This window comes from Novosphingopyxis sp. YJ-S2-01, from assembly GCF_016093175.1.
Lineage (GTDB): Bacteria > Pseudomonadota > Alphaproteobacteria > Sphingomonadales > Sphingomonadaceae > Novosphingopyxis > Novosphingopyxis iocasae.
Window position 1 is genome coordinate 815,001 of record NZ_JAEDAI010000001.1, and the last position, 56,775, is coordinate 871,775.

General features: G+C 64.8%; 50 protein-coding genes, 3 tRNA genes and 1 pseudogene (2 of these 54 running past the window's edge). 34 read left to right on the forward strand and 20 right to left on the reverse strand.

Annotated features, from left to right (window positions below; translation table 11 throughout):
- Positions 1-23, reverse strand: a tRNA-Arg gene (locus I6A82_RS03910) (it extends 54 nt beyond the left edge of the window).
- Positions 24-260: 237 nt separating this feature from the next.
- On the opposite strand from I6A82_RS03910, the gene I6A82_RS03915 reads away from it, so the two are divergent.
- The 8 genes and pseudogenes from I6A82_RS03915 to ileS all read left to right on the forward strand — a co-directional run bounded on the left by I6A82_RS03915 (position 261) and on the right by ileS (position 10,053).
- Complete coding sequence (locus tag I6A82_RS03915) at positions 261-1,367, forward strand: S-(hydroxymethyl)glutathione dehydrogenase/class III alcohol dehydrogenase (protein ID WP_187335114.1); 1,107 nt, start codon at positions 261-263, stop codon at positions 1,365-1,367.
- A gap of 41 nt (positions 1,368-1,408) precedes the next feature.
- Positions 1,409-2,235: pseudogene (gene purU, locus I6A82_RS03920) on the forward strand (formyltetrahydrofolate deformylase); the annotation flags it as partial.
- A 52-nt stretch (positions 2,236-2,287) separates the two neighbouring features.
- Entirely contained in the window at positions 2,288-2,671 is a 384-nt protein-coding gene (locus I6A82_RS03925) for a VOC family protein (protein WP_187335115.1), read from the forward strand.
- Between the two features lie 3 nt (positions 2,672-2,674).
- Positions 2,675-3,511, forward strand: coding sequence for an S-formylglutathione hydrolase (gene fghA, locus I6A82_RS03930; RefSeq protein WP_198093817.1), 837 nt, complete (start codon positions 2,675-2,677; stop codon positions 3,509-3,511).
- Between the two features lie 144 nt (positions 3,512-3,655).
- Entirely contained in the window at positions 3,656-5,158 is a 1,503-nt protein-coding gene (locus tag I6A82_RS03935) for a CoA-acylating methylmalonate-semialdehyde dehydrogenase (RefSeq protein WP_198093818.1), read from the forward strand.
- Between the two features lie 21 nt (positions 5,159-5,179).
- On the forward strand, positions 5,180-5,425 hold the full coding sequence (locus I6A82_RS03940) for a hypothetical protein (RefSeq protein ID WP_187335118.1): 246 nt from the start codon (positions 5,180-5,182) through the stop codon (positions 5,423-5,425).
- Between the two features lie 20 nt (positions 5,426-5,445).
- Positions 5,446-6,798, forward strand: a complete 1,353-nt coding sequence (locus I6A82_RS03945) for an ABC1 kinase family protein (RefSeq protein ID WP_198093819.1) — start codon at positions 5,446-5,448, stop codon at positions 6,796-6,798.
- Between the two features lie 96 nt (positions 6,799-6,894).
- The gene (gene ileS, locus I6A82_RS03950) at positions 6,895-10,053 is read left to right on the forward strand and encodes an isoleucine--tRNA ligase (protein ID WP_198093820.1); all 3,159 of its coding nucleotides are present in this window, start codon (positions 6,895-6,897) and stop codon (positions 10,051-10,053) included.
- A 186-nt stretch (positions 10,054-10,239) separates the two neighbouring features.
- On the opposite strand, the gene I6A82_RS03955 is transcribed toward ileS, so the two are convergent.
- Entirely contained in the window at positions 10,240-11,247 is a 1,008-nt protein-coding gene (locus I6A82_RS03955) for a zinc-dependent alcohol dehydrogenase family protein (RefSeq protein ID WP_198093821.1), read from the reverse strand.
- Positions 11,248-11,601: 354 nt separating this feature from the next.
- On the opposite strand from I6A82_RS03955, the gene I6A82_RS03960 reads away from it, so the two are divergent.
- The 3 genes from I6A82_RS03960 (at position 11,602) to I6A82_RS03970 (ending at position 18,657) form a co-directional block, all read left to right on the forward strand.
- On the forward strand, positions 11,602-13,869 hold the full coding sequence (locus tag I6A82_RS03960) for a glycosyltransferase family 4 protein (protein ID WP_198093822.1): 2,268 nt from the start codon (positions 11,602-11,604) through the stop codon (positions 13,867-13,869).
- A 40-nt stretch (positions 13,870-13,909) separates the two neighbouring features.
- A complete protein-coding gene (locus I6A82_RS03965) occupies positions 13,910-15,193 on the forward strand; it encodes a glycoside hydrolase family 130 protein (protein ID WP_198093823.1) in 1,284 nt (427 codons plus the stop codon).
- Positions 15,194-15,276: 83 nt separating this feature from the next.
- Positions 15,277-18,657, forward strand: a complete 3,381-nt coding sequence (locus tag I6A82_RS03970) for an amidohydrolase family protein (protein WP_198093824.1) — start codon at positions 15,277-15,279, stop codon at positions 18,655-18,657.
- A 122-nt stretch (positions 18,658-18,779) separates the two neighbouring features.
- Here I6A82_RS03970 and I6A82_RS03975 read toward each other — a convergent pair whose 3' ends face one another.
- Complete coding sequence (locus I6A82_RS03975) at positions 18,780-20,036, reverse strand: glutamate-5-semialdehyde dehydrogenase (RefSeq protein ID WP_198093825.1); 1,257 nt, start codon at positions 20,034-20,036, stop codon at positions 18,780-18,782.
- 150 nt (positions 20,037-20,186) lie between these two features.
- Positions 20,187-21,299: a glutamate 5-kinase gene (proB, locus tag I6A82_RS03980; protein WP_187335124.1), complete on the reverse strand. Its 1,113-nt coding sequence runs from the start codon at positions 21,297-21,299 to the stop codon at positions 20,187-20,189.
- A gap of 306 nt (positions 21,300-21,605) precedes the next feature.
- On the opposite strand from proB, the gene I6A82_RS03985 reads away from it, so the two are divergent.
- The 10 genes from I6A82_RS03985 (at position 21,606) to I6A82_RS04030 (ending at position 30,861) form a co-directional block, all read left to right on the forward strand.
- The gene (locus I6A82_RS03985; RefSeq protein WP_198093826.1) at positions 21,606-23,108 is read left to right on the forward strand and encodes a S10 family peptidase; all 1,503 of its coding nucleotides are present in this window, start codon (positions 21,606-21,608) and stop codon (positions 23,106-23,108) included.
- 46 nt (positions 23,109-23,154) lie between these two features.
- A complete protein-coding gene (locus I6A82_RS03990; RefSeq protein ID WP_198093827.1) occupies positions 23,155-25,311 on the forward strand; it encodes a prolyl oligopeptidase family serine peptidase in 2,157 nt (718 codons plus the stop codon).
- A 121-nt stretch (positions 25,312-25,432) separates the two neighbouring features.
- The gene (locus I6A82_RS03995) at positions 25,433-25,900 is read left to right on the forward strand and encodes a hypothetical protein (RefSeq protein WP_198093828.1); all 468 of its coding nucleotides are present in this window, start codon (positions 25,433-25,435) and stop codon (positions 25,898-25,900) included.
- The gene (locus tag I6A82_RS04000) at positions 25,897-26,151 is read left to right on the forward strand and encodes a monovalent cation/H+ antiporter complex subunit F (protein ID WP_198093829.1); all 255 of its coding nucleotides are present in this window, start codon (positions 25,897-25,899) and stop codon (positions 26,149-26,151) included. Before I6A82_RS03995 ends, I6A82_RS04000 begins: the two co-directional genes overlap by 4 nt.
- Positions 26,148-26,432 carry a monovalent cation/H(+) antiporter subunit G gene (locus tag I6A82_RS04005; RefSeq protein WP_187335129.1) on the forward strand — a complete coding sequence of 95 codons (285 nt, stop codon included), beginning with the start codon at positions 26,148-26,150 and terminating at the stop codon, positions 26,430-26,432. The genes I6A82_RS04000 and I6A82_RS04005 overlap by 4 nt, the downstream gene beginning before the upstream one ends.
- Positions 26,429-26,680, forward strand: coding sequence for a Na(+)/H(+) antiporter subunit B (locus tag I6A82_RS04010; protein WP_187335130.1), 252 nt, complete (start codon positions 26,429-26,431; stop codon positions 26,678-26,680). Before I6A82_RS04005 ends, I6A82_RS04010 begins: the two co-directional genes overlap by 4 nt.
- Positions 26,677-27,471, forward strand: a complete 795-nt coding sequence (locus I6A82_RS04015; protein ID WP_198093830.1) for an MnhB domain-containing protein — start codon at positions 26,677-26,679, stop codon at positions 27,469-27,471. The genes I6A82_RS04010 and I6A82_RS04015 overlap by 4 nt, the downstream gene beginning before the upstream one ends.
- On the forward strand, positions 27,468-27,818 hold the full coding sequence (locus I6A82_RS04020; protein WP_187335132.1) for a sodium:proton antiporter: 351 nt from the start codon (positions 27,468-27,470) through the stop codon (positions 27,816-27,818). Before I6A82_RS04015 ends, I6A82_RS04020 begins: the two co-directional genes overlap by 4 nt.
- A gap of 25 nt (positions 27,819-27,843) precedes the next feature.
- The gene (locus tag I6A82_RS04025) at positions 27,844-29,607 is read left to right on the forward strand and encodes a complex I subunit 5 family protein (protein ID WP_198093831.1); all 1,764 of its coding nucleotides are present in this window, start codon (positions 27,844-27,846) and stop codon (positions 29,605-29,607) included.
- 9 nt (positions 29,608-29,616) lie between these two features.
- Positions 29,617-30,861, forward strand: a complete 1,245-nt coding sequence (locus I6A82_RS04030; RefSeq protein WP_198093832.1) for a cation:proton antiporter domain-containing protein — start codon at positions 29,617-29,619, stop codon at positions 30,859-30,861.
- A 21-nt stretch (positions 30,862-30,882) separates the two neighbouring features.
- Here I6A82_RS04030 and I6A82_RS04035 read toward each other — a convergent pair.
- From I6A82_RS04035 to recJ, 3 genes are all read right to left on the reverse strand, one after another.
- Positions 30,883-30,957: transfer RNA gene (locus I6A82_RS04035), tRNA-Glu, on the reverse strand.
- Positions 30,958-30,989: 32 nt separating this feature from the next.
- Positions 30,990-31,064 (reverse strand) — tRNA-Glu (locus tag I6A82_RS04040).
- Between the two features lie 42 nt (positions 31,065-31,106).
- The gene (recJ, locus tag I6A82_RS04045; RefSeq protein WP_198093833.1) at positions 31,107-32,873 is read right to left on the reverse strand and encodes a single-stranded-DNA-specific exonuclease RecJ; all 1,767 of its coding nucleotides are present in this window, start codon (positions 32,871-32,873) and stop codon (positions 31,107-31,109) included.
- 94 nt (positions 32,874-32,967) lie between these two features.
- On the opposite strand from recJ, the gene I6A82_RS04050 reads away from it, so the two are divergent.
- A complete protein-coding gene (locus I6A82_RS04050) occupies positions 32,968-33,459 on the forward strand; it encodes a flavodoxin family protein (protein WP_198093834.1) in 492 nt (163 codons plus the stop codon).
- A gap of 3 nt (positions 33,460-33,462) precedes the next feature.
- On the opposite strand, the gene I6A82_RS04055 is transcribed toward I6A82_RS04050, so the two are convergent.
- Positions 33,463-33,615: a hypothetical protein gene (locus tag I6A82_RS04055; RefSeq protein WP_198093835.1), complete on the reverse strand. Its 153-nt coding sequence runs from the start codon at positions 33,613-33,615 to the stop codon at positions 33,463-33,465.
- 39 nt (positions 33,616-33,654) lie between these two features.
- Complete coding sequence (gene glpX / locus I6A82_RS04060) at positions 33,655-34,626, reverse strand: class II fructose-bisphosphatase (protein WP_198093836.1); 972 nt, start codon at positions 34,624-34,626, stop codon at positions 33,655-33,657.
- A 134-nt stretch (positions 34,627-34,760) separates the two neighbouring features.
- On the opposite strand from glpX, the gene I6A82_RS04065 reads away from it, so the two are divergent.
- Positions 34,761-35,234, forward strand: a complete 474-nt coding sequence (locus I6A82_RS04065) for a GFA family protein (protein WP_198093837.1) — start codon at positions 34,761-34,763, stop codon at positions 35,232-35,234.
- On the opposite strand, the gene I6A82_RS04070 is transcribed toward I6A82_RS04065, so the two are convergent.
- From I6A82_RS04070 to I6A82_RS04080, 3 genes are all read right to left on the reverse strand, one after another.
- Positions 35,203-35,829: a transferase gene (locus I6A82_RS04070; RefSeq protein WP_198093838.1), complete on the reverse strand. Its 627-nt coding sequence runs from the start codon at positions 35,827-35,829 to the stop codon at positions 35,203-35,205. The genes I6A82_RS04065 and I6A82_RS04070 overlap by 32 nt on opposite strands.
- Positions 35,826-37,148: a homoserine dehydrogenase gene (locus I6A82_RS04075; RefSeq protein ID WP_198093839.1), complete on the reverse strand. Its 1,323-nt coding sequence runs from the start codon at positions 37,146-37,148 to the stop codon at positions 35,826-35,828. The genes I6A82_RS04070 and I6A82_RS04075 overlap by 4 nt, the downstream gene beginning before the upstream one ends.
- A gap of 89 nt (positions 37,149-37,237) precedes the next feature.
- A complete protein-coding gene (locus I6A82_RS04080; RefSeq protein ID WP_198093840.1) occupies positions 37,238-38,113 on the reverse strand; it encodes a hypothetical protein in 876 nt (291 codons plus the stop codon).
- 307 nt (positions 38,114-38,420) lie between these two features.
- On the opposite strand from I6A82_RS04080, the gene I6A82_RS04085 reads away from it, so the two are divergent.
- The 4 genes from I6A82_RS04085 (at position 38,421) to I6A82_RS04100 (ending at position 41,176) form a co-directional block, all read left to right on the forward strand.
- Entirely contained in the window at positions 38,421-39,125 is a 705-nt protein-coding gene (locus tag I6A82_RS04085) for an energy transducer TonB (RefSeq protein ID WP_187335142.1), read from the forward strand.
- A gap of 74 nt (positions 39,126-39,199) precedes the next feature.
- Positions 39,200-40,027 (forward strand): MotA/TolQ/ExbB proton channel family protein, encoded by an 828-nt coding sequence (locus I6A82_RS04090; protein ID WP_187335143.1) that lies wholly within the window; start codon positions 39,200-39,202, stop codon positions 40,025-40,027.
- 96 nt (positions 40,028-40,123) lie between these two features.
- Entirely contained in the window at positions 40,124-40,666 is a 543-nt protein-coding gene (locus I6A82_RS04095; protein WP_198093841.1) for an ExbD/TolR family protein, read from the forward strand.
- 63 nt (positions 40,667-40,729) lie between these two features.
- A complete protein-coding gene (locus tag I6A82_RS04100) occupies positions 40,730-41,176 on the forward strand; it encodes an ExbD/TolR family protein (RefSeq protein WP_187335145.1) in 447 nt (148 codons plus the stop codon).
- A gap of 256 nt (positions 41,177-41,432) precedes the next feature.
- Here the strand turns inward: I6A82_RS04100 and I6A82_RS04105 are convergent, their stop codons facing one another.
- The 4 genes from I6A82_RS04105 to I6A82_RS04120 form a co-directional block, all read right to left on the reverse strand.
- Positions 41,433-42,797 carry a serine hydrolase domain-containing protein gene (locus tag I6A82_RS04105; protein ID WP_198093842.1) on the reverse strand — a complete coding sequence of 455 codons (1,365 nt, stop codon included), beginning with the start codon at positions 42,795-42,797 and terminating at the stop codon, positions 41,433-41,435.
- Positions 42,798-42,913: 116 nt separating this feature from the next.
- On the reverse strand, positions 42,914-43,294 hold the full coding sequence (locus tag I6A82_RS04110; RefSeq protein WP_198093843.1) for a response regulator: 381 nt from the start codon (positions 43,292-43,294) through the stop codon (positions 42,914-42,916).
- Between the two features lie 7 nt (positions 43,295-43,301).
- A complete protein-coding gene (locus I6A82_RS04115) occupies positions 43,302-44,354 on the reverse strand; it encodes a PAS domain-containing protein (RefSeq protein WP_198093844.1) in 1,053 nt (350 codons plus the stop codon).
- Positions 44,355-44,406: 52 nt separating this feature from the next.
- Entirely contained in the window at positions 44,407-46,191 is a 1,785-nt protein-coding gene (locus tag I6A82_RS04120) for an ABC transporter transmembrane domain-containing protein (protein WP_198093845.1), read from the reverse strand.
- Positions 46,192-46,419: 228 nt separating this feature from the next.
- Between I6A82_RS04120 and I6A82_RS04125 the strand changes: the two genes are divergently transcribed.
- The gene (locus I6A82_RS04125) at positions 46,420-47,640 is read left to right on the forward strand and encodes a polyhydroxyalkanoate depolymerase (protein ID WP_198093846.1); all 1,221 of its coding nucleotides are present in this window, start codon (positions 46,420-46,422) and stop codon (positions 47,638-47,640) included.
- Between the two features lie 16 nt (positions 47,641-47,656).
- On the opposite strand, the gene I6A82_RS04130 is transcribed toward I6A82_RS04125, so the two are convergent.
- Positions 47,657-48,049, reverse strand: a complete 393-nt coding sequence (locus I6A82_RS04130; RefSeq protein ID WP_198093847.1) for a YkvA family protein — start codon at positions 48,047-48,049, stop codon at positions 47,657-47,659.
- 93 nt (positions 48,050-48,142) lie between these two features.
- Between I6A82_RS04130 and I6A82_RS04135 the strand changes: the two genes are divergently transcribed.
- Positions 48,143-48,667 carry a GNAT family N-acetyltransferase gene (locus I6A82_RS04135; protein ID WP_198093848.1) on the forward strand — a complete coding sequence of 175 codons (525 nt, stop codon included), beginning with the start codon at positions 48,143-48,145 and terminating at the stop codon, positions 48,665-48,667.
- A gap of 22 nt (positions 48,668-48,689) precedes the next feature.
- Here the strand turns inward: I6A82_RS04135 and I6A82_RS04140 are convergent, their stop codons facing one another.
- Together I6A82_RS04140 and I6A82_RS04145 are read right to left on the reverse strand one after the other, a co-directional pair.
- Positions 48,690-49,460 carry an SDR family NAD(P)-dependent oxidoreductase gene (locus tag I6A82_RS04140; protein WP_198093849.1) on the reverse strand — a complete coding sequence of 257 codons (771 nt, stop codon included), beginning with the start codon at positions 49,458-49,460 and terminating at the stop codon, positions 48,690-48,692.
- 83 nt (positions 49,461-49,543) lie between these two features.
- The gene (locus tag I6A82_RS04145; RefSeq protein ID WP_198093850.1) at positions 49,544-50,026 is read right to left on the reverse strand and encodes a pyridoxamine 5'-phosphate oxidase family protein; all 483 of its coding nucleotides are present in this window, start codon (positions 50,024-50,026) and stop codon (positions 49,544-49,546) included.
- Positions 50,027-50,190: 164 nt separating this feature from the next.
- Here I6A82_RS04145 and I6A82_RS04150 point away from each other — a divergent pair, with 164 nt between their 5' ends.
- From I6A82_RS04150 to argE, 4 genes are all read left to right on the forward strand, one after another.
- Complete coding sequence (locus I6A82_RS04150; protein ID WP_198093851.1) at positions 50,191-50,931, forward strand: prolyl hydroxylase family protein; 741 nt, start codon at positions 50,191-50,193, stop codon at positions 50,929-50,931.
- Between the two features lie 54 nt (positions 50,932-50,985).
- Positions 50,986-51,489, forward strand: a complete 504-nt coding sequence (locus I6A82_RS04155) for a DUF3833 family protein (protein WP_198093852.1) — start codon at positions 50,986-50,988, stop codon at positions 51,487-51,489.
- 264 nt (positions 51,490-51,753) lie between these two features.
- A complete protein-coding gene (locus tag I6A82_RS04160; protein WP_332310928.1) occupies positions 51,754-52,770 on the forward strand; it encodes a fatty acid desaturase family protein in 1,017 nt (338 codons plus the stop codon).
- Positions 52,767-53,927: an acetylornithine deacetylase gene (gene argE / locus I6A82_RS04165; protein WP_198093854.1), complete on the forward strand. Its 1,161-nt coding sequence runs from the start codon at positions 52,767-52,769 to the stop codon at positions 53,925-53,927. Before I6A82_RS04160 ends, argE begins: the two co-directional genes overlap by 4 nt.
- Positions 53,928-53,939: 12 nt before the next feature.
- On the opposite strand, the gene I6A82_RS04170 is transcribed toward argE, so the two are convergent.
- The gene (locus I6A82_RS04170) at positions 53,940-55,550 is read right to left on the reverse strand and encodes a lysine--tRNA ligase (RefSeq protein WP_198093855.1); all 1,611 of its coding nucleotides are present in this window, start codon (positions 55,548-55,550) and stop codon (positions 53,940-53,942) included.
- 11 nt (positions 55,551-55,561) lie between these two features.
- Here I6A82_RS04170 and I6A82_RS04175 point away from each other — a divergent pair, with 11 nt between their 5' ends.
- On the forward strand, positions 55,562-56,775 hold the 5' end (the start) of the coding sequence (locus I6A82_RS04175) for an ATP-dependent DNA helicase (protein WP_198093856.1). The gene runs 1,555 nt beyond the window's last position; the window shows 1,214 of its 2,769 coding nt (coding positions 1-1,214); the start codon lies at positions 55,562-55,564; its stop codon lies off the right edge, out of view.

Below are 56,775 nucleotides of genomic sequence, written 5' to 3' on the forward strand. Positions count from 1 at the left end.
CTATCCAGCTGAGCTACGGGTGCTTGCGGGCGGGGCCTAGCATTCGGTTGGGCGCGGCGCCAGTGCTTTTGGCGTGGGCGGGTCATGCGGGCCAGCACGGGCTTTGTCGGGGCTGGCCGGTGCGTTGATCCCACCGTCCTTAGCGGTTCATCGCAGGAGAGACCCTGCCGGGCGCGCGGCCTTTACATTTTGCGGGCTGACATGCCATCCGGCTGCGTCGCAAAGCCTGGACATTCCTGATCAGCCGGAGACCGAATCCCATGAAGACCCGCGCAGCCGTTGCCTTTGAAGCTCAGAAGCCGCTGGAGATCGTCGAACTGGACCTCGAAGGACCCAAGGAGGGCGAGGTGCTGGTCGAGCTGATGGCGACGGGGCTGTGCCATACGGACGCCTTCACGCTGTCCGGCGACGATCCGGAGGGGCTGTTTCCCTCCGTGCTCGGCCATGAGGGCGCGGGCATCGTGCGCGAAGTGGGTTCAGGCGTCACCAGCGTGAAGCCGGACGATCATGTCATCCCGCTCTACACCGCCGAGTGCCGGGAATGCGAATATTGCCTCAACCCCAAGACGAACCTCTGTCAGGCCGTGCGCGCCACGCAGGGCAAGGGCCTGATGCCGGACGGCACCAGCCGGTTCAGCTACAAGGGGCAGATGATCCATCATTATATGGGCACCTCCACCTTTTCGAACTTCACCGTGCTGCCGGAGATTGCGGTGGCGAAGATCCGCGAGGACGCGCCGTTCGACACGACCTGTTATGTCGGCTGCGGCGTGACGACCGGAGTGGGCGCCGTGGTGCATACGGCCAAAGTGGAGCCGGGCAGCCGCGTCGTGGTCTTCGGTCTGGGTGGCATCGGCCTCAACGTCATTCAGGGCGCCAAGTTGGCGGGCGCGAGCCAGATCGTCGGTATTGATCTCAATCCGGACCGCGAGGAATGGGGGCGCAAGTTCGGCATGACGGACTTCCTTAACCCCAAGGACGGCGGCGATATCGTCGAGCGGATCGTGAATCTGACGGGCGGTGGCGCGGATTATTCGTTCGAGTGCATCGGCAATGTTCAGGTGATGCGCCAGGCGCTGGAATGCTGCCACAAGGGCTGGGGCGAAAGCATCATCATCGGCGTGGCGGGCGCGGGCCAGACGATCGAGACGCGGCCTTTCCAGCTGGTGACCGGCCGCAACTGGCGCGGTAGTGCCTTTGGCGGCGCACGCGGGCGGACCGATGTGCCCAAGATCGTCGACTGGTATATGAACGGCCAGATCGAGATTGACCCGATGATCACGCACCGCTTTTCGCTGGACGAGATCAACAAGGGCTTCGACCTGATGCACAAGGGTGAGAGCATTCGCGGCGTGGTCATTTACTGAGCACGCGCGCCGTGGAGCCGGAACGCTGGATTTTGACGCTGATGTGCCGGGATCGCACCGGTATCGTCGCGGCCGTGTCCGGCGCGCTGACCGAGCAGGGCGGCTTCATTCTGGACAGTCAGCAATATGCCGATCTGGAAAGCGGCCGCTTTTTCATGCGGATATGCTTCCAGTCAGCCGGTGAGGGCGGGCTATCCGATCTCACCGGATGGCGCGCCCATTTCGCGCCGCTGGCGGAGCGGTTCGACATGGCGCTGGAAGTCACGCGGGCGGACGACAAGCCGCGCGTTCTGGTGGCCGTTTCGAAAGGATCGCACTGCCTGAGCGATCTGCTCTACCGACAGCGTAGCCGATCGCTGGCGGTGGAGATCGCCGCGGTGGTTTCCAACCATGACGATTTGCGCGAGATCGCGGACTGGCACGGTGTACCCTTCCACCATCTGCCGGTGAGCGATGCCAGCCGCATCGAACAGGAAGCTGCGATCGAAGCGCTGATGGACGATTATGGCGCCTCACACCTGATCCTGGCGCGCTATATGCAGGTTCTGACGCAAGGCTTTGCCGATCGCATGAAGGGCCGCTGCATCAATATCCACCACAGCTTCCTGCCGGGCTTCAAGGGCGCCAATCCCTATGCCCAGGCCTTCGAACGCGGTGTGAAGCTGATCGGCGCGACCGCCCATTTCGTGACCGGCGATCTGGACGAGGGCCCGATTATCGCCCAGGCTGTCGAGCCGGTCGATCACCGCGATTCCGAACGCAGCATGATCCGCAGCGGCAGGACATCGAGGCGCGCGTGCTGGCGAAGGCCGTGAATGCGGTGGGCGAACGGCGCCTGTTTCTGAACGGCGCGCGCACTGTGGTATTCGAACGATTTGTAGTCGGCCGGTTTGCCGGATTATCCAGGAGAGGAAATTTCCATGTTCAGTCACGTGATGTTGGGCGCAGACGATATCGATACGTCCAAGGCCTTTTACGACGCCGTCATCGGGGCGCTGGGCGGTGAGCCCGGCCGTGTCGATCCCAAGGGGCGGGTGATCTACATGCATAATGGCGGGATATTCCTGCTGACCAAGCCGATTGACGGCAAGCCGGCGAGCTGCGGCAACGGATCGACCATCGGCTTTGCCGCGAGCAGCCCCGAACAGGCCGATGCCTGGCACAAGGCAGGCCTCGATCATGGCGGCACGGCGATCGAAGACCCGCCGGGCATCCGCGAGGGCGCAGGCATGAAGCTGTATCTTGCCTATCTGCGCGATCCCGCGGGCAACAAGATCTGCGCCATGCACAGGCCTGCCGCCTGAACGATGGACACGGTCTCGATCAATAAGAGCCATGGCGGCGAGCAGGGCGTGTACAAACATGCCAGCGAAAGCACGGGCACCGAGATGATCTTCTCGGTGTTCGTGCCGCCGCACGAGAAGGGCGCGAAGCTGCCGGTGCTCTGGTATCTGTCCGGCCTCACCTGCGATCATTCGAACGTCACCGAAAAGGGCGAATATCGCGCGGCCTGCGCCGAAGAAGGCGTGATCTTCATCGCGCCGGATACGTCCCCGCGCGGGGATGATGTGCCGGACGAAGACGGCTATGATTTCGGCAAGGGCGCAGGCTTCTATCTCGATGCCACGCAGGAGCCCTGGGCGCAGCATTACCGGATGCGCAGCTATATCGAGGATGAGCTGCCCGCCCTGATCGCGGCCGAATTTCCGATGGCTGACATGGCCCGCCAGTCAATCACGGGGCACAGCATGGGCGGCCATGGCGCGCTCACCGTCGGTCTGCGCGGCGGCGAGCGTTTCCGCTCGGTCTCCGCTTTCTCGCCGGTGGTTGCGCCGATCGAGGTGCCTTGGGGGCAGAAGGCGCTCGGCAAATATCTGGGCGAGGACCGCGCGGCCTGGCGGCAATATGATGCCTGTGCGTTGATCGCGGACGGCGCGCGCGTGCCGGAATTGCTCGTGGAGCAGGGCACGGGGGATCAGTTCCTGGAAGAACAGCTGCGGCCGGAGCTTCTGCGCGAGGCGTGCGAAAAGGCCGGCATCGACCTGACGCTGAACATGCGCGACGGCTACGACCACAGCTATTATTTCATCTCGACCTTCCTCGGCGATCATATCCGCTGGCATGCCGAGCGGCTGAAGCGCTGATCCAGCCTTCGTAAATTCGTTTCGCTGGGGCGACCGGATTTCAGGCTTCGGACGCTTTGCAGCGCTTGCAATCGAACGCCTTTGGCCGACATGCGTTCACACGATCAAATTCCCAATTTTCAAGCCAAATTTCAGGAGAGCCCCATGCGCACCATCGATCATTTTATTGCCGGTGAGGCCAGCGGCGGGGGATCGCGCACGTCGGATGTGTTCAACCCCAATGACGGCAGCGTGCAGGCCAAGGTTCCGCTCGGCGATGCCGCGCTCTTGGACCGCGCCGTCGATGCTGCGCAGGCGGCGCAGCCCGAATGGGCGGCCACCAATCCGCAGCGCCGCGCGCGCGTCTTCTTCAAGTTCAAGGAACTGGTCGAGGCGGACATGGAAAACCTCGCCCAGATGCTCTCCAGCGAGCATGGCAAGGTGATCGCGGATTCGCGCGGCGATGTGCAGCGCGGCCTCGACGTCATCGAGTTCTGCTGCGGCATTCCGCATGTGTTGAAGGGCGAATACACCCAAGGCGCAGGGCCGGGCATCGACGTCTATTCCATGCGCCAGCCGCTCGGCATCGGTGCGGGTATCACGCCGTTCAACTTCCCCGCCATGATCCCGATGTGGATGTTCGGCCCGGCCATCGCGGCGGGCAACGCGTTCATCCTGAAACCGTCCGAGCGCGATCCCTCCGTGCCGCGCCGCCTCGCCGAATTGTTCGTCGAGGCCGGTGGCCCCGAAGGCATTCTGCAGGTGGTGCAGGGCGACAAGGAGATGGTAGACGCAATCCTGGATCATCCCGCCATCGGCGGCGTCAGCTTCGTCGGCAGTTCCGACATCGCGCATTATGTTTACAAGCGCGGCGTTGCAGCCGGCAAGCGCGTGCAGGCGATGGGCGGCGCGAAGAACCACGGCATCGTGATGCCCGACGCGGACCTCGACCAGGTGGTGAGCGATCTGTCCGGCGCGGCCTATGGTTCGGCCGGCGAGCGCTGCATGGCGCTGCCCGTCGTGGTGCCGGTGGGCGAGGGCACGGCGGAGCGGCTGAAGGAAAAGCTGCTCCCCGCCATCGAGGCGCTGCGCGTCGGCGTGTCGACCGACAAGGACGCCCATTACGGCCCCGTCGTCAACGCCGCGCACAAGAAGCGCGTGGAGGACTGGATCCAGAAGGGCGTGGACGAGGGCGCGGAGCTGGTGGTCGATGGCCGAGGCTTCACGCTGCAAGGGCATGAAGAAGGTTTCTTCATCGGCCCGTCGCTGTTCGATCATGTGCGGCCGGACATGGAAAGCTACAAGGAAGAGATTTTCGGCCCCGTGCTGCAGATCGTGCGCGCCAAGGACTTCGAGGAAGCCCTCACGCTCCCCTCCAAGCACCAATATGGTAATGGCGTGGCCATTTTCACGCGCAATGGCCATGCCGCGCGCGAGTTCGCGCAGCGCGTGAATGTCGGCATGGTCGGCATCAACGTGCCGATACCTGTGCCCGTGGCCTATCACAGCTTCGGCGGCTGGAAACGCTCCGCCTTTGGCGATACCAACCAGCACGGCATGGAGGGCATCAAGTTCTGGACGAAGGTGAAAACCGTGACCCAGCGCTGGCCCGACGGTACTGCCGAAGCCGACAACAAGGACGCCTTCGTCATCCCGACGATGGGCTGAGCAAGAAAAGGAACGTTTTGCATGCGCTACATGCTTCCCATCGTGGCACTGGCCCTCGGCCTTTCCGCCTGTTCGCAGAAGGACGAGAACGCAGCGGCCACCGCCGATGCCGAAGAAGCGGGCATGCAGGAAGGCATGAACTATCCCACCGCGGCCGATGAGAACGCCACGACGGCCGATCAGCCGGTGGAAACGGAAGTTCAGGATAACGTCCTGCCCGGCGCGGACTCCACGTCGGAAGCGACGCCCGCCGCTGAAGCGCAGTAAGCGGACGCTGGGCGCGGGCGATGGAAGAGGATGATGATTTCCTCACCGATCGCTTGCGCCAGCGGGCGGTGCCGAGTGGGCGGTTGTCGCGCCTCGGCACCTTCGGCCGCCTCGCTGGGGGCGTTGCCGGCAATGTGATTGGCGAGGGCGCGCGCCGTTTGGCCGCGGGCGAGCGTCCGCGTGTCAGCGATCTCGTCCTCACCCCCGGCAATGCCAAGCGGCTTGCCGATCGCCTCGCCCATCTACGCGGCGCGGCGATGAAGATGGGGCAGATGATCTCGATGGATGCGGGCGATCTGCTGCCGCCCGAGCTGGCCGAGATCATGGCCCGGCTGCGCGATCAGGCGCAGCATATGCCGCCGGGACAGCTGAAAACGGTGCTCGCCAAGGAATGGGGCAAGGACTGGCGCCGCCGGTTCAAGCGCTTCGGCCCAACGCCCGTGGCCGCCGCCTCGATTGGCCAGGTCCACCGCGCACAGACGCCGGACGGACGCGATCTGGCGATCAAGATCCAGTATCCGGGCGTCGCCAAGAGCATCGACAGCGATGTCGACAATGTGGTGACGCTCCTGCGCATCAGCGGGCTGGTGCCCAAGGAACTGGACCTCGCGCCGCTGCTCGAAGAGGCGAAGAAGCAGCTGCACGAAGAAGCCGATTATGAGCGCGAGGGCGCGGAAATGGAGCGCTTCGCTCAGTTGCTGGAGGGCGATGATCGCTATGTCGTCCCTCGCCGCGATGACGAATTCACCACCCCGAACGTGCTCGCCATGAGCTTCATCGAAGGCTCCCCGATCGAAGGGATCGCGGACGAGCCGCAGAACGTGCGCAACGAGGTGATGACGCGCCTCATCGAACTGGTGCTGCGCGAGCTGTTCGAATTCGGCCATATGCAGACCGATCCGAACTTCGCCAATTATCGCTATCAGGCCGATGGCGGTCGGCTCGTGCTGCTGGATTTCGGCGCCTCGCGCGCGGTCGAGCCGCATGTTTCGGCCAATTACCGCAATCTGCTGCGCGCGCTGTTTGCCGGTGACCGCGACGCCGTGCGGCAAGGCGCAATCAATGCCGGCTTCCTGGGCCCCGCCGCCGCCGAAAAGCACCGCGCCCTTGTCGACCGCATGATCGACATCGTGCTGCGCGAGATCGGTACGCCCGAGCGCTTCGATTTCGGCGACCGCGCTTTCGTCACGACGCTGGCCGAAATGGGCCAGGAAATGGCCGAGGACCGCGAAACCTGGCATGTGCCGCCCGCCGACATGATCTTCGTCCAGCGCAAGATCAGCGGCACCGCATTCCTCGCCGCGCGGCTGAAGGCGGTGGTCGATATCCGCGCGCTGTGTGCACCTTATCTGGAAGACGTTCCGCACGCCTGATCGCGAGGGGGACCTGCGCCTACGCGCTTTGTTGCATTGCATCGCGCCGCCGCTTACCTGCTGAAACTTCCCGAAGCCTTCAGCGAAAGCTCTCCCGTGACCCAGTCCGCATCGACCAAGTCCACGCCCTATCCGGCGATCGATCCCTCGCCCGACGTGCCGCGCATGGAGGCGGACGTTCTGGAATTCTGGAAGCGCGAGGGGATTTTCCAGGCGTCGATCGATCAGCGCCCGGCAGAGGTGGACGGGGAGACCAACCAGTTCGTCTTCTATGACGGCCCGCCTTTCGCCAACGGCCTGCCGCATTACGGGCATATGGCCACAGGCTATGTGAAGGATCTGGTCCCGCGCTTCCGCACCATGCAGGGGCGGCGCGTGGAGCGGCGCTTCGGCTGGGACTGCCACGGCCTGCCTGCCGAAATGGCGGCGGAAAAGGAACTGGGCATTTCCGGGCGCCTCGCCATCCTCGATTACGGGATGGACAAATTCAACGATTATTGCCGGGAAAGCGTGCTGCGCTACACCAATGACTGGCAATATTATGTCGAGCGGATGGGCCGCTGGGTCGATTTCGAAAACGACTACAAGACCATGGATCCGACGTTCATGGAGTCCGTGTTGTGGGCGTTCAAGACGCTGTACGACAAGGGGCTGGTCTATCGTGGCAGCCGCGTCGTTCCCTATAGCTGGGCGATGCAGACGCCGCTTTCGAACTTCGAGACGCGGCTCGACAACTCCTATCGTGAACGTCAGGACCCGGCGCTCACCGTCCTGTTCCGGCTGAAGGAGCCGCTGAAGGACGGCAAGCCCGCCAGTGTTGCCGCCTGGACCACCACGCCCTGGACGCTGCCCAGCAACCTCGCCTGCGCGGTGGGGCCGGAATTCGACTATGCGATCATGGAGAAGGATGGCGAGCATGTCGTCCTCGCCGACGCATTGGTCGAGGCCTATACCAAGGAGCTGGAAGGCTTTGAAAAGGTCGGCTCGTTGAAGGGCAGCGAGCTGGCTGGGCGCGAATACGAGCCGCTTTTCCCCTTCTTCGCGGATACCGAGAACGCGTTCCGTGTGTTGGCCGCCGATTTCGTCACGTTGGAGAGCGGCACCGGCATCGTCCACACCGCGCCCGCTTTCGGTGAGGACGACCTTGCATTCGGCCGCGCCAACGGCATCCCGCTGGTCGCGCCCGTAGACGATCAGGGCAATTTCACCAAGGAAGTGCCGCCTTATGCGGGCCTCAATATCTTCGACGCGAACAAGGAGATCATCAAGGATCTGAAGGAGGCGGGCAAGGTCCTGCGCCACGAGACCTATCTCCACAATTATCCGCATTGCTGGCGCACGGACACGCCGCTGATCTACAAGGCGATCGACGCCTGGTATGTCGAAGTGACGGCGATCAAGGACCGGATGGTCGAGTTGAACCAGACGATCGACTGGATTCCGGGCCATGTGAAGGATGGCCTGTTTGGCAACTGGCTGGAAAATGCGCGCGACTGGAACATCAGCCGCAACCGCTTCTGGGGCTGCCCGATCCCGATCTGGATGAGCGACGATCCGGACTATCCGCGCATCGACGTCTATGGGTCGCTCGACGAGATCGCCGCCGATTTCGGCCGCCGCCCGGACGATCTGCACCGCCCGCATATCGATGAGTTCGTGCGTCCCAATCCGGACGATCCCAGCGGCAAGGCGATGATGCGCCGCGTGCCCGAAGTGCTCGACGTGTGGTTCGACAGCGGCTCGATGCCGTTCGCGCAGCTGCACTATCCGTTCGAGAACAAGGAGAAGTTCGAGAAGAACTTCCCCGCGGACTTCATCGTCGAATATATGGCGCAGACGCGCGGCTGGTTTTACACGCTGATGGTGCTGTCGACCGCTTTGTTCGACAAGGCGCCGTTCCAGAACTGCATCTGCCATGGCGTGGTGCTGGGCGATGACAAGCAGAAGCTGTCCAAGCGGCTGAAGAACTACCCCGATCCTAACAAGGTGCTGGCCGAGCATGGTTCGGACGCGCTGCGCGTTTACATGCTCAGCTCCTCGCTGCTGGCGGGCGGCGATCTCATCATCCATTCGGATGCGCGCGGCATTCAGGAGGCGCTGCGCAAGACCATCCTGCCGCTGTGGAATGCGAGCTATTTCTTCACGCTCTACGCCAATGCGGACGGGTACAAGGCGAAGCTTCGCACCGACAGCCGCAACGAGCATGACCGCTATATCCTGGCGAAGACGCGCGAGTTCGTGGACACGCTGACCGAGCGGCTGGAGGCGAACGACATTCCGGGCGCCTACGGCCTCGTCAGCCCGTTCCTCGACGTTTCCAACAACTGGCATATCCGCCGCAACCGCGCGCGCTTCTGGGGCGCGGAGGTGACCGACGACAAGCGCGATGCGTTCGATACGCTCTACACCGTGCTGGTGACGCTGACGAAGGCGCTGGCCCCGCTGATGCCGTTCGTGACGGAAGCGATCTATCGCAACCTGACCGGCGAGACGTCGGTGCATCTGGCGGACTGGCCGGACGTGTCCGCCTTCCCGCAGGAAGCCGAACTGATCCGCGACATGGATCTGGCCCGCGATATTTGCGGCGCGGGCCTGTCGATCCGCGTGCGTCAGCAGCAGCGCCTGCGCCAGCCGCTGAAAAAGCTTACTATCGCGCACCCTGAGGTGGACCGTCTGCAAGCGTTCGAGGGCACCATTGCGGACGAGCTCAACGTCAAGGCGGTGGGCTTCGATACCGATCCCGCGGCGGTGGGCGAGCTGGTGCTGAAGGTCGATCCGCGCCGCCTCGGCAAACAGCTGGGGCCGAAGATGAAGGATGTGATCGCCGCGTCCAAATCGGGCGATTGGAGCCGCCGCGAAGACGGCACGGTCGAGATCGCGGGCGTGGAGATCGGCGAAGACGACTATGATCTGCTCGTCACCACCGGCGGCAGCGACGAGGACGCGCAGATGTTCGATGCGGGCCGCGGCACCGTGTTGCTCGATCTGGAGCTGACCGATGAACTGCGCTCCGAAGCCAAGGCGCGCGACTTCGTGCGGCTGGTGCAGGATGCGCGCAAGGAAGCGGACTTCGACGTGTCCGATCGCATCACGATCCGCGCGGGCGGCAGCGATGCCGTGCTGGCGGCGCTACGCGAGCATGAGGCTTATATTCGCGGCGAGACGCTGGCGGAAAAGCTTGAGCTGGGCGTCGAAGCCAGCAGCGCGCATCAGATCGATGGCGAGCCAGTGACAGTGGAAGTGGCGCGGGTTTAGAGGACCTCGACCGGTCCAAAAAAAAACACGTCATTGCGAGGCGCCCGAAGGGCAACGAAGCCTGTCCTGTGCGACTGCTGCAAGCAGCCAGTCGAAAGGCAATCCAGGGCGGGTGCAGCGCTGCTGTCGCCCTGGATTGCCGCGTCGCTTCGCTCCTCGCAACGACGTGGTGAGCGATCGCGGCGATCAGTGCTCGATCACGACCTTGCCGACATGGTCCTTCTCGGCGAAGTCCACGAATGCCTGCGCCGCATTGTTGAACGCGTAGCTGCTGTTGATCACCGGCTTCAGCCCGTGCAGATCGATCACGCGCGCCACATCGCGCAGCATGGCAGTGGAGCCGACCAGGATGCCGTGCGCGGTCACCGCTTTCTGGACGAGCAGCCGCGCGTGGCTGTCGCCTTCGGTAAGCACGCCGATCATCGCGAGATGGCCGCCAACGCGCAGCGCTTGCACCGATTTGTCGAACGTGCCCGGCCCCCCGACTTCGATCACCGCGTCCGCGCCCTGGCCGCCGAACGCTTCCCGCACTTTGGCCGGCCAGTCGTCATGCGTCTTGTAGTTCACGCCATGGTCCGCGCTATGATCGCTCTTCGCCATCGCCAGCTTGTCGTCGGATGAGGACGTGATGCACACTTCCGCGCCCATCGCCTTGGCGATCTGCAGCGCGAACATGCTCACCCCGCCGGTGCCGAGGAGCAACACGCGTGATCCCGCGGTGACCTGACAGGCTTGCAGGCCGTGCCAGGCGGTTACCGCGGCGCAGGGCAAGGTGGCGGCCTGCGCGAAGCTGAGCGAGTCCGGGATCGGCGTCAGAGCGCCCGCGGTGACCGCGACATATTCGGCAAGAAGCCCGCTATCGCCGCCCCCGCCATAGGCGCTGCCGAGCGCTTTTGGTGTGGGCGGACCCTCGGCCCAATCGGCGAAGAAGCAGGCCACGACGCGGTCGCCCTCGCCAAATCCGTCTACGCCCTCGCCGACGGCGGCAACCTCTCCTGCGCCATCGGATAGCGGCACTGCGCCTTCGGGATCGTTGCCGCCATATTGGCCGAGACGCACCATATGATCGCGATAGTTCAGCGAGTGCGCGCGCATCTTGACCAGCACTTCGCCATGGCCGGGCTCTGGCCGGTCGGCCTCTTCCGCTTTGGGAATGTAATGGTCTCCATCCTTGCGGTGGCGATAGATTTTCATGGTGAAGGTCCTTTCGGCTCAGTTCGCTATAAGGTGCGCAGGGCCAACGGTCGGCAAGGCAAGCCGTTGCGTTTCCCGAGCGGAACGAATGGCGCTGCGAAAGCCGCTGCGGCGAAGTGCCCGAAAAAGACGCCGAGTGCTGTTCCGGTGTTTTCGTTCAGCGCCTTCACGGAAAACTGGATTACACCAGTAGATCTTTGTTTTCAGGTGAGTATTTCCGGAAACCAGCGGGGAGGCGCCGCCCGAGTTGATCTATGCTGCATCGCAACCAAAGCGCGTTACCGGCATTATCATTCCGTCCGACCCGAGGCGTCTCGTCTCTTGGGCCGGCCCCTTCAGTCTGGATCGGGCCTTATGGAAAAGCCAGTTTTCTCGTCCGCCTCGCCCGCCAAGGTGCGGCACATCGCGCTAATCGGTAACGCGCTGCCGCGCCGCTGTGGCCTCGCCACCTTCACCAGCGATACGGCCAATGCCGTGCGCGCGGCGTTTCCGGAGATCACGCTCGATCATTATGCGATGGATGACGGCACGGGCATCGAATATCCCGCCGAAATCCGCACCATCCCGATGCAAGACCGCTCGGCCTACGCCACCGCAGGGCGTGACATCGCGACATCCGGTGCGGACATGCTGTGGGTGCAGCATGAATATGGCATCTATGGCGGGGCGGCGGGCGGTTATCTGCTCGATCTCATCGATGCGCTGTCGATCCCGCTCGTAACCACGCTGCATACGTTGCTGGAGAAGCCGTCCGCCGATGAGCGGCAGGTGCTGGACCGGCTCATCGCGCGTTCCGCTAAATTGATCGTCATGGCCGACAAGGGCCGCAAGATCCTGATCGAAACCTACGGTGTCGATCCCGCCCAGATCGACGTGATCCCGCACGGCGTGCCGGACCGGCCCTATGTGAATCCCGACAATGCCAAGCCGCGTTTCGATCTGGACGGACGCAAGCTGATTTTCACCTTCGGCCTGCTCGCTCCGGATAAAGGCATCGAGACGATGATTGCGGCGATGCCCGCCATCGTGTCCGCCGACCGCCAAGCGCTCTACATCGTGCTGGGTGCCACCCATCCCAACCTGAAACGCCACGAAGGCGAGGCTTATCGCGAGCGGTTGATGGCGCAGGCCGAAGGGCTGGGCGTGGCCGATCATGTCCGCTTCATCGACGCCTTCGTCGACACGCCCGATCTGCTCGACTGGCTGGAGGCGGCGGATGTGTATGTGACGCCCTATCTGAAGGAAGGACAGATCACGTCGGGCACGCTCAGCTACGCCGTGGCGCTCGGCAAACCGGTGGTGTCCACGCCCTATATCCATGCGCGCGAGATCCTGCGCGGCGACCATGGCGTGCTGGTCGATTTCGCCGATAGCGAAGCACTCGCACGCGAAATCTCGAAGCTGCTGGCCGATGACGATGCGCGCACGGCGCTCGCCCGCCGCGCTTATGCGCTCGGCCGCACGATGGTGTGGCAGCGGTTTGCCCACCGCGTCATTGGGCTGTTCGAGGAGGTGCTGCGGGCCAAGCGTATCCGTTTGGTTCAAAGCCAGGGCGTGCGCTATCTCGCGCCCGATGCGGAAGCGGTGATCCGTATGAGCGATGCCACCGGCATGCTGCAGCACGGGCTTTATTCCATCCCCGATCGCGATCATGGTTATTGCCTGGACGATAATGCCCGCGCGCTCATCCTGATGTGCCGCATGCCGGAAATGGCCGCGGACATGCGTGCCCGCTGGACCAATGTCTACGCCGCCTTCGTGCAGCACGCTTGGGACGGTAAGACGCGCCGTTTCCGCAACTTCATGGGCTTCGACCGGCGCTGGCTGGAGGATGAGGGGAGCGAGGACAGCGCGGGCCGCGCGGTCTGGGCGCTGGGCGTTGCGGGCCACGAAGCGCCCGAACCGCGGCATCGCGATTGGGCTTGCTGGCTCTACGATCAGGCAGCGCCGGAGATGGAGAAGGCCGGCTCCCCGCGCGCGATGGCCTTCACCATGCTTGGCGCGGCGGCGATGATGGAGGCAAAGCCCGGTCATGATATCTCGACGCGGCTGCTCACGCATTTCGGCGACGAGCTGCTGCGCCTGCTGGAGGCCGCCCGGCGGCCGGACTGGCCCTGGTTCGAGGCAATGCTGGCCTATGACAATGCGCGCCTTCCAGAGGCGCTGATCCGTGCGGGCCAGGTTCTGGGTCGGCAGGATTATCGCGATTGCGGGCTGGAGACGCTGGACTGGATTCTGGAACAGCAGCACGCACCCGAGGGGCATTTCCGCGCCGTAGGATCGGACAGCTTCGGCCGTGTCTATCAGGCGCCGCAACGGTTCGATCAGCAGCCGCTGGAGGCGCAGGCGGTGATCGACGCCTGCTCCGCCGCCTTTGCCGCCACCGGAGAGGAACGCTGGGCCGCTGCGGCCCACCGTGCCTATCGCTGGTTCCTGGGCGAAAATGATCTCGGCCTGATGGTCGCCAGTCCGCAGGAAAGCAGTTGCCATGACGGGCTGATGCCCACCGGGGTGAACCGCAATCAGGGCGCGGAATCGATCCTTGCATTGCAGCTTTCGATCTGCGCGATTGCAGTGCTGCCCTCGCTCGGCACCGTACCGATAGAGGCGAACGTCGCATAAAGCGGTTGAGATTGCGCGGCCCAACCGGCAATCGAGCCATATGCTGAAGCGCTTCGATCACGATCTCCGCCTCCACGCCGATCCTTCGCGCGTGGTCGTGCGGCCCTTTCACCTTGCCTGGCAGGCCAGCGGCATCAACAAGAGCCGGTCCGAGCGGCTGGTGGCCGAAGTGCTGGAGATGGAGGACCGCGAGGCCGCCAAGCAGCTGGAAGCCGTGCTGCGCGATTTCGAGCCGCGTCACTGGCAGACCCGCCGCGTGTTCATGACCCGTTTCGAGGAGATCGACGCGCAGATGGAAGAGCCGATGGGTGACATCGGCGATACCAAGCGCCAACTGATCGGCGCCTATTTCTGCCATGAATATAGCTATGCCGCCGCGGCGATCATGAACCCCAGCGTGGTGCCGCATTGGGACCAGTCCGGTATGCCCGAAGGCAGCTGCCGCTTCATCATGTCGCTGCGCACGGTGGGCGAGGGGCATATCAGCTCGGTCGCCTTTCGGGAGGGGATCGCGACCGAGGACGGCGAGCTGCGGCTGGCGCCCGAGCCGCCCTTCGCCACCGCCACCGACACCGCGCAGGGCGAGGAAGAGGTGCCCGAGGGGCCCGTCACCGTGATCCGCCATCGGGACAGCACCTTGTCCGGCACCGTAATCTTCCCGATCACCGATGCGCAGCGCAACGGCTTGGAGGATCTGCGCCTCGTCCAGTTCACGCATGAGGACGGCAGCACCGAATGGCTGGGCACCTACACGGCCTATTCGGGACGCGAGATCCAGTCCGAGCTTCTGCGCACGCGCGACTGGCGCCATTTCGACCTGAAACCGATTGCCGGTGCCGCCTCGCGCAACAAGGGCATTGCCCTGTTCCCGCGCAAGATCGGCGATCATTATATGGCGATCGGTCGGCAGGACGGTGAGAATCTGTTCCTGCTGAAATCGGATTCGCTGGAACGCTGGGATGGCGGCGACAAGCTGCTGGAGCCCAAATATCCCTGGGAATTCGTCCAGATCGGCAATTGTGGTTCGCCGATCGAGCTGGACGAGGGCTGGCTGCTCCTGACCCACGGTGTCGGCGCGATGCGCAAATATGCCATCGGCGCGGTGCTTCTGGACAAAGACGATCCGTCCAAGGTCATCGCCCGCGCTGACGAACCGATCCTGACCGCCGCCAATGCGGACCGCGAAGGCTATGTGCCCAATGTGGTCTACACCTGCGGCGCCATGCGCCTCGGCGACACGCTGTTCCTGCCCTACGGCATTGCCGACAGCTCGGTCGCCTTCGCGTTCGTGCCGATCAAGCAGTTGTTGGCGCGGCTGAAATAGCTTTCGGGGGCCGGCGTCGATCCCGCTTGTCCCCGGGCACTCCCTCGCTACGGTGGCGCAAAGTCCGAGAGGGAGAGACAATCATGAACTATGCGCTGCACGGCGTCATCGCCGCGCTCCTCGCCATGCCTGCCGCCGCCGCCCCGTCCGCGGCCTGGGCACAGGAATATGGCGATCCGCCGCCGCTCGAACAGACCGAGGGGCCGGAGGATGAGGTCATCTCCAGCACGGCGAAAGACGAGGATCCCTCGCAGCTCCCGCAGTCGGACGAAGCACCTGCGCCCGCCGCTACACCGGCTGCGAACGCGGTCGATCCGGCCAGCGTGGACATATGGGACGTGAACAATCCGCCCGGTTTCCAGATCACTCAGGTGCCGATCAATGTGGATGAAGGCAGCTGGATCGATCTCGACGTCAGCCCGGACGGCCGCACCATCGCCTTTGCGCTGCTGGGCGATATCTACACCATGCCGATTGCGGGCGGCACGCCGGTGCGCATCGCCGAAGGGCTGGCCTGGGAAGTGCAGCCGCGCTTCTCGCCGGACGGCAGCCGCATCGCCTTCACCTCGGACCGGGGCGGCGGCGACAATATCTGGATCATGAACGCCGACGGTTCGGACAAGCGCGAAGTGACGAAGGAGGAGTTCCGCCTACTGAACCAGCCGAGCTGGTCCCCGGATGGACGCTATATCGCCGCGAAGAAGCATTTCACCACCGGCCGTTCGCTCGGCACCGGGGAGATCTGGCTCTACCATGTCTCGGGCGGATCGGGCGTGCAGTTGGTCGAACGGCCCAGCGAGCAGTGGCAGAAGGAACTGGGCGAGCCCGTCTTCGCGGCGAACGGCAACGCGGTCTACTACACCAAGAACGTCACGCCCGGCCCGATCTTCGAATATGCGCAGGATTCGAACCAGGATCTGTTCGATATCTTGCGCTACGATCTGGAAACCGGCGAGACGACCACCGCGATCAGCGGCCTTGGCGGCGCGGTGCGTCCACAGCCTTCGCCCGACGGCAAGCGAATTGCCTTCGTGCGGCGCGAGGACGGCAAGTCCAAGCTGTGGGTGAAGGACATGACGTCGGGCGCGGTGAAGGAGATCTATGGCGATCTCGACCGCGACGTACAGGAAACCTGGGCGGTCACCGGCGTCTATCCGAACATGGCCTGGACGCCGGACGGCAACTCAATCGTCTTCTGGGCGGGCGGAAAGATCCGCCGCATCGATGCGGACGGCGGCAACGCCAGCGTCATTCCGTTCCGCGTGAACGACACGCGCGGTGTCTCCAAGGCACCGCATCCGGTGATCCCCGTCGGACCGGACAGTTTTACGGCAAAGATGCCGCGCTTTGCTGAAGTCTCGCCCGACGGGCGCCGCGTGGTCTTCGAGAGCCTGGGTAAGCTCTACCTGAAGGACATGGGGTCAGGCGCGCCCCGCCGCCTCACCAGCGGCGAGGGTGTTAGCCGCGAACTCTTCCCGAGCTGGTCGCGCGACGGCGGCAGCATCGTCTATGTCGACTGGACGGACGAGGGGCTGGGCACGATCCGCACCATCTCCGCCAATGGTGGAAGCGGCCGCGCGGTGACGCGCCAGCCGGGCCATTATGCGCGCCCGCATTTTTCGCCCGACGGCAAGCTGATCGTGTTCGAAAAACATGAAGGCGGATATCTCACCGCGCCCGAATGGTCCGAAAATCCGGGCGTCTATACCGTTCCCACATCGGGCGGCACGCCGAAGCTGATCAACCGCGATGCCGCGCGCGGGCAATTCGCCGCCGACGGCGCGCGCATCTTCATGATCGACCGCTCCGCCGACAAGACCGAGCTGTTCAGCACCGATCTGGGTGGCCAGGACAAGCGCGTCCATGCCAATGGTGATCTGATCAACGACTTCGCGGTGGGGCCGAACGGTGATTATCTCGCCTTCCGGCAGAATTACGAAGCGTTCGTGGCGCCGCTGCTGCCGGGCGGGCAGAATGTCTCGCTCTCACCCGATGCCAAGGCGCTGCCGGTGATCCGCGTGAGCGAGGGCGGGGCGGATTATATCCATTTCCAGGGGGACGGATCGCGCCTCCATTGGTCGATGGGGCCGACGCTTTACACCGCCGAAATCGCCAATTTGTTTCCCAGCTGGCCGCCGGCCGAGGGGCAGAATCCTGTGGCCTTCACGCCGCCGCGAACCGGCGTGTCGCTGGCGCGGACGGTGCGGGCGGACAAGCATCAGGGCCGCATCGCGCTCACCGGCGCGCGCATCGTCACCATGGCGGGCGCGGACGGCGGCGTGATCGAGAACGGCACGGTGCTGATTGACGGAGACCGGATCGCCGCCATCGGCCCCGCTGCCTCCGTGCAGGTGCCATCCGGAACCAAAACGGTGGATGTGACGGGCAAGACGATCATCCCCGGGCTGGTCGATGCGCATGCGCACGGGCCGCAGGGCACGGATGAACTTGTGCCGCAGCAGAACTGGTCCGCGGTGCAGAACCTGGCCCTCGGCACCACCACCATCCACGATCCCTCCAGCACGGCGAGCGAAATCTTTGTCGCCAGCGAAATGCAGCAGGCGGGCGATCTGCTTGCCCCCCGCATCTTTTCGACCGGGGAGGTTATTTACGGTGCGAAGGCTTATGGCGTTTACGCGGAGATCGACAAATATCAGGACGCGCTCGATCATGTCCGGCGGCTGAAGGCGCAAGGCGCTTATTCGGTGAAGAACTACAACCAACCCCGGCGCGAACAGCGCCAGATGGTTGTCGCCGCCTCGCGCGCCGAAAACATGCTGGTGGTGGCCGAGGGCGGCTCGCTTTACGGCATGGACATGAACCTGGTCGCGGACGGCAATTCGACGCTGGAGCACAACGTCCCGCTCGAAACCTTCTACGAGGACGTGCTGCAGTTCATGGGCCAGTCTGACACCAACAACACACCTACCTTGGTGGTCACCTATGGGGGGCTGGCGGGCGATCCCTATTGGCGCCAGGCGATGAACATCTACGAACATCCGCTCCTGAAGGCGCACACTCCGCCTGCCGCCCTGGCCGCCGCGGGCAAGCGCGTGACCAAGGCACCCGAAGAGGCGTTTGCGGACGACGACAACGCCCGCGAAGCACAGAAGCTGGCCGAGCGCGGCGTGAAGATCGCCATCGGCGCGCATGGCCAGCAGGCGGGTATCGGTTCGCATTGGGAGCTGTGGAGCTTCGTGCGCGGCGGCATGAGCCCGTTGGAGGCGCTGGGTGCGGGCACCATCGTCGCCGCGCAGTCGCTCGGCATGGACCGCGATATCGGCTCGCTCGAACAGGGCAAGCTCGCCGATCTGGTGGTGCTCGATGCCGATCCGACGGTCGACATCCGCAATTCGGACGACATCGCCTATGTCATGCTCGGTGGGCGAATGTACGATCCGGTGACGATGAACGAGGTCGAGACCGGCGATACGAAGCGCATGCCCTATTTCTGGGAGGATTGAATAACAGGCCTCGATCCCCACGAAAAAAGCCGTCCCGCGAGCGATTGCGGGGCGGCTTTTTTGTTTGGCTAGAACGGCAAACGGTTAGGCCGCCGTCAGTATCTCGAATTCGCCAAGACGTCTCAGGAAGGCCGGGTCTGACCTTCACCGTGCACCACCGTCTTGTAGGTGGTGAGGCCTTCCAGCGCCACGGGGCCGCGGGCGTGGAGGCGGCCGGTGGCGATGCCGATTTCCGCGCCGAAGCCGAATTCGCCGCCATCGGCGAACTGGGTCGAGGCGTTGTGCATCACGATCGCGCTGTCGACTTCGTTGAGGAAGCGGGCGGCGATGGTCTTGTCTTCCGTGACGATCGAATCGGTGTGGTGGCTGCCATGTGCGGCGATGTGGCGGGCCGCGCCGTCGACGCCGTCAACCAGCCGGGCCGAGACGATGGGCTCCAGATATTCGGTGTCCCAATCTTCGTCGCTCGCGGCTTTGACGCGCTCGTCCATCTGCTCGACCTTCGCGTCTCCGCGCACCTCGCAACCTGCATCGAGCAGGCCCTTGATCACATCGGGCGCGAAGCTATGCGCGGCTTCGTCGATCAGCAGCGTTTCCATCGCGCCGCAGATGCCAGTACGGCGCATCTTGGCGTTGACCGCGATCTCGCGCGCCTTTTCGGGGTCCGCCGCGCCGTCGACATAGACATGGCAGATGCCGTCGAGATGGGCGAGCACCGGAACGCGCGCTTCTTCTTGCACGCGCGCGACCAGACCCTTGCCACCGCGCGGAATGATGATGTCGATGAGGCCTGCAGCCTTCAGCATGGAGCCGACGGCACCGCGATCTTGCGTCGGCATCAGCTGAACCGCATCGCCGGGCAGGCCCGCCTTTTCGACCCCCTTGACGATGGCGGCGTGGATTGCGCGGTTGGAATGCACCGCTTCCGATCCGCCCCGCAGAATGGCGGCATTGCCGGCCATCAGGCATAGAAGGCCCGCATCGGCGGTGACGTTGGGGCGGCTTTCGTAAATGATGCCGACCACGCCCAGCGGCACCCGGCGGCGTTCGAACTTCAGGCCGTTGGGCTGTTCCCATTCCTTGATGATCTCACCGACCGGATCGGGCAGGCTGGCCACCTGATCGGCGGCATCGGCAATACCGTTCAGCCGATCCTGATCCAGCTTCAGGCGGTCCTGCATCGCGGCGGGAAGGTCGCTCGCATTTTCCATGTCCTTGGCGTTCGCTTCCAGGATGGCGGCGCTGTCGTCGCGCATCGCCTGTGCGGCGGCCTTCACCGCAGCGGCTTTCCCTTCCGTGGTGGCGAGGGCAAGGCGCATCGCGGCGGCGCGGGCCTTTTCGCCCATGTCCTGGATCAGCTGGTCATGATTGTCGGCCATGAAAAATGGGTCTCCTTCGATAGATGGTGCCGGAGGGCCATCGCAGCGCCAAGGCGCGCGAACGCAGTCCGCCGGGCGGGAACGTTTCCTTTCGTCAATGATCGGGCGGGCAGATGGTTGCCCGTCCGCGTCGACGCCGCGGAGGCGTGCTCAGACGAGCAGGACGAGGTTGTTCTTGTCGATCAGCGATCCGCGGGGGGCATAGCCCAGGATCGCTTCCTGCTCGTCCGCATCCTTGCCGCACAGCGACTTGGCGTCGTTATCGTCATAGCTGATGAGGCCGCGGGCGATAAGCTGGCCCGTCTCGTCATGGATATCGACCGAATCGCCGCGCGAAAATTCGCCTTCCACCTTGGTGACGCCTTCGGTGAGCAGGCTGTCGCCGTTCATCAGATGCTTTCTGGCGTTTTCGTTGACGTGCAGCGTGCCGCGCACGTCGATCTTGCCCGCGATCCATGCCTTGCGCTTGTCCACGCCGCCTTCGGCCGTGAACACCGTGCCGTCGCCGGTATCGCGGAAGCGGATGATCGGGTTGGGCTTCTGCCCGTCCGCGATGGCAAGCTGGATGCCGCTGGCAACCGCGATACGCGCGGCCTCCACCTTCGAACCCATGCCGCCGGTGCCGGGCCCGGTGGGCGGGCCGAGATCGACGTCGAGATCGGCCACGCTGTCCACCGTCTTCAGGAAGATCGCGTCCGGGTCCTTGCCCGGATCGGCCGAGAACAAGCCGGTGACGTTCGACAGCAGCAGCACCATGTCCGCATGCGCGGCCTGCGCAACGCGCGCGGCCAGACGATCATTATCGCCGAAGCGGATCTCGCGCGTGGTGACGCTGTCATTTTCGTTGATGATTGGGGTGACGCCGAGCGAGAGCAGCCGCTCGATCGTGTCCGAGGCGTTCAGATAGCGGCGGCGGTCCTGCAGGTCTTCCAGCGTCACCAGAATCTGCGCGGCGCGGCGGCGATGCGCGCGCAGCAGTTCGGAGAACAGGCCGGAAAGGGCGATCTGGCCGGTCGCGGCGGAGGCCTGGCCATCGTCGAGGCTGCTCTTGCCGCCCGCGGGCAGATCGAGAATGCGCGCGCCGAGCGCAACCGCGCCGGAGGCGACGAGGATCACCTCGATATCGTTTTCACGCCGCAGGGTCTCCAGATCGTCGATCAGGCTGGCAAGCCAGTAACGCTCGACCTCGCCTTCGGGGGAGACGAGGAGGGCGGAGCCGATCTTCACGACCAGGCGCTTCACGCCATCGAAAGGGGAGGCCATGGGATATCCTTCTTGGACAGTTCAGGTCACGGGCGGCGCACCGCGATACCCAAAGGGCAGCGCGCCAGGCGGGGCACACATAGGGAGCGAATCCGCGAAGGTCGAGGCCGGGAGCCGAATTTTGCGCGGTGCAGCACATGCGGCCCGCCGTCAGCCAAGCTTTCGGAAGCCGGAAAAGAGCGGCGAGGGCGCTTGCCAGCGGGGCTTTCCCCTTTCTACTATCGCCCGTAATCCACGCTGCGGATGCCGCGCCTCTGCAGGCATGTCGCAGTCGCCATCACCAACGCTTCCTCCGAAGGACACTGCATGACCAAGCTCCGCTGGATCGCCGCTGCCGCGCTCGCCTTATCGATCGCTGCGCCCGGTGCCGCGCAGGAGAAGCAGGTGACACAGACCACCGAAAAGGTGGATGAGGGGATGGATCTGCCGCCGCTGCCAGCAGACAAGACGGTAAAGCAGTCCGCCGTCATCGGTGGGCGCACCATCTCCTACAATGCGACGGTCGGCACAATTCCGGTGCGCGACGGGAAGGGCAAGACGATCGGGCAGGTGGTCTACACCGCCTATACGGTGCCGGGCGCGGACGTGAACCGCCCGGTGACGTTTGCTTTCAACGGTGGGCCGGGCGCGTCCTCGGTGTATCTCAATCTGGGCGCGGTGGGGCCGAAGCGCCTGCAATTCGGCGCGCAGGGCGATGCCCCGTCCGATGCACCGATCACGACCGACAATCCCAATAGCTGGCTGGATTTCACGGATCTTGTCTTCATCGATCCCATCGGCACCGGCTTCAGCCGCAGCCTGGTGGACGAGGAGGAGACGAACAAAGCGTTCTACGCCAACGATCCGGACATCGAATATCTTTCCAAGGTAATCTACGACTGGCTGGTGAAAGAGGGCCGCCTGCGCTCGCCCAAATATGTGATGGGCGAAAGCTATGGCGGATATCGCACGCCGCGGATCGCCTATGAACTGCAATCGCAGATCGGTGTGGGGCTGAACGGGATCGTGATGGTTTCGCCCTATCTCGATCCGGCATCCGGAGACGGGGCCACCGCGCTCTCGCCGCTGCCCTGGATCATCGATCTGCCGTCCATGGCCGCCGCGAATCTGGAGCGGCAGGGGCGGCTGACCCCGGCTGCGATGGCCGATGTGGTGGCCTATGCCCGCGGTCCTTTCGCGACCGATTTGCTCCAGGGCCGCTCCGATCCGGCGGCGGTCGCGCGGATCGTGGATAATGTGACGGAGCTGACCGGGCTGGACCGCGATCTGGTGGCCGAGCGGGGCGGGCGCATCGATTCGGGCACGTATCTGCGCGCCGTCCACCGGGATGATCGCACGATCGGCAGCGTCTATGACAGCAACGTCACCGCCTTCGATCCCTTCCCCTGGTCCGCGCAGCGCCGGTCCAACGATCCGATCCTCGACGCGCTGATCGCGCCGACCACCAGCGCGATGGTGGACTTCATCACCCGCGTGGTGGGGTGGAAGACGGACGCGCGCTATCATGCGCTCAGCTATGAAGTGAACGAGGCGTGGGACCGGGGCGAGCCGGACGACAAGCCGGTGCAGGACCTGCGCAAGGCGATCGCCAATGATCCCAATATGGCGGTGATGATCGTGCATGGCTGGGATGATCTCAGCTGCCCGTTCATGGCGAGCGTGCTGATCGTGGATCAGATGCCCGATTTCGGCATGGCGGAGCGCGTCAAGCTGGATGTCTATCCCGGCGGGCACATGTTCTACAGCCGCGACGACAGCGGTGCCGCGTTCAAGCGCGATGCACGCGCCATCTACAATATGCGCGGCTGAACGCCGCCGCACCCCTTATCCTTCCTGTCAGAAAGCGATGTGTTCCATGCGTTATCCCCTCCTTCTTGCTGCCGCCGCGATCCTGCCTGCCGCCTGCACCGCGCCGATGACCGGCATGGCGGACGGCGCCGCGCCCGCAGCAGGCCCCGCCGCTGCCGATAGCACTGCCGAGGCAGCCGACCCGAACCTTTATCTGGAGGACATTCATGGCGAGCGCGCGCTCGCCAAGGTGAACCAGTGGAATGCCCGCTCGCTCGCCGCGCTGGAGGCGATGCCGGGTTTCAAGCAATATGAGGCCCGCGCGCTCGATCTGCTGCAGGACGATCGTCAGATCGCGAATCCCGATCAGATCATCGGCAACCGCGTGCTCAATTTGTGGCAGGACAAGGCCAATCCGCGCGGCCTCTGGCGCGTCGCCTCGCTGGAAAGCTTCACCGCGGGCAAGCCGCAATGGCGCACGCTGATCGATGTCGATGCGCTGGGCAAGCAGGAGGGCAAGAGCTGGGTGTGGAAGGGCGCGGACTGCCTGGCCCCGGACTACACCCGCTGCATGGTCGCGCTGTCCAATGGCGGCGGCGACGCCGTGCTGGAGCGCGAGTTCGATCTGACCACGGGCCGGTTCGTGGACGGCGGCTTCACCGTCCCCACCGCCAAGACGCGGCTGAGCTGGGCCGGGCCGGACGCGCTGTACGTCGCCAGCGATTTCGGCCCGGATAGCCTGACCGATTCGGGCTATCCGCGCACCGTGAAGCTCTGGAAACGCGGCGCGCCGCTGTCCGCCGCCACCGAAATCGCCACCGTCCCCAAGGATTATGTGAGTGCCGGCGTGGGCGTGTTCGAAGATGGCGGCGCGCGCTATCCGATCCTGAACAAGGCGGTGGATTTCTATCATAGCGATGTCAGCCATATCGCGCCGGACGGCCGCCTGATCCCCTCGCCGCTGCCGCAGGACGCGGAAATCAATGCGATGCTGGACGGCCGCCTGTTCGCCACGCTGCAGAGCGACTGGAACGGCATCCCGGCGGGAGCGATCGTCGCCTATTCGGTGCCGGAGGTTCTCGCGGGCCGCGATCCGCAGGTGGAGCGCGTGTTCATGCCCAGCCGCAGCCAGGCGGTGGAGCAGGTCGCGTCCGGCCAATCGGTGCTATGGGTGAAGCTGCTGGACGATGTGTCGGGCAAGCTGATCGCGCTGACCCGCGGCGCGGACGGCGCCTGGTCGCAGCAGGCGATGGCGCTGCCCGCCAACAGCACCGTGACGCTGGATGCTACCGCCAGCGACAGCAATCTCGCCTTCGTCACCGTCGAAGGCTTCCTGTCGCCGCCCACGCTCGATGCCGTCCGCCCCGGTACGCAGCCCGTGAAAGTGGACGCGCTGCCCGCACGCTTCGATGCCGCGACCATGGACGTGGTGCAGCGCTTTGCCACCTCCAAGGACGGCACCAAGATCCCCTATTTCCTCGTGCGCAAAAAGGGTGCGAGTGGCCCGGTACCGGCGCTGATCCACGCTTATGGCGGGTTCAACCTGGCCCAGACGCCGACCTATCTGACCGGCCAGCCCTATCGTTCCGGTCCCGCAGGGCTGTTCTGGGTGGAGGAGGGCAATGCCTTCGTCCTCGCCAATATCCGGGGCGGCGGCGAATATGGGCCGCGCTGGCACAAGGCGACGATGCGCGAAAAGCACCAGAACGCGTTCGACGATCTGGCTGCGGTGGCCGAAGATCTGATCCGCACGGGAGTTTCTACAAAGGGCGACATCGCCGTTTCTGGCCGTTCCAATGGCGGCTTGCTCACCTCCACCGCGATCGTGCAGCGCCCGGACCTTTATGGCGGCGCGGTCATCGGATCGCCGCTGATCGACATGAAGCGCTATTCGCACCTATTGGCCGGGGCGAGCTGGATCGGCGAATATGGCGATCCGGACAAGCCGGAGGACTGGGCCTTCATCGGGCAATATTCGCCCTATCAGAACATGAAGGCGGGCGTCGATTACCCGGTGCCGTTCCTTTACACCTCGACCGAGGATGACCGCGTCCACCCCGCTCATGCGCGCAAATTCGCCGCCCGCCTCGAAAATTTCGGGGACGACTTCTATTATTACGAAGATCCCGAAGGCGGCCATGCCGCGGGCGCGGACCGCATCGCCGATGCACAGCGCGCGGCGCTGGTTACAGTGTATCTGAACAGCGTGCTGAAGGGCAAATAATCGGGGCGGGGCCGCGCGCCCCGCATCCGGATGGCGCTTTGCGCGTTTTCCAAGCTGTTCGCCTGAGTTTCCATGCGTTACACAGGCGAAACGGATCGGGGACTTGCGAGGCGACATCCGGATGATGCGATTGCTGACCGCCGCGATATTGTTCGCATTCTACCTGCTGCTGGCGGGCGCGCTGGGCACCGTGCAGTTCGTTTCCGCCGCCATTCTCACCGTTCTGATCCTCGGCTGGTCGATGCTCATCCGGCGGTTCGGCAGCGAAAGAAGTCTCAGCTTTTCGAAAGCGCATTGGGGCCCTTGGGTCCGTGCCGCCCTCCGCCTGCCGGGCGATACGCTGCGCATCGGCGGCGTCCTTCTGAAAACCTGCTTGGTCGGCGGTTCGCCGGGCCGCGCAGTAGAGCCGGATTTCCGGTTCGGCACCGTCGATGATCCGTCCGAGGCCGCGCGGCGCGCCACTGCCGTGATCGCTGGATCGCTGACACCGGACTTCTATGTGGTCGACATCACGTCCGATCGCGCCTGTGCCTATGGGCACAAGCTGCTGAAGGGCGACGGGCCGAACCGTCCGGACTGGCTGGCATGACGGATCTCTGGCTTGCCGCCTCGATCGCGTTGATCCTGCCTTTCGCGCTGGCGGCCTTCGCAATCTGGCGCGGGCCGATTGCCGGACGCCTCGCCGCCGTCCAGCTTGCCAGCGTGATTGCGGTGCTGCTGCTCGTCGCCATGGATTTCGCCTTCGATCAGCCCGCCGCGATCGACATCGCCCTGTCGCTCGCGCTTCTCTCGCTTCCGGGCACGCTGCTCTATGCGCTGTTCGAGGAGCGCTGGCTGTGACGATCGCGCTCGCGCTGCTGCTGGCCCTCGGCGTGCTGGCAACCCTCATCGGCGCGATCGCCTTTCTTCGTCTCGCAACACCGTTCGAGCGGCTGCACGCGGCCAGCTTCGTCGCCGTCGCTGCCACCGCCTGCTTCGTTGCGGCGGCTTTCATCACCGATGGCGTGACGGGCCGATCGCTGAAAATGGTACTCATCCTCGCCGTGCTCATCGTCACCGGGGCGCTCGCCAACCATGCCGTGGCCCGCGCGCTGCAGATCCGCGGCGGCGAACGGCGGTGAGCTGGCTGATCGGCCTCGTGCTGCTGTTGGTGGCGGTCGGCGGGCTGATGGTCGTCATCACCCGCGATCCGCGCAAGCAGGTCTACGCCCTTGGCATCAACGGCCTGATCCTTACCCTGTTCTTCTTCGTGCTTCAGGCGCCCGATGTGGCGATCAGCGAAGTCGGCGTGGGCGCGGCGATCGTGCCACTGCTGTTCCTGGTTGCGCTCACCGCGATCAACAATGATCGGGAGCGGCGCGGCAAATGAACGCCAAGGCGCGCCTCTCGCTGCTGTTCATCGCCTTTGCGCTGTTGCTGCCGAGCATATGGAGCTTGGCGCACGCGCTGCCGCCCTTCGGCTTTCCCACCGAGCTTTACGGGCAGGCGGTGAACGACATCGTTCCGGGCCTGCGCCATGTCGCCAATATGATCACCGCCGTGAACTTCGATGTGCGCGGCATCGATACGGTGGGCGAGGAGATGATGCTGGTGGGCGCGGTGACCGGCACCGTCATGCTGCTGCGCGGAAGCCGGGGCGAGGATGCGAGCGACAGCGCCGATCAGAAGCGCGGACGGCCCGTCATAGCGCGATCGGACGCGGTGGTGCTGATGTCGCGCCTGTCGGCCAGCATCGTTATGATGTTCGGTATCTATATCGTGGCGCAAGGCACGGAGACGCCGGGCGGCGGTTTCCAGGCCGGGGTACTGTGCGCCACCAGTTTTGTGCTGATCTATCTGGGGGACGGCTATGCCGGATGGCGCCGCCTGATCCCCAGCCCCGTCATGGCCTTTCTGGAAGGGACGGGCGGTTTCGTGTTCGTTGCCGCAGCGGCGTTCCCGCTGTTTCTGGGCAAGGCGGCGCTGGAGAACATCATTCCGACCAGCGACTTCCGCTCGATGATCTCGGGCGGGATGATGATCCTCGGCAATTTCGCGGTGGCGGTGGCGGTGGCCGGCAGCTTCGGCGCGCTGATGGTGGAATTCATGGAAGAAACCCGAGAGCCGTCGGAAGACGATCCGGCCGAGGGCGACGGTGACGAAGTGGATGAGACGCAATGAGCATATTGCCGTGGATCGTGGCCGCCTGGCTGTTCGGCATCGGCCTTTACGGCATCGCGACGTCGCGCCATTTCGTGCACCTCGTTGGCTGCCTTACCGTCTGCCAAAGCTCCACCTACGTCCTTCTGCTGAGCCTCGGCTACAAATGGGGTGCGGGTCCGCCGGTGTTTTTCGATCATCCGCCCGGCACCCCTGCGGTGGATCCGGTGATCCAGGCGCTGATTCTGACTGACATTGTCATCGGTGCCGCGATGTCCGCGCTGCTCCTCGTCCTCGCCATCCAGGTGCAGAAGCGCACCGGTTGCTGCGATCCGCAGAGCGTGCGCGCGCTGCGCAAGCCGAAATGAGGCTTGTTCGGCCACGGGCGCTGCCATGACGCTGCCCGAACTGCTCTTGCCGGCCACGGTTCTGCTGCCGCTAGGCATGGCGGCGCTGATCCTGGCCGTCTCGCACATATTGCCGCCGCGTATTGCGGATATCGCCGCGCTCGCCGTGTCGCTGGCCGTCATGCTGCTGTCGGGCTGGCTGGCGAGCGTTGCCATGAGCCAAGGCGCGCCGGTCATGCACTGGTTCGGCGGATGGAGCCCCGGCGCGCATGGCAGCGGCGACCTGATTTTAGGGATTGCCTTTCGCGCCGATCCGGTGAGTGCGGGCGTCGCCGCCTTTGTCGGCCTGCTCTTTTCCGCCGCCTTCGTGTTCGCCTGGAGCTATTTCGACCACATCCATTCGCACTTTCAGGTCCTGATGCTGTTGTTTCTGGCTGGTATGCAGGGTTTCTGCCTGACGGGAGACCTGTTCAACCTGTTCGTCTGGTTCGAGCTGATGAGCATCTCCGCCTTTGCGCTCACCGCCTATCCGCTGGGGCAGAGCGCGTTGGACGGCGCGTTCAATTTCGTCGTCACCAACGCCATTGCGGGCTTCATGATGCTGGGCGCGGTGGGCCTCGTTTACGCGCGGCTCGGCACGCTCGACATGGTCTATATGGGGCAGCTGGCGGCGGAGCGCGGAGCCGATCCGGTGCTGATCGCGGCGCTGGTCCTGCTGGCCGCCGCCTTGCTGACCAAGGCAGCGATCGTGCCCTTCCACCTCTGGCTCGCCGACGCGCATGCAGTGGCGCCTAGCCCGGTTTCGGTGGTGTTCTCCGGCGCGATGGTCTCGGTCGGCCTGTTCGGCTTCATGAAATTGCTGCTGATGGTATTTTCCAAAGACGCCGCGATCATCACCCTTGCCAAGCCCGCCTTGATGGCGATGGGCGGCGTCACGGCGATCGTCGGTGCGCTGATGGCGTGGGGGCAGCGCCATCTGAAGCGCTTGCTCGCGTTTTCCACCATTTCGCATCTCGGCATCATGCTGACCGGTGTTGCCAGCCTGTCGTCCGAGGGATTGACCGGCTTTGCGCTCTATTTGCTCGGTCACGGTCTGGTGAAGGGCGCGCTGTTCATGGTTGCGGGCATCATGCTGGCGCTCGGCGCCTCGGGTGACGAGATCATGCTGTATCGGCAGGGGCGGCGCTGGTGGCCCGCCGGTGTCGTTATGGGCCTTGGCGGGCTGATGCTTGCCGGCCTGCCTTTCGGCCCGCTGCACGGTGGCGAGGAGATGATCCATCACGCCATCGGCCATGGCCCGCTGTTCTGGGCGGTCAGCTTCGCCACCGTCCTTACCGGCGCGGCGGTGTTGCGCGCCACCTTGCGCATTTTCGCAGGGCTCAGCGGCGCTCCAGGCGTGGAAGCGAGCGCGCCGACCGAGCTGGAGCGTGAGCGGGCGGACCGTCCCTTCGCGCTGATGCTGGCGCCTGCGGCCCTGTTGATAGCTCTGGCGATCATCTTGCCCGCCAGCTTGGCCGAAGCGTCGGGGCAGGGCTTTGCCGTCATGAGCGGCCTCGGTTCGCTCGCCGAACTGGCGCCGCCCGCCACCTTCCCCTGGACCGCGCTGTCGACCGTGGGGCTGGCCATCCTGATCGCGGGCCTGTCGCTGCTGCGCCGCCGCCCGACGGCACGTATTGCCCGCACGGTGGCCCGCGCCGAACGCGCGCCCTTCACGGCGCTGGAATATGTGCATTCCGGTCTGGTCGGCGATTATGTGGTCTGGACCGCGGTGGGCCTAACCGGTCTGTCGATGTGGATCGGCTGGCAGTAAAGGCGGGCAATGGCGCTGGAACTCCTCCTATTCGCGATCGGCGGCGTCGTGTTGACGATGAGCCTGCTGGCCGGCCTCATCAGCAACCGCTTGTGGATTTCGGAGGTGACGCTGTGCCTGCTGTTCGGCGCGGCGCTGGGGCCGCTTCTGGGTTACGTCGCGGAAACGCAGCTTTTCGGCGACAACCGCATGAACACGCTGGAAGAGGTGGCGCGCATCACGCTCGGCATCGCGGTGATGGGCACTGCGCTGCGCCTGCCGATGTCCTATGTGCGCAGCTGGTGGCGGGACATGGGCGTCGTGCTGCTTCTGGGTTTGCCGTTGATGTGGTTGACCGGCGCGGGAATGGCGGCGGCGCTGCTGGGTGTGGGCCTGCTGCCGGCGCTGCTGATCGGCGCGATTACAGCGCCGACCGATCCGGTGGTGGCCGCCTCGATCGTCACCGGGCGCATCGCCAATGCGAAGGTGCCGGCCCGTGTGCGCCATCTGATTCAGGCGGAAAGCGCCGCGAATGACGGGCTGGGCTTTCTCTTCGTCATGCTGCCGATTTTGCTCCTCACCAAGCCGGCAGCCGAAGCCTGGGGCGAATGGGCCAGCCGCATCGTTCTTTGGGAAGTGGGCGGTGCAATCCTGATCGGCGGCATCATCGGCTGGCTGGCGGGCAAGCTGTTCGTCTGGGCCAAGAAAAAACCCTATTCCGAAGACGAATCACTGCTCACCATCGGTCTGGCTCTGTCGCTCACCGTGCTGGCCGGGTTGGAACTGATCGGCACGGACGGCATCCTGGCGGTGTTTGTGGCGGGGATCATGTTCAACCGCGGCATTTCGGACATCGAAACGCACCAGCACAATCTGCACGGCGCGATCACGCGCTTTTTCGATCTGCCGGTTTTCGTTTTGATCGGTGTGCTGCTGCCATGGAAAGAATGGCTGGCGATGGGCTGGAACGCCCTGTTTCTGGCGCTGGCCCTCGTGCTGCTCCGGCGGCTGCCCTGGTGGCTGGTGCTATCGCCGATTATTCCTTCGCTGAAGAAGCGCGATGAAACATTGTTCGCGGGCTTCTTCGGTCCGATTGGCGTTGCGGCGGCCTATTATGCCATGTTGGCGCACGACAAGACGGGCATTGAATGGCTGTGGCCGGTCGCCAGCCTCGTGATTTTCCTGTCCGTTATCATCCACGGCATCAGCGCCACCCCGCTCGCGAATCTGCTCGGCAGGCGGCTGGAGCGTTATGAGGATAAGGCGAAGGGCTGAGCTACAGGCGCAAGAAGTGGCTGGTGACCCCTACGGGAATCGAACCCGTGTTTCAGCCGTGAGAGGGCCGCGTCCTGACCGCTAGACGAAGGGGCCATGCGCGGTGGCCTGAAGCGCTAAAGTCCCGGTGGTGACCCCTACGGGAATCGAACCCGTGTTTCAGCCGTGAAAGGGCCGCGTCCTAACCGCTAGACGAAGGGGCCTCCGCCGGGAAGCTGCGCACTTAGGGAACGCGCACCGATCGGTCAAGCCGCGATCGCAGCATCTTCCAGATGAAGTTCGGCTGCAGGGCGCGCACCCCAGTCGTCGATCTTCGCCCGGCCAGCCAGCCAGTATTTGGTGCCGGGGCCCCCGTGCAGCAGGGTTTGGCCCAGAACGCTGTCGGCGGCGCGGAAGGCCATGGCCTTGAACCGCCCGCCATCGTCGCCCGAAACGATCGCGCGAACATGGCCGTTGCCCACGACATCGCATTTTACGATTCGCACCGGCCCCGCCACCACGCGCGGCGCGGGCCAGCCCATGCCATAAGGCCCGCCGCGCTCCACCGCGCCCACGAACTCGGGGTTGAGCCCGCGCGGGGAAAGCAGCGCATCGATCAACATCGCGCGCTCGTCCCCCGCCCGCGCCACCGCGGCAGCCAGGCGATCGTCGAGAAATTCCGCGAGCGCCTCCACCTTGTCCGCGTCCACGGTGAGGCCCGCCGCCATGGCGTGCCCGCCGCCCGCGACAAGCAGGCCATGCTCGCGCGCGGCGATGATCGCGGCGCCCAGATCCACTCCACTGACCGACCGGCCCGATCCCTTGCCCACGCCCTTATCGTCGATGGCGATGACGATGGCGGGCTTGCCGGTCTTTTCCTTGATACGCCCTGCGACGATGCCGATGACGCCCGGATGCCAGCCTTCGCCCGATAGCAGCGCAACCGAACGGTTGTGCTGGCCGTGCAACTGCGCCTCCGCGCCCTCCTGAACCGCCGATTCGATAGCGCGCCGTTCCTCGTTCAGAAGGTCCAACGTGTGGGCGATCTCGCGCGCTTCATCCGGGTCTTCGGTGGTGAGCAGCCGCACGCCGAGATCGGATTTGCCCACGCGCCCGCCGGCATTGATTCGCGGCCCCAGCGCGAAGCCCAGATCGCTGCAGATCGGCGCGCGGTTGAGGCGGCTGGCGTCGATCAGCGCATTGAGCCCCGTGTTGCGCCGCGCGGCCATCACCTTCAGCCCCTGTGCTACGAACGCGCGGTTGAGCCCCTTGAGCTGCGCCACATCGGCTACGGTGCCGAGCGCCACCAGATCGAGCAGGTCCAGCAGCGGCGGCTTGGCGCGATTCGCGAAAAAGCCGCGCTGGGAGAGGATGCGGCGGATTTCCACGGCCAGCAGGAAGGCAACGCCCACCGCCGCGAGATGGCCATGGCTTGCCGCCTCATCGCATTCATCGAGCCGGTTCGGATTTACGAGCGCCAACGCGGCGGGAAGCTCGGCGGCGCATTTGTGGTGATCGACCACGATCACCTCGACCCCCGCCGCCTTGGCTTCAGCCAGAGCGTCGTAGGCCATCGCGCCGCAATCGACGGTGACCACCAGGTCCGCGCCCTCCGCGCCGAGCCGCACCAGCGCTTCTCCGGATGGGCCATAGCCTTCCATCAGCCGGTCCGGAATATAGGCGGAGGCGGAGAGGCCGAGCTGGCCGAGAAAGCGAATCAGAAGCGCCGCGCTGGTGGCGCCGTCGACGTCGTAATCGCCGAAGACGACCAGCTTTTCCTGCCGCTCCACCGCATCGGCGATTCGCTCCGCCGCGCGGGTCATGTCCTTGAAAATCGCGGGATCGGGCAGGAAGCCGGTGATCGAGGGACTGAGATGCGCGTCCAGCGCCTCACGCGGACAGCCGCGCGCCAGCATCAGCTGGGTGAGCAAATCGTCCGGCCGGAAGTCTCCGGCCCGCGCATCGGCGCCGCGACCGCGCCAGCGCCATGGCTGGCCGGAAAGCGACCGCTCGATATCACAGACGAATTGCATGCTTTCAGGATTAGCCGAATCCGCATGCAGAGTGAATCGCTAATCTCACGGCCCCCGTTCGACCATGAGCGCAGAATCGGATAGGAGAGCTGTCATGAAACGCCTGCTCATCGTCCACTTCAGCCGCACCGGCGGCAGCCGACAGCTTGCCGAAGCCGCCCGCGACGGCGCGCGGGATGCTGGCGAGGTCGAACTGGAATTTCTGACGGCGGGGGCGGCGGGCCCGGACGATCTGCTGGCCGCGGACGGCTATCTTTTTGCCTGCCCGGAAAATCTCGCGGCGATCGCGGGCGGCATGAAAGAATTTTTCGACCGGAGTTATTATTCGGTGCTCGGGAAGATCGAGGGCCGTCCCTATGCCGCGATCATCTGCGCAGGATCGGACGGCGAAAATGCGAAAAAGCAGCTCGAGCGCATCTGCACCGGCTGGCGCCTCAAACGCATCGCCGACACGCCGATCGTCAACGTAAAGACGCAGACGCCGGAGGAAATCCTGGCGGACAAAACCATCCCCGAAGACAGGCTGGCCGAAGCCCGCAATCTCGGCGCAACGCTGGCCGCAGGCCTGGAAATGGGCGTGTTCTGAAGGCTAGCGCGTATAGCCCCAGATCGCGACGATGCCGAGCAGGATCAGCGCGCCGAAAAACAGGATGCGCGCGGCTTTGCTCTTCAGAATGATCTGTCCGCCCCGCGCGTCGCGGGCATCGATATTGGGGCCGGTAGGCCGGTTCTGTTTGTCCATGTCCGTTGGAATGGACGCAGGCACCGGCCCGTTCCGCAATTACTGCGTCTTGTGTTCGCTCTTTACCCAGCGGACGGTGCCGCTGGAGGCGCGCATGACGACGCTTTCGGTCGTGGTGACGCCGCGGCGCAGCTTCTTCACGCCTTCCAGCAGCGATCCGTCGGTGACGCCGGTGGCGGCAAAGATGCAATCGCCCTTGGCCAGTTCCTTGAGATCGTACTGCTTGTTCAGGTCCGTGATGCCCCATTTGGCGGCGCGGGCGCGTTCGTCGTCGTTGCGGAACAGGAGGCGGCCCTTGAACTGGCCGCCCACGCAGCGCAGCGCCGCGGCGGCGAGCACGCCTTCGGGTGCGCCGCCCGAACCCATATAGAGATCGATCGTGGTGTCTTCGTCGGTGGTCGCAATCACCCCGGCCACGTCGCCATCGGGGATCAGCTGAATGCCGCAACCGATTTCGCGCAGTTCGGAAATCAGCTGCTCGTGACGCGGCCGATCGAGCACGCAGACGATGATCTCGTTCGGCTCCACGCCCTTCGCCTTGGCGACGGACTCCACATTCTCGCGCACCGACTTGTCGAGATCGATGATCCCGTCGGGATAGCCCGGCCCGCAGGCCAGCTTGTCCATATAGACGTCCGGCGCGTTCAGGAGGCAGCCCTCTTCGGCGGCGGCGAGCACGGCGAGCGCATTGGGGCCGGCCTTGGCCGTGATGGTGGTGCCTTCCAGCGGATCGAGCGCGATGTCGATCTTCGGGCCCTTACCCGGCGCGCCGCCCACCTTTTCGCCGATGAACAGCATCGGCGCTTCGTCGCGCTCGCCTTCGCCGATCACCACGGTGCCGTCCATTTCCAGATTGTCGAACGCGCGGCGCATGGCTTCCACGGCGGCGGCATCGGCGGCCTTTTCGTCGCCGCGCCCGATCATTTTGGAGGCCGCCATCGCCGCGGCTTCGGTGACACGCACCATTTCGAGCACGAGGACACGGTCGAGAATATCGCTGGGCTTGGGCATCACGGTCTCCTGATTTTTCGCCTTGTTCCGGCTTCGGCCCGGCCGGGCCCGCGCGCGAGCGATAGGCGAGGGTTGTTGCAATGTCGAGAATGGCACGCGACCATGGCGGGCGGGCCCGACGAAAGGATGATGCGATGGCGGACGAAGAAACGCGGGCAGGGCGCTGCCATTGCGGCGCGGTGCGGTTCGATGTGCGGCTGGCCGACGGGCTGGCGAGTGCGCGCCGGTGCGACTGTTCCTATTGCGCGGCCCGCGGCGCGGTGGCGGTGACCGCGATGCTTGGCGATCTGACGGTGACGGACGGCGCGGACCGGCTGACGCTCTACCAGTTCGGTACAAAGACGGCGGAGCATTATTTCTGCTCGGTCTGCGGCATTTACACCCATCACCGTCGCCGATCGAACCCCGACGAACTCGGCGTCAACGTCGCGTGCCTGGAGGGTCTGAGCCCGTTCGACTTCGACCGCGTGGTGGTGAATGACGGCCAGAGCCATCCGAACGACCGCCCGCCGGGCGCCGGCACCCGGCAAGCGGGCGTGCTGATTTACCAGCGCAGCGAGCGCTGGGGCGCCGGGGTCAGTCCGTTTCCTGCGGCCATTGGTCGATAAGCGTCATGCGCGGAACGATCGCGCCGGGAGCGATCAGCGCACCGGGCGCGATCACCGCATTGGCGCCGACACGGGCTCCGTCGCCTAGGAGAGCGCCGAACTTCGTCGCGCCCGTCTCGATAACGCCATCATCCGTCGCGATCCTGATTGCCGCGCCGCCGCGCTCGTTCCGGTAATTGGCGATGATCGCCCCGGCCTCGACATTGCTGCCGCTTCCCAGGATCGAATCGCCCACGAAGCTTAAGTGGGCGATCTTGGCACCGCCGAACAGGAAGCTTGTCTTCACCTCGCACTGCGGGCCAACGATGCAGCCCGCGCCGAGGTAAACGCCGCCGCGGATATAAGCGCCGGATGCGATGAAGGCGTTCGCCTCCAGCAACACCGGCCCTTTCAGGATGGCGCCGGGTTCGATTACGGCACTGCGATGGCGCGCGACCGTGCCTTCGCGGATATAGTCGTCGCCCAGATCGGCTACCGCCTGCTCGATCAGCTCTTCCGCCGTCGCGGTGGCTTCCCAGGGCACCGAAACCTCGGCACCCCAAGCGGAATCCCGCCACGCGGTAACATAATCCGCAATGGCCGGGGCCGCGCTCATGCGTTCATGATGTGCATGACCATCGGTTCGGCCTTCAGGCTGTCCGATCCGGAAAGTTTGGCGAGCGCCTGATCGATGCAGCGCTCCTCCACCTCATGCGTGACGATGGCGATCAGCGCGGTATCGCCGCCGGCAAGGGCGGGCTGGATCAAGCTTTCCACGGAAACGCCCGCATCGCGCATGGCGGCGGCGATCTCCGCGAGCACGCCGACTTTGTCGGCCACTTCGAAGCGCAGATAGGCCTTACCCGAGCGGTGGCCCGTTTCCGCCGTCTCCGCAGGCTCCAGCGCGCTGGCGGGCATGGCGAAGCTGTGCCCCGTCTGGCCGCGCGCGAGGTCGACCAGATCGGCGACCACCGCGCTGGCGGTGGGGCCGTCGCCCGCACCCGCGCCCTGAAACAGCAGGCGGCCCGAATAATTGCCTTCGGCCACCACCGCATTGGTCGCCCCGTCGATCCGCGCGAGCGGGTGGGCGAGGGGCAGGAGGCAGGGGTGCACCCGCTGGAACAGCTTGCCGCCATCCGCTTCGGCAAAGCCGATCAGGCGGATGACATAGCCGAGCGCGCGGGCCTGGGCGATGTCCTCGGCGCGCACCTGCGTGATGCCGCGCGTTTCCACGCTCGCGAAATCGAGCTTCGTGCCGAAACAGAGCGAGGCGAGGATAGACAGCTTGTGCGCCGCGTCCGTGCCTTCGATATCGAAGGCGGGATCGGCCTCAGCATAGCCGATGGCCTGCGCATCGGCGAGGACCTTGCCGAAATCCTCGCCCTTCGCCTCCATCGCGGAGAGCACATAATTGCAGGTGCCGTTGAGGATGCCGTAAACCCGCTCGATCCGGTTCGCCGCGGCGCCTTCGCGCAGGCCCTTGATCACCGGAATGGCACCCGCCACAGCCGCCTCGAACAGCATCGGCGCATCTGATTTCTCGGCGATCTCCGCCAGTTCCAGCCCGTGATGGGCGATCAGCGCCTTGTTCGCGGTGACGAGCGCCTTGCCGTTGCCGAGCGCCGCGCGTGCCAGCGCCAGCGCCGGGCCGTCCGATCCGCCGACCAGCTCGCACACCACTTCGACGTCCTCATCCTGCGCGAAGGCAGCCATATCGTCGCACCAGCGATAGGCACTGAGGTCGATCCCGCGATCGCGATTGCGCTCCCGCGCGCTTACCGCGACGATCTCCACCGGCCGCCCCGCGCGCCGCGCAATCAGATCGCGGTTTTCCTCGATCAGGCGGACCACGCCGGTGCCGACCGTGCCGAGACCGGCAAGAGCCACGCGCAGCGGCTGCGCTTCGGAAGGGCGGTTCGAGGAGGGCTGAGTCATGGGAGAGCTGCCTTTTCGCCTGATTTTTGTGAGGCGGCGGTTACCCTCTGGGACGCTTCATGGCCAGCCCCAGCTCTTTCTCCTATATTCTATCTGATGTCGCGCGGCCGATCCATGATCAGCGGCGCATCCGATAGCGGTGCCTTGGCGCTGCATGACCCCACCGAGCGGCGCACGAACTGGTAATCCTCGCGTGCACGCGCATCGTTCACCGGATCGCCGCTCGACAAAGCGGAGGCGGGCAGCTGGTTTGGAAGGCCGTTGCAGGCAAGGCGATACCATAACAGCGTGTCGCGCCGCGGTGCCTCTGCGGCCTCGTCCACAATTTCGGTCAGCGATACGGACCAGCGTTTCTCTTGGCCCGGACGGCTGAGCACGCTGATCGCGATCGGGCGCTTTTCTGCGGTCGAGAGGAATATCTGCGTCTCGCCCTCGCCCGGAATATTGCCCGGCACGTGAAACGCGCTGGTCACGCCGGTGATCGGCGCGGGCGCATCGATCGCCACCGCCTCGCGCGCCACCTGCCGCACCAGCGAATCGGTCTGCGGACCATAAGCCAGCAGCGATGCCGGGCCGGAAAGCTGCAGCTCTCCATTTCCGGTGATGCGGCCAAAGGCGAAGTAGCGGCCGCCTTTCAGCTTCTGCGCACGCCCCCGGGCATCGCGCGGAACATCGGCAAGGAAGCGAATCTGCGGCGGCAAGGCGCTCGACCCGCGGATCAGGCTGTTGACATCCGCCTCCACATAAACGCGCGCGATCCCCGGTGGCAGTGGCCCGGCCCGGTCTGCGCCCAGTTCGGTGGCGCGGGTGACGCTGAGATCGACGATCGCGGGGGCCTGCGTCACCTGATCGGCGACGGCGACATAGCTGGGCGGATTTTCTTCGGCCGCGCGGTCATAAGCGGCGCTCGGCACACTGGCGCAGCCGCCCAGGAACATCGCCGTAGACGCGATGAGTTGATACATTCTTACATTCCGCATGGACTACTGCCCCTGATCTGTCATACGCTTGTGGTTAAAGGCCCATGTCCGATGTGCCCTGTCAATCGTATGAACCGTGCACCGCATCCATTTTGCGGGCCGGACGTACAATACAGGTCAGTCTGCGCTTGGGAGACTGGGCATACCCTATGCATTAAGCGCATTGCCCCGGCCGGGGAGCGCGGTTAAGGCGAGGATGCCTGAGGAGAGAAAGCCGTTGCGCGCGGGCCGATTGCTGCTTTAGCAGTGTTGGTTCGTGTCCTGCGGGGAAGTGAAGGAGCAACGCAGCCGAATGGCCTATGCAGACCAGGAAATGAGCAATACTAAGCTCGTTTCGATCGTAATCGTTGTCATCATCCATGTGCTGATCGGGTATGCTGTTATCACCGGTCTGGCATATCAGGCGGTGAAGAAGGTGGCACAAGACCTGAACGTCGTGGAGGTTCAGGAAGAGGAGCCGCCGCCACCGCCGCCGGAAGAGCCGCCGCCACCGGAACCCGATCCGCAGCCGCAAGTCGATCCGCCGATCGTCTCGCCGCCGCCGATCGTGAAGACACCGTCGCCGCCGCCGCCGGTTGCTACCGTTCGGGATATCCCGCCGGCAGCGCCTGTCACGCCGACGTTTAACAAGATCGGTCCGGTTCCGAAGCTGGCTCCGCCGCCGCCACCTCCGCCGCCTCCGCCCCCGCCGCCGCCTCCGCAGCGCGCGAACCCGGAGCCGTCGAACAATCCTGGCGGCTGGGTTACGCAGAACGACTATCCGTCGCGTGCGCTACGTGAAGGGGCGACCGGAACCACCGGTTTCCGTCTGACCGTGGGCTCTAACGGCCGTGTGAGCGGGTGCTCCATCACCAGCTCGAGCGGAAGTAGTGAGCTCGACGACGCGGCGTGCCGTAACGCAACCCGGCGTGCCCGCTTCAAGCCGGCGCTGGATTCGCAGGGCAATCCCACAACGGGCAGCTATACCACGCGCGTTCGCTGGGAAATTCCGGATTAAGATCAGTGCGCGGGGCCTGCCGGGGCCGGCTCCGCGACGCAGCTTGAATATATTTCGAAGAGGAAAGTCACACCATGTCCATTGAACTCTTGAGCGCTGCAGCCGGTGGCTCGCAGAACAAGTTCGGCCTCTTGGAGGCTCTTAACGAAGGCGGTTTCATCAGCTGGGCGATCTTTGTCGTCCTGGTGATTATGTCGGTCGGTTCCTTCTACATCCTGTTCACCAAGCTGTTCGAACAGCAGAAGGTGATCAATCAGGGCAAGAAGGCCCGCGCCGGTTTCTGGCGTGCGTCCAGCCTGAAGGAAGGCTCGACCAAGCTGGAAAAGAACAGCGCCTACAAGCAGCTCGTCGATGACGGCCTGCATGCACAAGAGCGTCACGGCCAGATGACCGACCAACAGGAAGCGCATGATTACCTGCACGGTTCGCTCGCTCGTTCGGAGGCGTCGATCAACACCAAGCTCAACAGCGGTCTGGCGTTCCTCGCTACCGTGGGTGCAACGGCACCGTTCGTCGGCCTGCTCGGCACCGTGATCGGCATCTACTCGGCGCTCATCAAGATCGGTATTGCCGGTCAGGCATCGATCGACGCCGTTGCCGGCCCGGTCGGTGAGGCGCTTATCATGACGGCGCTCGGCCTGTTCGTGGCCGTTCCCGCGGTGCTTGCCTACAATTGGCTCCAGAGCCGTAACAAGTACATCCTGCGTGATCTCAACAGCTTCTCGAACGACCTCCTCGCCTATATGGGTTCGGATGGCCGCGTGAAGCCGCAGATCGCTACCAACACGTCGACTGCCACCAAGCCGGTGACCAAGTCGTCCGGTCAGGCCGGCGGCGTGCAGTCCCCGGCGGTGAAGCCCGGCACGACCGAGCGTCCCGGCACGACCACGACGAAGCGTTAATTCAAGGCAGGCGGGCGGGGGCCTTACCCCGCCCGCAAGCTTCAGACGCAAGACGTAATGGCCGGACACGGCCGAGAAGATCAGAGGATTTAATCAATGGCCATCAGTTCGGGAGGCGGAGGCGCAGAGACGCCGATGTCCGACATCAACACGACGCCGCTCGTGGACGTCATGCTGGTGCTTCTCATCATCTTCCTCATCGCTATTCCGGTCGTGATCCAGACGGTTGATCTCGAATTGCCGGTTGTGAAGTTCGAGCCGACCATCACGAAGCCGGAGAACGTTCTGCTCGCGGTCAGCGCGACGGACGTGAACGGTGTCGATCCTGGTGAGCCGGGTTTCGAAGGCGCATCGCCGAACGGCCAGTGCCGGGTCTATTGGAACGTGACGCCGATCGATTCGACGGAGCTGGTCGACCGGGCCGTCAAGAAGCTTGAGGCCGAGATCGATGCACTAGGCGGGCCGGCTGCGATTGAATCGGGTCAGGTCGCTCCGGAAGATCTGCCGGAGGTGCACATCCGCGGTGACATCAACACCCCGTATCGCTGCATCGGCGGTGCGATCTACCAGATGCAATCTGCCGGTTTCTCGAAGGTCGGGTTCATTTCCACGCCGATCGAGATTCAGACCGCCCTGTAATCGCGACCTGTTAGCTCGGGGCGCCAGCGGCGTCCCGCAGAGACCAATTTAGGAGAAAATGTCATGGCAATGAGCGGTGGTCGCGACGACGGCGCCCCCATGATGGAGATGAACACGACGCCGCTGATCGACGTCATGCTCGTGCTTCTCATCATGTTCATCATCACCATCCCGGTTCAGACACACGCGGTGAAGATCGATCTGCCGGTCGATAGCAGCAACCCGCCGCCGCTAGTCGATCCCGTGGTGAACAAAGTGATCATCACGCCGGACGACGTCATCCAGTGGAACGGCCAGCCGATTACCTTGCAGCAGTTCGACCAGCTGCTTCAGGAATCGCGGCAGATGACACCGGAGCCTGAATTGCAGTTTCAGCCCTCCGCGACCACACGCTATGTGATCGTCGACGAAGCGCTGGCGTCGATCAAGCGCTCGGGCATCACCAAATTCGGGTTTGTCGGGAACGAGCAGTTCCGCCAATTCGGCAAAGCTGCGGTCATGCCCAAATAAGCTGACTTTTTTCGGAACAGAGAAAGGCGGTACCGCAAGGTGCCGCCTTTTTTCGTTGGAAAAAGGCCGTTCCGGCTTCCGCATAGCGTCTTTGTGAAGGAAGGCGAAGTGTAGCTGATCAGCGTGCGGCGGCTGACGCGAGAGCGTATCTAGCGCCGCTAAGCGCTCCACTAATGGCGCAAGTCCCCGAACTGCGCCACTGCGCCCCCACGCGCCCAGCGACCGGTTGGTCTCAAATCGATAAACCAACTTACCCTTATTCGATCAGGCCGAAGGTGCGGTCGAACCAGGCGTAGATCAGACGGTCGCAGGCCATGTCGCGCGTGGCTATACAGATGAAGGTGCGCCCGTCCTTTGGAAAGCGCTGGGCGGCCACGCTCATGCCGTAGGAAAAGCCGCCATGGCCCCAGAGCGGATGCTTGCCCTCCTGCACCACGAAGCCCAGGCCGTACCAGGGTGTGTCGCCTGGCACCGTGGCCATCGCGAGCGTTTCCGCGGAGACCAGCTTGCCTGCCTGTAGCGCGGCGAAGAAGCGCACCAGATCCTCGGCACTCGCCACCCCGCCGCCCGCCGCCGATCCGCTCCAGGGCAGCGCATCGGTGCTGGGAATGGCTTCGGGCTCGCTTTCGAAGAAAGTGGAATAGCCCACGGGGACGTCCGCGATGTGATCGCGGTCGGGATAACCCGCTTCGGTCATTCCCGCGGGCTCGAAGACATGGGCCTGGATGAAGTCCGGATAGCGTTCGCCGGACACGCGCTCGATCACCGCACCGAGCAGGATAAAGCCGTAGTTCGAATAATCGCTCTGACTGCCTGGTGTGAAAGCAGGAGCCCGGTTGCCGTTAAGTTTGATCAGATCGTCGATCGTGCGAACCCAGGCGCGGTTGGCCGCATCCTCGCGCTGCAATATCCCCGCATCACCGGTACCGCCGCGATGGTTGAGCAACTGCCGGATGGTCACCTTCGCCATCTCCCGGTTCGGATAGTCCGGCAGATAGCGCGACAGCGGCGCGTCCAGCGCCACCTTGCCCTGTTCGAGAAGCTGGAGGATCGCGACCGCGGTGAACATTTTCCCCGCCGAGGCCAGAAACCTGGGCGTATCAGCTGTGATCGGCCGCGGATCGTCATGTGAAAAGCTGCCACGGGACAGCATCCACGGCGCCTCGCGATCCCGCACCACGATGATTGATCCGGCGAATTCGTCCCGCTCGGCAAGCCTGTTCGCGATGTCCGTCGTTGCCGCCCAGGCTCGCTCCGGTGCCATCGCGAACGGCTGCAGATTGAAATCGCGCAGCGTCTCGCCGTCCTCATCCACCCTGAAGGAGAGCCGGGACAGCGCCGGAAAGCAGCGCTCGGCCAGCAGCGCGCTGAAGGCGGTGCCTTCGTCCTTCTCCACGCGCACCAGATCGAAGCCACAGGTTTCGGTGCGCTGATTTCGCGGGGTCACCGCCAGCGGATCGTTCAGATGTGTGCGTGCGAATGCCGTGATCGCCGAACTATCACCCGAATTGAACGTGCCGAGCCATTCATCGAAGAGCTGGCGGGCCGGTTCGGCCTGCGCCGCGCTTCCCAAAGGCGTGACTGCCAGAGCCAAGCCCAACGTCACTGCTTTTCGCACCATGATCTCGCTCCTGCGCTGACCGGCGTAGTCTGACAGACGCAGGGCCGCTGCGCGAGCGGCTCATCGGCGAGGGTTCACGAACTGGAGCCTCAGCCGAGGCGCTCAAGCCTGAAAGTTCAGGCGAGCAGCTCGCTCAGTCGTTCGATCAATTCGCGGTTCGCGGCAGGCTTGGCGATAACAGGCGCGCCAAGCCGGTGGATCAGCTCGCCCTGCCGGTCCAGATCGCCCGAATGCAGCAGGAAGGGGACGCGAAGCTTTTGCAACGCGCGCGCCACCGGCTCGCAGGTCTTTTCCTGACCCAGCGTCACATCGAGGATCGCCGCATCCGGTGCCTGAGCTTCCACGCGTTCCAGCGCACGCGCCAATGTCCGCGCGGTGCGGACCGAAGCGCCATGGTCCTCCAGCGCGATCTGCAGATCGAGCGCAATTGTCGGCTCGTCCTCGACCACGAGGATATCGCGCCCCTTCAGGGCGTCTCCACGCATTGTGTTGGCCATGTCGCTCTCAGTCATCCAACGGAACGCGCACGCACACATGCAGGCCCTGCGGCCGCCAGTCGTAACGGATGGTGCCTTCGGCGGCGGCGAGCAGGCGGCGCACGATGTTCGATCCGCTGCCCTTGCCTTCGGGTGGTTCGGTAACCGCGGGGCCGCCGTCTTCGCGCCAGTCGATCGCGAGCTCGCCGTCTTCGGCTTCCCATTCGATCGTCACCTTGCCGTGGTCGGTGCTGAGCGCGCCATATTTGATGGCGTTCGTCGCCAGCTCGTGCAGCGTCAGGCCGAGCATCGATACGATGTTGGTGTCCAGCTTTACCGGCTCACCCCGATAGCTGATATTTTCGCCGCCGCCGTCATAGGGGCCGAGCACCGCGCGCATCATCTGGCCGACGCCGATGCTGCCCGAGCTCGCCTCGTCGAGCGTGGTTTCGTACGCGCGGCCCAGCGCCTGGATCCGCGATGTGATCCAGTCGGCCATCTCCTCCTGCCCCCGGTCGCGCCCGGCCATGTTCACGATGGCCGAAATGACCGAGAACATGTTCTTCACGCGGTGGCTGAGCTCGCGCGCCATCATCTTGGCATGGCGTTCGTCGGCGCGCGCGGCGTGCACATCGGTGACGTCCCACTGGCTGCCGAAAAGATATTTCAGATTGTCGTCGTCGTCATAGATCGGGCCGACATGCAGCGCGTTCCAGAAGGCCGTGCCGTCCTTGCGGTAATTCAGCAGCTCCACCACGGTAACTTCGCGGTTTTCCACCGCCTTGCGGAGGCGAGCCACGGTTTCGGGGTCGCTGTCCGGGCCCTGCAGGAAACGGCAATTATGGCCGACGATCTCATCCTCGTCATAGCCCGTCAGCTCGCGGAACGCGCGGTTGCAGAAAACGATCGGATCGTCTTCCTGATTCGGATCGGTCAGGCAGATCGCCATGCGCGTCTGCGCCATGGCCTGTTCGAACAACAAACCGGAAGCGCCGGAAAAACGCTCCGTATTCTGGACGCTGCGAAATCGGCCGGGCGAATCGTCGAACGCTTCCATGGACTGGTCGTATTTCTCTGCCATTCGCGACAGTTAACACAATGGAGCGCGAACGCCAGCGAACAAAAAGTGGCCCTCAGGCGGAACCATGTTCGAACTGAAGACGGGCCAGCCGTTCGTACAATCCGCCCGCGCCTTCCAGCTCCAGATGGCTGCCCTGTTCGACGATGCGGCCTTCGTCCATCACCACGATCCGGTCGGCAGAGCGCACCGTGGCCAGGCGGTGCGCGATCACGACAGTGGTGCGGTCCGCCATCAGCCGGTCGAGCGCGTCTTGCACCAGCCGCTCGCTCTCCGCGTCCAGCGCGCTGGTGGCTTCGTCCAGCAGCAGGATCGGCGCCTTGCGCAGCATGGCGCGGGCGATCGCGATGCGCTGGCGCTGCCCGCCGGACAGGCGCGCCCCGCCTTCGCCCAGATAGGTGTCGAGGCCCTGCGGCAAGCCGCGCAGGAAGCTTTCGGCGTTGGCGAGGCGTGCGGCCTCCCACAATTCCTCATCCTCCGCGTCCCAGCGCCCATAGCGCAGATTGTCGCGCGCGCTGGCGGCGAACAGCACGGTTTCCTGCGGCACATAGGCGATGCGGCGGCGCAGTTCCGCGGGATCGGCATTGGCGAGCGGCACGCCATCGATGCGGATGCTGCCGCGCTGCGGATCGTAGAAGCGCAAGGCCAGCTGGAACAGCGTGGACTTGCCCGCGCCCGAGGGGCCGACCACGGCCACGGTCTCGCCCGGCTCCACGGTCAGCGTGAAATCGTCGAGCGCGCGGTCGTCCGGACGCGTGGGATAGCGGAAGGTGACGTGATCGAAGGCCAGGCTGCCGCGCGGGGCGGGCATATCCACCGCCTTGGCGGGCCGCGCGATGTCCGGTTCGGCCTGCAGCAGTTCGCCCAGACGGCTCGCCGCGCCCGCACCGCGCAGGATATCGCCCCACACTTCGGTCAGCGCGCCGAAGCTGGAGGCGGTGAGCACGCCGGCAAAGATGAAGGCGGTGATGGTGCCGCCGGTCAGCTGCCCGGAGACAACGTCCGTTGCGCCTTCCCACATGATGCCGGTGATCGCGCCGAAAATCATGCTGATGACGACAAGCGTCAGCCCCGCACGCCATTTGATCCGCCGCCGCGCGGTATCGAAGCTGTCTTCCACCGCGACGGCAAAGCGGCTGCGCTCGCGCGGTTCCTGCCCGAAGGCCTGCACGATCTTCATCGCGCCCAGCGTTTCGGACACCATCGCGCCGACATCGGCGATCCGGTCCTGGCTGTGGCGGGAGATCTGGCGCACCTTCCGGCCGATCAGCACGATCGGCACGATGATCAATGGAATGCCGATCAGCAGCATGGCGGCCAGGCCCGGCGCCAGCACGAACAGATAGATGATACCGCCGATGCCCAGCACGATATTGCGCAGGGCGATGGAAACGGTGGTGCCAACGGTCTGTTCGATCACCGAGGTGTCCGCGGTGAGGCGCGATGCGATCTCGCTCGGCCGGTTTTCCTCGAAGAAGCGCGGGGCCTGGCGCAGCAGATTGTCCTGCACCGCGCGGCGGATATCGGCCACCACCCGCTCGCCCAGCCAGCTGACGAAATAGAAGCGCGCGGCGGTGGCGATGGCCAGCACGCCCACGATCATGAACATGTAATGGAAATAGGGCGCGATATTGCCGGTGGAGGAGCCGAAGCCCTTGTCCACCATCTGCTGCAACTGGCGCGGGATGGCGAGCGTCGCCAGCGCCGCCAGCAGAAGCGAGGCGGCGGCAAAGGCCAGCTGCTTCGGGTAATTCAACAGATAACGGAAAACGATCTTGAGGCTGCCGAGCTTGCGGGCGGACCCCGGTTCGATCGCAGCTTTCGTGGGACGCCGTGCCATGGGCGGATCGGTTAGCAGGGGGAGGGGGGTTAGCCTAGTGGCAAAGGCGCGCTGAGAGTTTCCCCAGCATATCCCTGCCAGTCCACCCTCCCGCATACCCGTTCGCTGGTTCGGCTCCGGTCGTTGCGAAAACAGCACGCGGGCCAGCAAACCGCGCACTGCATTGCAACATTAACCTTTCGCGCTTACGTTGCGTCGTCCGACATACCGAATATTCGAAGGCCTCTCATGCTTTACGCCAGCTACGAATTTCAGCGCTCACTTCTGGCCGGTGCCAGCGTGTTTGCGAACATGGGCGCAAATTTGCTCACCAACCCGCTGAATCCGCTCAGCTATGTGGGGGCGGGGCCGGTCGTGGCCTCGGCGCTGGACGTGTTCGCGCACGCCGCAAGCCCGCGCGGCAAGCCTGCTTTCGGCATCGAATCTGTCGAAGTCGACGGCAAGACCGTGGTCGTGAAGGAAGAGATCGCGGCGCGCAAAGCCTTCGGTCAGCTCAAGCACTTCGTTAAGGAAGGCGTTGAGGGCCAGCCGCGCCTCTTGATCGTTGCGCCGATGTCCGGCCATTTCGCGACGCTTTTGCGCGGCACGGTGGAGCGCATGCTGCCTGGCCATGATGTCTACATCACCGACTGGCGCGATGCGAAGAATGTGCCCGTGGAAGCGGGCAGCTTCGATCTGGATGATTATATCGACTATATCGTCGAATTTCTGGAGGAAATCGGCCCGGGCGCGCACATGCTGGCGGTCTGCCAGCCCTCGGTGCCCTGCTACGCCGCCACCGCCTTCATGACGCAGGACGAGAACCCCTGCGTGCCCAAGACGCTCACCCTGATGGGCGGGCCGATCGACACGCGCGAGGCGCCGACCGCGGTCAACACGCTTGCCACCGAACGGCCGCACGCCTGGTTCGCGCAGAATGTGATCGCCACCGTGCCCGGCCTGTATCCCGGCGCGGGGCGCAAGGTCTATCCCGGCTTCCTGCAGCTGGCGGGCTTCATGTCGATGAACCTCGGCAGCCACCTCAACAGCCATTATGAGATGTTCAAGCATCTGGTGAAGGGCGATGAGGAAAGCGCCAGCGCCAGCAAGGATTTCTACGAGGAATATCGCTCGGTCTGCGACATGACCGCTGAATTCTACCTCCAGACCATCGAGATCGTGTTTCAGCGCCATGCCCTGCCCAAGGGGGAATGGCTGCACCGCGGCCGCCTGGTCGATCCCGGTGCGATCACCAAGACCGCGCTGCTCGCCATCGAGGGCGAGAATGACGATATCAGCGGCCTCGGCCAGACCAAGGCCTCGCTGACGCTGGCCAAAAAGCTGCCCGAGGCCGAGAAGAAATATTATATGGCCGAGGGCGCGGGCCATTACGGCATCTTCAACGGCAGCAAATGGCGCACCAAGATTGCGCCCGTGGTCGAGGAATGGATCGCCAAGCACAACGATTGAGGCGGCAAGGGGCGCTTTAGTTTTCGGCGGCGACGTGCCAGCCGTAAAGCGCCGCCAGCAGCAGCGCGGCCCATAGTCCAAGGACGATCAGCGCGCCCCAGCGCATCGCGGGATGTTCGCCGCCCTTGCGAGCCGCCGCCCGGAATTCCGCCATCAGCGCCGCGCCTGTCAATCGTTCGACCAGCCACAGACCCGCCGGTACGATCAGCGCGTCGTCAAGCAGGCCGATCACCGGAATGAAATCCGGGATCAGATCGATCGGCGATACCGCATAAGCGACGACCAGCCAGCCGGCGATCTTTGCGAGCATGGGCGTGCGTGGATCGCGCACCGCCAGCCAAATCGCGACCAGCTCGATCGCCAAGCGCTCCGCAAGACTGGGTTTGTCGGTTTTGTCCGGCTGCGGCATCGGTGGTCCTTTTCCGCGAGCAACCTAAACAGACCGCCGCTCCCGGCAAGCGCCAAGCTAGGCAAGCGCGGACGGCGCGCTAGGATGGCAGGCATGGACGCCCCGCTCATCACCACCGATCGGCTGATTCTGCGCGCGCAGACGCTCGCCGATTTCGACGCGGCCTATGCCGCCGGGCAGGAAGAACGCGTGCACCGTTATATCGGCGGGCCGCTGACGCGCGCGCAGGCTTGGGAGAAGTTTCTTCGCGGCCCCGGCTTCTGGGCTCTCCTGGACTACGGCCTCTGGACGATCGAAGAGCGCACGAGCGGTGCTTATGTCGGCCAGATCGGTTTTGGCCGGTTCGAGCGGGAAATCGACCCGCCGCTGCCCGCCATCCCGGAAGGCGCCTGGGTGTTCGGCCCAGACTTCCACGGCAAAGGTTATGGCGGCGAAGCTTTGGCGGCAGCGCTTCGCTGGGCCGATGCGCAGCTGAATAGCAAGCTGTGCTGCATCATCGCGCCGGAAAACGAACCCTCGCTCCGCCTCGCTGCGCGCCACGGTTTCGCCGAAACGCGGCGCGCCGACTATCACGGCAGCGAAACGGTGGTGCTGGAGCGGCTTGCGCCGGGCGGCTGAGCCCGGCGCACGAACGCGGCGTTCAGGTCGAAACGTGCAGCGCGCCGTCGATCGAATGGAACGCGCCGTTGATATATTCCGCATCGTCCGAAGCGAGGAAGGCCACCAGCCGCGCCACCTCTTCGGGGCGGCCATAGCGGCCCTCGGGCACGCCTTTTTCGCGCGCTTCCTGTGTCGTATCCCGGCCCTTGTCGAGCGAATCCATCATGCGGCTGTCGATCGGCCCGGGATTGATGCAGTTGCAGCGCACCCCCTTGCCCGCAACTTCCAGCGCCACCACGCGGGTAAGGCCGAGCACGGCGTGCTTCGAGGCGTTGTAGCCGCTCATGCCCGGCGCTCCGCTGAGCCCGGCCACGCTGGAGCTGTTCACGATCGCGCCCGATCCCTGTTCCAGCATCACGGGGACGACATGCTTCAAGCCCAGGAACACGCCGTTCACATTGACGTCGAATACTTTCTTGAATTCGTCGAGCGGATAATCGCCGATGGGTTTCACCGGCCCCTCGATCCCGGCATTGTTGTGGAAGATGTCGATCCGCCCGCCAAAGGCTTCGCGCGCCGCCTTCACATAATCGCGCACCGATGCTTCATCGGTGACATCCGCGGTTACGATCTTGAGCTGTTCGCCCGGCACGGCCTTTTCCAGCGCCGCGGTGTCCGCGCCTTCGATATCGACCGCGACGATCTTTGCGCCGCGCGCGGCCATCAGAGCCGCGGTGGCGGTGCCGATCGCGCCCGCCGCGCCGGTGATGAGTGCGACCTTGCCGCTAAGGGTCTGGGGCTGCTGGTCCATAAATGTCTCCGATGTTTGCCTGCCCCCTTGATACAAGAAACCCCGCCGGAGCGGGGTTCCATCGTTCTAAATATCGAAGACGATCACATCGTCGTTTCGACGTGCTTTTCCTTGGGATCGCCATAATTGATGTCGCCGCCGAACAGCATCTTCAGCTTGTTCGCTGCCGAAAGATCGGCTTCCCACATTTCGGCATTTTTCATGTCGAAGCGCAGCAGGGTAAGGTTCGGATCGTCCTTGCCGCCATCGAACCAGGCTTCGATCGCGTTGGACCAGAACTTGTCGATCAGGTCTCGATCGTCGCTGACGGACAGCGTGCCGCTGACCGAGGCGAAGAAATCATGGCCCTTCCCGGAAAACTCCACCATCGCTTCGGGGTGGGAGACGAGGCCGGTTGCCAGGCGATTGTCCTTGCCGGCGAAGAAGAACAGCGAATTCGGGATATCGTCGTCGAACTGTGCGGTCATCGGCTCCGAATGCGCGTTCTGCGCGGGAATGCCGATCATGACGAACGGGCTCTTGTCGAGCGCTTTCCAGAATTTTTCGACGATTTCCTTGCTGTTCATGATAAATCTCCTTTGCGTTTGCCCCTTCGAACGTGCGGCCCGCCGGGATCGTTCCCCCTGGCGAACGATCCGCGTGATTGGCGCCTCCAACGCCCTCTTGAAAAAGCGCGTCCCAGCGGCAAGACTCCGGCGCCACGGAATCGACGGCCAGTCCGGGGAGCGAGATGAACGTACAAAGTACCGCGGGGGCCGCGCAGGCACGCCGCAAGAAGAAGCTCGATCCGGCGGCGAACCCCGCCAAGCTGAAGAAGATCGGCCAGGTGGCCACGCGCAAGCTGAACGCCAACCCCTATGTCCAGCATGTCGATGTGGAGGGTGCGCAGGTCTATGTTTATCAGAATTTCTTGCCCGATGCGGACTGCGATCTGCTGATCGCGCGGATCGATGCCGAGGCGGTGCCGAGCACGCTGTACGAAGGCACCAAGCAGGAGAATTTCCGCACCAGCTATAGCTGTCACCTCAATGGCCGCGACGCGGACGTTTCGCGGATCGAGAACCGAATCGCCGAAGTGCTGGGCCTGTCCAATGATTTTTCGGAGACGATGCAGGGCCAGCGTTATCATATCGGCCAGGAGTTCAAGCCGCATCATGATTTCTTCCATGTGGGCGAAGGCTATTGGCAGCAGGAGCGCCATCAGGGCGGGCAGCGCAGCTGGACCGCGATGATCTTCCTGAATGATGTACCCGACGGCGGAGAGACCGAATTTCCGCAGCTCGGCATCGGCGTGACGCCGCGCAAAGGCATGATGCTGATGTGGAACAATATGCGGCCCGACGGCACGCCCAACATGAAGACCCTGCACGCCGGTACGCCGCCGCGGCTCGGCACGAAATATATCATCACCAAATGGTTTCGGCAGAACAACTGGCTGAAACTCGCCTACGCCAATGCGGAGGGGCAGTAAGCCCGGCAGCTTTTTACAGGCCCAGTGCGTTTGCCCTGCAACGAAAGGGTGACGATGAAAAGGCTCTTCCTTGCCGCGCTGATGCCGTTGGCGCTCACCGCCTGCCTGGGGCAGGTCCGCGAACCAAGTCTCGCCGCACCCGCGCCACCCTTCGATGCGCTGGCCTTTTTCGAAGGACATAGCGAAGGCGTCGGCACGCTCGACAAGATCGTCGGCAAGACCGAACAGACTCGCGTGTCGAGCGACGGCACGCGCCTGGACGACGGCAGCCTGCGCCTCGTCCAGCATATCGAGGAAGGCGACAAGCCGGAGCGCAAACGCACCTGGGTGGTCCGCGAGACCGCACCGGGCCGCTATGCCGGCACGCTGACCGATGCCGAAGGCCCCGTCACCGGTTCCAGCGAAGGCAACCGCCTGCACCTCGCCTACAGCATGAAAGGCGGCTTCTGCGTCGATCAGTGGCTCTATTTGCAGCCCGGCGGCAAGGTGGCGCTCAACCGCATGAAAGTGAGCAAGCTCGGCATCACCGTCGCCAAGCTGGACGAGACGATCCGCTAGGAGTGAGGGCCGGGGGAGCGGCGCGACAAGGCCCTGTCCTACAGCGGGGTCTATGGGGTATGCTGCGCAAATGTTCTGCCATTCGCGCCCCTCGATTGACTTGGTTGGCTTACCGCTTCCGGCGGTGAAAAATAGGCGCTCTGGACAGTGTGAAGTGTGTGAAGCTGGCGTCCTGCGGGCGCGGGGAGGGTCTTCATGGCGCAGGTGAAGGCGGCGCGGCCGCTCGAGCTGTTCAGCCGTGCCGAGTGGAGTGCGCTCACACGGGTGTCGCGCTGGCGGGGCACGTGGCTGGTGGTGCATTGCTGGGCGGTGATCGCGCTCGTCATCGGCGGGGCGCTATGGACCTGGGATGCGCTGGGGCCGCTCGCCGGGGTGCCGGCGGTGCTGCTCGCCATCGTCATCGTCGGCGGGCGGCAGCTGGGGCTGGCCATCCTGATGCACGACGCCGCGCATGGTCTGCTGAGCCCCAACCGCCGCTGGAACAACCGGCTGGGCGAATGGCTGACCGGCGCGCCCGTCGGCAGCGATCTCAAGGCCTACCGCACCTATCACCTCACCCATCACCGCTACACGCAGCAGGAGGAGGACCCTGACCTCATCCTCTCCAAGCCCTTCCCGACCAGCGGCGCGAGTCTGCGGCGCAAGGTGTGGCGCGATCTGACCGGCCGCACCTTCCTGCGCACGCGTGGCGCGCAGCTCGCGGCGGCATGGGCGGCGCTGAAGCAGCAACGACCGAAGACCGTAAGCCCTGAGCCTGTCGAAGGGCGGTTCTCAGACGCGGGTGAGGCACTCGGACGAGAGGCGTCCTTCGACAGGCTCAGGACTACGGATGTGGAGAGGGGTGAGGCGAAGGGGCCGGGCGAGGTGAAGTCCTTCGCCGGTGTCGCCATGCTGCGCTTCCTCGCCGTCAACGCGCTGCTGCTGATCGTGCCCTGGGCGATCGGCGCGGGGCCGTGGCCGTTCCTGATCTGGCTGGCCGCGCTCGCCACCACGTTCCAGCTGTTCCTGCGCGTGCGCAACATCGCCGAACATGCCTGCACCGCCACGGGATCGGACGATCCCTTCACCCATGCGCGCACCACCCATGCCAATTGGGCGGAGCGGGCCACCGTCGCGCCCTATTGGGTCAACTACCATTCGGAGCACCATTTGTTTATGGCCGTCCCCTGTTACCGCCTGCCCGCCGCGCACCGCCTGCTCGCCAAAAAGGGCCTCACGAGCCGCATGACCATCGCGCCGGGTTACGTCGCGGTGCTGCGCATGGCGGGGAGCGCGGCATGAGCGCCGATCTGGCGGCCAAGGGCCGGGCGATCCTGGAGACGCTGGTGGGCTTCGACACCACCTCGCGGCTCAGCAATCTGGCGCTGATCGAGTGGGTGGAGGAGTACCTCTCCGGCTTCGGCATCACCGGCCGCCGCGTGCCCAATGCGGACGGCACCAAGGCGAACTTCTACGCCACCGTGGGCCCGGATGTGGAAGGTGGGGTGATCCTGTCCGGCCATAGCGACGTCGTGCCGATCGACGGGCAGGACTGGTCGAGCGACCCGTGGACGGTGACCGAGCGGGACGGCAGGCTGCACGGTCGCGGGACGAGCGACATGAAAGCTTTCATTGCGCTGGCGCTGGCCGCCGTGCCGCGCTTCCAGGAAGGCAAGCGGCCGGTGCACATCGCGCTCAGCTATGACGAGGAGGTGGGCTGCAAGGGCGCGCCCGATCTGATCGCTAGCATTGCGGACCATGTGCCCGCGCCCGCGCTCGCCATCGTCGGCGAGCCGACATCGATGGCGGTGGTGACGGGGCACAAGGGCATCGCGCTGCATGAAGTGCGCGTGCGCGGGCACGAAGCGCATTCCAGCCTCACGCATCTGGGCGTGTCGGCGAACATGGTGGCGATCGGCCTGATGGGCGAGCTGGCGGCGCTGGCCGAGGGGCTGAAGGGACGCGCCGATCCGGACAGTCCGTTCACGCCGCCGCACGCCACGCTGACCGTGGGCATGATGAGCGGCGGCACGGCGAGCAACATCCTGGCCCGCGATGCCCGCTTCGTCTTCGATCTGCGCTGCCCGCCGGGGCAGGACCCGCTGGAGATCCTGGCGCCGTTCATGGAGCGGATTGCGGCGGTGGATGCCGAGCTGAAGGCGCGCTTTCCAGAATGCGGCGTGAGCGTGGAGCGGCTGTCGCACACCCCGCCGCTCGCACCCGTCCCCGACGGCCCGGCCGAAGCCTTCGTGCGATCGCTGACCGGAGACAACGGCCCGGCGCTCGCGGTGTCCTATGCTGCCGAAGCGGGGCAATTCGCGCGGGCGGGTTTCGCCACGGTGCTGTGCGGCCCCGGCTCGATCGAGCAGGCGCACCAGCCCGACGAGTGGATCACGCTGGAGCAGATCGACCGCGGCGCCGCGTTCATGGAACGGCTGGCGGCGCGGTTGAAGGAGTGAGGCGGGGGCGGCTTAGCGCCCCAAGGCCTCGGCGATCAGCGCGCGCGTGTTGGCGATGCCGTAGAGCTGGATGAAGCTGCCCATACGCGGCCCTTGCGAGGAGCCGAGCAGCGTCTCGTACAGCGCCTTGAACCAGTCGCGTAGGGACGCGAAGCCGTAGCTCTCATCCTTGCCGATGGTGTAGACGATGGTCTGGATGTCCTCGGCCTCAGCGTCTTCCGGCAGCTCGGCCAGTTCGGCATCGAGCCGCTCCAGCGCGGCCACCTCGCCGCCCTCCGGCGCGCGGCGGTTGAGGGTGGGGGCGATGTAGTCGCGGGCATAGGCCAGGGCGTTGTCGATGAGGCCGTCCAGCTCCGGATAGCGCTCCGCGGAGGCATCCGGCACGTAGTTGCGCAGGTAGCCCCAGACGGCGTCCTTGTCCGCCTCTCCACCCATCACGCCGACGAGGTTGAGGAGCAGGCCGAAGGTGACGGGCAGCTCCACATCCGGCACGTCGCCGTCATGGATGTGGTGCACCGGGTTGCCGAGGCGCTTGGCCGCATCCTGATCCTGCCAGTTGGCGCGGAACTGGTAGTAGTCGTCCACCGCGCGCGGGATCACGCCGACATGCAACTGCTTGGCGGACTTGGGGTTGGGGAAGATGTAGAAGGCCAGCGACTGGTCCGAGCCGTAGGTCAGCCACTCCTCGATGGTCAGGCCGTTGCCCTTGGACTTGGAGATCTTCTCGCCCTTCTCGTCCAGGAACAGCTCGTAGATCAGCCCTTCCGGCTTGCGCCCACCCAGCACCTTGGCGATGCGGCCGGACTGGACGCCGCTGTCGGTCAGGTCCTTGCCGTACATCTCATAGTCGACGCCCAGCGCCACCCAGCGCATCGCCCAGTCGACCTTCCACTGCAGCTTGGCCTTGCCGCCCAGGATCGACTGCTCGACCGTCTCGCCGCTCTCGTCCTCGAAGCGGATCATGCCGGCCTCGGCATCGACCACCTCGACCGGCACCTGCAGCACGACGCCGCTGGTCGGCGAGACCGGCAGCACCGGCGAGTAGGTCTTGCGGCGTTCCTCGCGAAGGGTCGGCAACATGATGTCCATGATCGCGTCGTAGCGGCGCAGCACATTGCGCAGCGCATCGTCGAACGCGCCGCTATTGTAGCGATCGCTCGCGCTGATGAACTCATAGTCGAAGCCAAAGCGATCTAGGAAGTCGCGCAGCTGCGCGTTGTTGTGCGCGGCAAAACTCTCATGCTTGCCAAACGGATCGGGAATGCGGCTCAGCGGCTTGCCCAGATGTTCGGTCAGCATCGCCTGATTGGGCACATTGTCCGGCACCTTGCGCAGGCCGTCCATATCGTCGCTGAACGCCACCAGCCTGCTCGGCGCGCCGCCGGTCAGGATCGTATAGGCCTGCCGCACCCAGGTGGTGCGCTGCACTTCCTGGAAGGTGCCGATATGCGGCAGACCCGATGGGCCGTAGCCGGTTTCGAACAGCACCGGTTCGCCGCCGGGCTTGCCATCAGGATAGCGCTTCAGAAGCTTGCGCGCCTCTTCGAAAACCCAGGCCTTGCTGTCCGATGCGGCGGTGCGATAATCCACGTGTGCTGTTTCCTTTTCGTTCCCGAATGGCATAAGCGGGAGGCGTGACTCACCTACCGTTCCCCGCGCTGCATGCAAGCCATGCGGGCATTTGGCTGGCCGAGCCGGGCGCCGCGCCGCGCGCGATATCCAAGGGCGATGCCATCGGCCGGGCGGCGGAAACGCCGGTGATTCTGATGAACGCGCCGCTGGTCGGGCGACGGTTGGGCTACCCCGATCTGTCGGGCCTGGACCTGCTGGAGCTGTTCGCGTTCGTCCATCCCGCCCGCTTCATGGTGCCGACACCTGCCGGGCTGGCGCGAGTGCTGGGGCTCGAAAGCAGCGCTCGAAATCCGCTCGGGACTTCGGAGCTCGCGGATGCTGCCATACCTTCGTTATATCTCGCGGCGGCCGAAGCGTTGCTCGGCACGCTCGGCGATCCGGCATGGGCGGAGCGTGAGGGCGCGTGGAACGCTGCGCAGGCGCTTTTCCGCCTGCGCTGGCCCTGGGCACCCGAAGTCGCCCGCCGAATCAAGCGCCCGGAAAAGGCCGAGCGTTGGTTGTTTGCCAAGCTTCCCGAGTGGGAAGAGCGTCCGCCGCGCGCGCAGCCCAAGCAGGTGCGGGTCGATGAGGATGAAGCGCTCAAAAGCCTGTCGAAGCTCACAGGAGAGAGCGCGGAGCGACGTGAGGGGCAGCGCTCCTACGCGGTAGAGGCGGCAAAGGCTTTCAATCCGCGCGCCGTGAAGGGTCAGCCGAACATGCTGCTGGCCGAGGCGGGGACGGGCATCGGCAAGACTTTGGGCTATCTGGCACCCGCGCATCGTTGGACCGAGAAGTCGGGCGGGGGTGTGTGGATCAGCACCTATACGAAGAACCTGCAGCGCCAACTGGTCGGCGAGACGCGGCGTATCTATCCGGACGAGGCGCAGTTTCGCGAGAAGGTGGTCGTGCGCAAGGGCCGCGAGAACTATCTGTGCCTCCTCAATCTGGAGGACGCGCTGCAGGGCGGGTTTCAGGGACGCGCCGCCGTGCTGTCTCAGCTGGTGGCGCGCTGGGCCGCCTACACCCGCGATGGCGACATGATCGGCGGCGATCTGCCCGGCTGGCTCGTCACCCTGTTCCGGCGCAACGGCACGACGGCGCTGACCGATCGGCGCGGCGAATGCGTCTATGCGGGCTGCCCGCATTACCGCAAATGCTTCATCGAACGCGCGGCGCGGGCGAGCGCGGATGCTGACATCGTCATCGCCAACCATGCGCTCGTGATGGTCAATGCCGC

Bases quoted from the DNA above. Each gene is read 5' to 3' on its own strand.
- I6A82_RS04090 (WP_187335143.1), top strand. From the start codon at position 39,200: ATGTCCATTGAACTCTTGAGCGCTGCAGCCGGTGGCTCGCAGAACAAG.
- glpX (WP_198093836.1), bottom strand. From the start codon at position 34,626: ATGCCCAAGCCCAGCGATATTCTCGACCGTGTCCTCGTGCTCGAAATG.
- proB (WP_187335124.1), bottom strand. From the start codon at position 21,299: ATGGCCTCCCCTTTCGATGGCGTGAAGCGCCTGGTCGTGAAGATCGGC.
- I6A82_RS04020 (WP_187335132.1), top strand. From the start codon at position 27,468: ATGAGCATATTGCCGTGGATCGTGGCCGCCTGGCTGTTCGGCATCGGC.
- I6A82_RS04015 (WP_198093830.1), top strand. From the start codon at position 26,677: ATGAACGCCAAGGCGCGCCTCTCGCTGCTGTTCATCGCCTTTGCGCTG.
- I6A82_RS04110 (WP_198093843.1), bottom strand. From the start codon at position 43,294: ATGGCCAACACAATGCGTGGAGACGCCCTGAAGGGGCGCGATATCCTC.
- I6A82_RS04065 (WP_198093837.1), top strand. From the start codon at position 34,761: ATGGCGGACGAAGAAACGCGGGCAGGGCGCTGCCATTGCGGCGCGGTG.
- I6A82_RS03955 (WP_198093821.1), bottom strand. From the start codon at position 11,247: ATGAAAATCTATCGCCACCGCAAGGATGGAGACCATTACATTCCCAAA.
- I6A82_RS03975 (WP_198093825.1), bottom strand. From the start codon at position 20,036: ATGGCCGACAATCATGACCAGCTGATCCAGGACATGGGCGAAAAGGCC.
- I6A82_RS03990 (WP_198093827.1), top strand. From the start codon at position 23,155: ATGCGTTATCCCCTCCTTCTTGCTGCCGCCGCGATCCTGCCTGCCGCC.
- I6A82_RS04170 (WP_198093855.1), bottom strand. From the start codon at position 55,550: ATGCCATTCGGGAACGAAAAGGAAACAGCACACGTGGATTATCGCACC.
- I6A82_RS04055 (WP_198093835.1), bottom strand. From the start codon at position 33,615: ATGGACAAACAGAACCGGCCTACCGGCCCCAATATCGATGCCCGCGAC.
- I6A82_RS04135 (WP_198093848.1), top strand. From the start codon at position 48,143: ATGGACGCCCCGCTCATCACCACCGATCGGCTGATTCTGCGCGCGCAG.
- I6A82_RS04105 (WP_198093842.1), bottom strand. From the start codon at position 42,797: ATGGTGCGAAAAGCAGTGACGTTGGGCTTGGCTCTGGCAGTCACGCCT.
- I6A82_RS04145 (WP_198093850.1), bottom strand. From the start codon at position 50,026: ATGAACAGCAAGGAAATCGTCGAAAAATTCTGGAAAGCGCTCGACAAG.
- fghA (WP_198093817.1), top strand. From the start codon at position 2,675: ATGGACACGGTCTCGATCAATAAGAGCCATGGCGGCGAGCAGGGCGTG.
- I6A82_RS04085 (WP_187335142.1), top strand. From the start codon at position 38,421: ATGGCCTATGCAGACCAGGAAATGAGCAATACTAAGCTCGTTTCGATC.
- I6A82_RS04155 (WP_198093852.1), top strand. From the start codon at position 50,986: ATGAAAAGGCTCTTCCTTGCCGCGCTGATGCCGTTGGCGCTCACCGCC.
- argE (WP_198093854.1), top strand. From the start codon at position 52,767: ATGAGCGCCGATCTGGCGGCCAAGGGCCGGGCGATCCTGGAGACGCTG.
- I6A82_RS04100 (WP_187335145.1), top strand. From the start codon at position 40,730: ATGGCAATGAGCGGTGGTCGCGACGACGGCGCCCCCATGATGGAGATG.
- I6A82_RS04115 (WP_198093844.1), bottom strand. From the start codon at position 44,354: ATGGCAGAGAAATACGACCAGTCCATGGAAGCGTTCGACGATTCGCCC.
- I6A82_RS04075 (WP_198093839.1), bottom strand. From the start codon at position 37,148: ATGACTCAGCCCTCCTCGAACCGCCCTTCCGAAGCGCAGCCGCTGCGC.
- I6A82_RS04050 (WP_198093834.1), top strand. From the start codon at position 32,968: ATGAAACGCCTGCTCATCGTCCACTTCAGCCGCACCGGCGGCAGCCGA.
- I6A82_RS03915 (WP_187335114.1), top strand. From the start codon at position 261: ATGAAGACCCGCGCAGCCGTTGCCTTTGAAGCTCAGAAGCCGCTGGAG.
- I6A82_RS03985 (WP_198093826.1), top strand. From the start codon at position 21,606: ATGACCAAGCTCCGCTGGATCGCCGCTGCCGCGCTCGCCTTATCGATC.
- I6A82_RS04095 (WP_198093841.1), top strand. From the start codon at position 40,124: ATGGCCATCAGTTCGGGAGGCGGAGGCGCAGAGACGCCGATGTCCGAC.
- I6A82_RS04120 (WP_198093845.1), bottom strand. From the start codon at position 46,191: ATGGCACGGCGTCCCACGAAAGCTGCGATCGAACCGGGGTCCGCCCGC.
- I6A82_RS04070 (WP_198093838.1), bottom strand. From the start codon at position 35,829: ATGAGCGCGGCCCCGGCCATTGCGGATTATGTTACCGCGTGGCGGGAT.
- I6A82_RS04025 (WP_198093831.1), top strand. From the start codon at position 27,844: ATGACGCTGCCCGAACTGCTCTTGCCGGCCACGGTTCTGCTGCCGCTA.
- I6A82_RS04130 (WP_198093847.1), bottom strand. From the start codon at position 48,049: ATGCCGCAGCCGGACAAAACCGACAAACCCAGTCTTGCGGAGCGCTTG.
- I6A82_RS04030 (WP_198093832.1), top strand. From the start codon at position 29,617: ATGGCGCTGGAACTCCTCCTATTCGCGATCGGCGGCGTCGTGTTGACG.
- I6A82_RS03925 (WP_187335115.1), top strand. From the start codon at position 2,288: ATGTTCAGTCACGTGATGTTGGGCGCAGACGATATCGATACGTCCAAG.
- I6A82_RS03935 (WP_198093818.1), top strand. From the start codon at position 3,656: ATGCGCACCATCGATCATTTTATTGCCGGTGAGGCCAGCGGCGGGGGA.
- I6A82_RS04000 (WP_198093829.1), top strand. From the start codon at position 25,897: ATGACGGATCTCTGGCTTGCCGCCTCGATCGCGTTGATCCTGCCTTTC.
- I6A82_RS03940 (WP_187335118.1), top strand. From the start codon at position 5,180: ATGCGCTACATGCTTCCCATCGTGGCACTGGCCCTCGGCCTTTCCGCC.
- I6A82_RS03960 (WP_198093822.1), top strand. From the start codon at position 11,602: ATGGAAAAGCCAGTTTTCTCGTCCGCCTCGCCCGCCAAGGTGCGGCAC.
- I6A82_RS03945 (WP_198093819.1), top strand. From the start codon at position 5,446: ATGGAAGAGGATGATGATTTCCTCACCGATCGCTTGCGCCAGCGGGCG.
- I6A82_RS03970 (WP_198093824.1), top strand. From the start codon at position 15,277: ATGAACTATGCGCTGCACGGCGTCATCGCCGCGCTCCTCGCCATGCCT.
- I6A82_RS03995 (WP_198093828.1), top strand. From the start codon at position 25,433: ATGATGCGATTGCTGACCGCCGCGATATTGTTCGCATTCTACCTGCTG.
- I6A82_RS04125 (WP_198093846.1), top strand. From the start codon at position 46,420: ATGCTTTACGCCAGCTACGAATTTCAGCGCTCACTTCTGGCCGGTGCC.
- I6A82_RS04140 (WP_198093849.1), bottom strand. From the start codon at position 49,460: ATGGACCAGCAGCCCCAGACCCTTAGCGGCAAGGTCGCACTCATCACC.
- recJ (WP_198093833.1), bottom strand. From the start codon at position 32,873: ATGCAATTCGTCTGTGATATCGAGCGGTCGCTTTCCGGCCAGCCATGG.
- I6A82_RS04150 (WP_198093851.1), top strand. From the start codon at position 50,191: ATGAACGTACAAAGTACCGCGGGGGCCGCGCAGGCACGCCGCAAGAAG.
- I6A82_RS04080 (WP_198093840.1), bottom strand. From the start codon at position 38,113: ATGTATCAACTCATCGCGTCTACGGCGATGTTCCTGGGCGGCTGCGCC.
- I6A82_RS03965 (WP_198093823.1), top strand. From the start codon at position 13,910: ATGCTGAAGCGCTTCGATCACGATCTCCGCCTCCACGCCGATCCTTCG.